The organism is Thiomicrorhabdus sp. 6S3-12 (genome assembly GCF_017571475.1).
In the GTDB taxonomy this organism is placed as follows: Bacteria; Pseudomonadota; Gammaproteobacteria; order Thiomicrospirales; family Thiomicrospiraceae; genus Thiomicrorhabdus.
The window spans coordinates 57,672-115,342 of the sequence record NZ_JAGETW010000006.1 but is presented as its reverse complement, the minus strand read 5'-3'; the positions used below and the strand labels follow the sequence as shown (position 1 = coordinate 115,342).

The following is a 57,671-nucleotide window of genomic DNA, read 5'->3' as shown; positions in this document are numbered from 1 at the left end:
ATATAGCGCGCCAACACTTCCTTACCGGTACCGCTGGCCCCGCTGATATAAACACTGGCATCACTCTGAGCCACTTTTTTTGCCATCATTTTCAGCTGAATCGTCGCCGGATCTGCAGCCACAAAATCGTCTGCGCTTGAAGCATCGCGGTTGAAATACGCCTGAGCCTTTTCAACCAGCACCTTGGCCTCAAACGGTTTTTCAATGTAATCGACTGCGCCGTATTTCATCGCTTCAACCGCCTGCTCTACAGTACCGTAGGCGGTCATCAGCACAATCGGCAAATAAGGTTTGAAAGCACGGATCCGCTTCATCAGGGTATAGCCATCCATGCCATCCATTCGGATATCGCTGAAAACCATGCCGATTTCATCATCCAAAGCCTTCAACGCTTCTTCGGCACTGCTGACCGCCAGGACGTCGAAGTGATTGATGGTCAGAATATCAACCAATGCCTCCTGCAATTCGGCATCGTCTTCAACCACCAGAATTTTCGCAATACTCATAGTCACTCCTATTCCGCCTCCAAAGGCAAACGGATTCCGAATTGAGAACCGTATCCGACAATGGATTTCACCCAGGCTTCGCCATGATGCGCTTCCGCGACGGCTCTGACGACCGCCAGACCCAATCCGGTTCCCTTGGCACGACTGGTATAAAAAGGTTCAAAGACCTTGTGCAGATTTTCCGCCTCAATTCCGGGACCGTTATCGCTGACGATGATATCAATATACTCTTCGCTGCGCTTTACACTGATTCGAATCAGCGCCTGGTCCGGAATATGATCAAGCGCATTATTGACCAGGTTCTGCAAGGCCGTCGAAAGGCCGTCCATATCCCCGTTGATCTGGAGTTCACCGGCACTGTGATCATAACTCAGATGAGCATGGCTATTATTGACCCGCTCTTCCAGATTTCGTATGGTTAAAGCGATCAGTTCTTCAACAGAAAGGGGTTTCCGCGAACTTTTACCGCCCTTGGCGTACTGCAGCATATCCTGAACCAGAGATTCAAGATGATGCAGACTGTTTTGGACTTTCAAGGCGAATTTCTCACGCTGTTCTTGCGTCAGTTCGGCTGCATTCAATTGAGAAACATAAAGAAGGGCTGAAGATAAAGGCGTACGAATCTGATGGGCCAGAGACGCCGCCATTTCGCCCATGGAAGTAAGTCTCTGATGACGGCTGACATGCTCCTGAAGCCGTCGTGCATCGGTCACATCCTGCAACAGAAGGATTCTGCCGACTTCCTGATCCAAGGCGGTATTGGCCAATTGAAACACTTGACCCTGATGGGTCACCAATTCACCGGCACTGTTTTTTTCCAGAAACACATTGCGCTGAACAACCGGCCAGGTACGCCCTGTCGCATCTTCTCCGAGGAGTTTTTCGGCACTGGGGTTCATTTCGGTAATCCGATTATCTCGGTCAAGCACAACAACGGAAGCGGGAAGGAGCTGTAACAACCGACTCAAACGATCCGCCATACGCTTTTTTTCGAGATCGCTCTGCGCCAGCTGATCCTGGAGATCCGCCGTCCGTTTCTGGAGCGCGTTATAGCTTTCCGTCAATCGCTCGGAGGTCTGATTAAAGAGCGCAAACGCCTCTTCCAGCTCTTTGATTCGTTCTTGTTGCTCGGCTGACTGCAAAGCTTATCCTCTAGTTGAGTTCATATTTACGAATCTTCTCGACCAGAGTCGTACGGTTGGTTTTCAAGAGTTTGGCGGCCTGAGAAACATTGCCTTCTGTTTGCGACAGCGCTTTCTGAATAAGTTTGACTTCCATCTCGACCAGATAGGATTTCAGATCCAGCCCGTTCTCCAGATCCATCACGCTCTCTGGCACCGCTGAATTATCAAGCGCCTCTTCCTGTTTAGGCTCTTGAGGCACCTCGCCTGCCGATTGCGCATCCGTTATCTCGTCCGTTTGCGTTGCGACGACAGCACTCTGTTCGACACTTGCCTCGACAACCGGCTCTTCGACAAAGATCGCGTCGCTCACTTCGACCTGATAACGCTCCGGCAAATCCTCATAAGCGACCGTCTGACCCTCAAAAAGAATAGTCAAACGCTCGGCCAGATTCCCCAGTTCACGAACATTCCCCGGCCACTGATAAGCTTGTAAAGCACGCAACGCCTGTTCAGAAAGTTGCGGCGTCTGGCGTTCCGCCTGCTGAATCTGCGAAAACATGAAATCCAATAACTCCGGAATATCCTCAGGCCGTTCACGCAGGGACGGCATCTCGATCGGAAAGACATTCAAGCGATAGAATAGATCTTCACGGAAGTTTCCTTCGGTAATATGTTCCTCAAGATTTCTATGGGTCGCAGCCACCACGCGAACATCGCACTCAAAGGTCTTGTTTCCGCCGACTCTTTCGTAGTTTCTTTCCTGCAGCACTCGCAACAGCTTAACCTGCATGGGCAGTGGCATATCGCCGATTTCGTCCAGAAAAATCGTGCCTTTCTCCGCCATTTCAAAACGGCCCTTGCGAGCGGTAATCGCACCGGTAAAAGCCCCTTTTTCATGTCCGAACAACTCGCTTTCCAGCAACTCCCCCGGAATCGCTCCGCAGTTGATCGGAACAAAAGCGCGTTCCGCTCTTTTGGAAGCGTTGTGAAGTGTTTGCGCCACGACCTCTTTACCGGTTCCGGATTCACCCAGAATCAGAACCGTCGCATCGGTTTTTGCGACCTGTTGAATCAATTTTTTGACTTTTTGCATGGCCGGGCCGGAGCCGACAAGAGAGGAAAACGGATCAAAAGACATTAACTGGACTCACCCTTCAAAGATTAGCTTCTATTTAAAAGGCAACAAGAGGAATTGTCAAAAAATTGACGTGCTTTTTACTAATTAGTACGTAAAGATAATTTACTTTCAGATTTAATTTTCTCTGGAAAGAAAGAATAAAGCTAAGCACTTGAATTAAAAAGATTATTTAACAATCTAATTCATAAGAAAAAAACCAACACATTGGTTATCGCCAAGACAAGCGAATTGGAATGGATAATTTTCTTCTATTTAGTTAATTCAACGCAACTTTTTTAAAGATTGACATACTTGCGAACGGATTTATTGGCGTTCAAATCTTTGGAAAATGCCTGGACTAGATGAGCCTGTTTCTTTTCCAAAAGGGTTTGCAGCTGATCGGCGTCTTTTTGCAGAATAGGACGAATTGCTTCAAGCTCTGCACCGTGTTTGGCCACCATCTCCTCCAATAACATTTGCCACTGAATTTGTTGAACCTGCAATTCCGAAAACCGGTCCTGCTCAGCCAAAAGCAGGAGGTTTTTTGACGAGCTGAGCAGCTTCAGTTTGTCTTTACGAAGCTGCTCGGAAGAAGTAAGTGATTGTGAATTCGCCATGAATAATTACTGCAACTGATCTTTTGAAGCACGCTTGATCTCTTCCGGCATCTGCTGCCAAGCTTCTTGAAGGCCGGAAATATGCTCGATTACCTCGTCAATCTTAGCAATATCGTTTTTGGCGGTCGCTTCAAAAACCGTTCTGTGGCAGTAGTCATACAGAGAAAACAGATTCTCGGCAACATCGCCACCTCTTTCCAAATCCACGCCATCTTTCAGGCTGCTGATGATCGCCAGAGCCTTATTGGAGAATTCCGCTTTTTTGGCAAACTGTTTCTGTTCAATAAAAAGTTTGGCCAGCTTTAGGTTTTTAATCGCGCCAGAATACAGCATATCGACCAGCTTATGCGGGGTCGCTTCCGAAACGGCTGTTTCAACAAAGTTCTTCGCGTATTGTTGCGCCATTTTATTTTGTGCTGCATAACTCATCTTAAACTCCCTCATGTTTTTCTTATCTGTTGAGCATTCTTATTCAATTAATTATCGTTGCCACTGTTAAAAGTCGCCGTCAGATAATTTCTTGTTTGCTCTGCACTGGAAAGTATCGACTGCAAGGCAGAAAACTGAAGCTGGTATTTCATTAAAAGTCGCTCATAACGCGCATCAATCTTTTCTTGTTTCTCGTCGTACTGCGTATTTTTATCGTTCAAGCTGTCAATTCGCTGAGATACCAGTCCGTTTTCATCTTCAAAAAGATTATTGATCACCTCTTCCATGCGACTTGCAAAGCCCTGGGTGAAGTTAATCGAACCGCGAGCGCCGATTGCACCGCCCAGTACTTCAAATTGCAAACCACGCACTTCTGCCGGCTCGGTTCCGATAACCGCATAATCGGAAATATTGATCCGACGACCATCTTCAGAAGAGGCATAGGCCCCGATATTCAGCGTACCGGTCGCGGTGGTAATGGTACCGTCAACATTCTGACCCACATCGGCAATTGCGCTTCCATCGGCAAAACCAGCATTCGCCAGACCGGAGAAGTTGCTTAAATCAATATTGGAAAACGCTCCGAAACGACTGGAACTGATATTGAGAATTCCACCTTCGGTCGAAACGGACACGGATGCGCCAACCGCTTGGACTTCAGCATTATTATTGATTCCCGTTTGAATGCGCCCCGCAAGTTCGGAAAGCGTATAATCCCCGGCAGCAATCGTTAAAGTAGAACTATTGGCGTCATCGATCACAAAATCAAAACTGCCGTCGGTTGCCAGATTAATCAAATTTTCACCGGTGTAATCAGTCTGAGTGAATCCTTGATTGGAGAGACCGGTAACATTCGATAGCGTAACCGATCCCTGACCCGCTACGGCATTGAATTCAAAGCGCGATTGAGTCGAGTCGTACGCCAGATTAACCACACTGGCACCGAACGCAGTATCGACCACGCCTTGCATTGCCGCCACCAAATCGTCTTTGGTTGCATAATCACCGGCAATACTGCTGAAATCAATGATCTGACTACCCGAAGCGCCTGTGGTCATGGTAAATCCGGCATTCGCATCCAAGGTTAAAACCGCCTGCTGATCATACACTTGACCGGATGCAACCTGCTGATCCGTCCCGGTGGTAACCGCTCCGGAAGTCACCATTGCACGCTCGGCCAGCTGGGTAATGTCCAAGGTATAAGAACCGGCTTGTGTACGGTCATTCCCGCTTAGAACATTAACCAGAGGGTCGTCCGAAGACCCGCCTTTGGAAAACAGCGATTTCAGTGCATCCAGATTCGAAGCGGCAACTTCCTCAAAGCGAGCCTGGTCAAAACTCATCTGACCTTCAATGTCGATGCTGAGACCGATTACCGACAGACTGTTATAAGGCGAAGTGATTTGATCCAGAGTACCACGCAAAGAACTTTGCAGTTCACTGCGCACTTGGCGCAGCAAGGATGATCCGGCCAAATCCCCCCAGTATGCATACTCTTCGGAATCCTGCTGATCCGAAGTCAATGATTCGTAGGAACCCAGCTCGTCAAGAATGGTATCCAGCTGATTGTAGACATCTACAAACGACTGTATCGACTCGACCACCGAATTCGTATCCTGATTAACGGACAAGGTATTGACCGTTCCGGGTTGTGCCGATTTAATGTCAATCTGCATTCCGGGAATCACTTCATCGAACTGGTTGGTTGAACTGGTTACCGCTAGGCCGTTCACCACCATAATCGCATCCTGAGCAACAGAGGTCGTCGTTAAACCATTGGTATCGAAATCGGTCAGACCGGAAATCTGCATCTCATTGGCGGCACCGGTATTCTGCGAAGTAAACATCAACTGATAACCGTTACCGGTATTGATAATCGAAGCATTGACGCCGTAATCACCGCTGTTAATGGTTTTCTGCAAACCTTCCAGAGTGTTATTCGTCGCATCAACGGTAATATTATGCGTGCTGCCGGCAATCGAAATGCTCAGAGTTCCGGATGAAATGGTATCCGAAGCGGAGCTGTACACTTTATTAGCCACCTGAGTATTTGCTTGGGCAAGCTGTCTCGCTTCAATCTGATAACTCCCGCTGACAACAGATCCGGTAACGGTACCGGAGACAACCGCATCGTTCGAAGATGAAACAGCCGACTGCATAAAGGTTTCCGGATTCGAAAGATCCTGCAAATAGGTTTTAAACGCGGAAATATTCGACTGTAAATAGGTCAAAGCGTTTAATTCGGTATTGGTTTTCTCCCGATTACTCTCCAGAATCGCTTTCGGGCCAGCCACTTCCGCTTCGGCCAGAACTTTTGACATATTGCCAATGTCAAAGGTGCTGTTAGTCAGGGAGTTTAAGAGCGTAGTACCAATTTCATTTGCCATTTCAGGACTCCTTAGGCTTTCTTTCGATCAGTCAGCCCAATCAAAACAATATTCTTACTTATATTTGTATTATCGGCAGGAAAAGTCAAAACTTTAAATAAAAAAAGCGGCCATAAAGACCGCTAAACACACAAGGGAACTGGTTAATCAAGCCTGCTCATTTGTCAGCAAACCTGTTGGAAATTGAGATGTTTCAGAATTCTGCTTTTGTAACGCCAGATAATCTGAAATATTCTTGGAGATGCTTAAGAACGCTTCGGACGGAATCTGTCTGATCACTTCGTCGGTTTCGTTGTTCTTAATTATAATCACCATTTTCTGTGATGATTCATCTTTTTCAAAACGCAGATAATTCTGCAGTTTTTCCAGCTGCTGATTGATTCTTTGCAGATTCGCATCGACGTTCTGGGAACCACCATCAACAACTTGTAAATTCTTGGCTGCAACGTCCGATTGTGTTGGCACATCGTCAGTCACTTGAGCCGGTTGTCCCCCGACAAGCTGTTCCGGGGATTGTGAAACAGACGAACTCCGTGAATTGTTATTCGCCTGCTCACTCAAGGTTTTAGAGACATAGACAGACTCAGAACGCAGTGGTGAAATACCGTAACCTTCTGCCATCGGATGCCTCCTGTAAAAAAACCTTATTGTTTATATGATTTCATTGATTAAGCTACCTGTCAAACCTTCAGACGGAGCTCCCGCTTGGTTAACCCCTTCTAAGTATGCTTGAAGCTTGTGAAGCATTCTTAAAGCATCTTCGGAAGGAATTTGTCTAATCAACTCATCCGTTGCCTTATCCACTACTTGAACCACTGTTGAATCAGAACCCTGATCGACACTGAAAGTAACGGATTGTTGAAGCTTGCTCATCAACCGGTTTAGGCTTTCCGCTTGAGCAACTAACTCTTCCTGAGAGACTTCTTTTACCTCAGAGACTGAGGCGGCTGAATTAACAACTGGGTCAGGTGTATTAGACTTCTCCTGCCCTGTCAGTTTATTCACTGACTGAGCGGGAGATGAGGTCATTGATGCAATATCCATGATCACCTCCTACTCAATCATGCCCTGATATTATCGGAGCAGTGACAGAACGTTTTGCGAGTTAGAGTTAGCCTGGCTCAACATGCTCATACCGGCCTGCTGTAGAACCTGAGTACGAGCTAGGTTTGCAGATTCCTTAGCGAAGTCAGCGTCTTGAATACGTGAGCGCGCTGCGTTCATGTTTTCGTTAACGTTAGCCAAGTTAGAAACCGTACTTTCCAGACGGTTCTGTACCGCACCCCATTTTGCACGGAACTCATTGATCGAACCTAGACGACCGTCAATTGAAGCAACAACCTGCGATGCACCACCAGCGGTAGAAATAGTCAAGGCTGCTAGATCGGCACCCAGAGTACTGGCATTGAAAGTAGACAGTTTAACCTGGTTGTCAGCACCTACTTGCCAACCAACGTGAACACTGAAAGTTGCTGCCGAACCATTCAACAGATTCTTGTCATTAAATGACGTAGTCAGTGCAACACGCGTAATTTCAGCCGATAGCTGAGCATACTCGGTATTCATCTGTGAACGGTTTTCATCAGAGTATGTTCCGTTCATTGCCTGAACGCCCAGCTCACGCATACGCTGCATCATATTGACGACTTCATCCATGGCTCCGTCCATGGTTTGTGCCAGACTGATACCGTCGTTAGCATTTGCGATTGCCTGATCGGTACCCATGATCTGTGAAGTCATTTTGGTAGCGATCGCCAGACCTGCCGCGTTATCTTTTGCGCCGTTAATTTCCAAACCGGAAGTCAAACGTTCCATCGAAGTAGACTGTTCAACCGAAGTTTTGTCCAAAATACGAGTCGCATTGATGGCGGCCATATTTGTATTGATTACCATTGCCATGATATATCTCCTTTTTCAACTTTGTTAGTCGTGCCCTAGTCGGCTTGCTAACTTTTTTGTTATCCGCCAACTAGGTGGCAGATTCTTTTTGGGTTACCCCAAACTCAGTTCTGTAAAGTGGATCCACCTGGCCGCTTTACCGATTATTGCAGTAACTGCAGTACATTTTGTGACTGCTGATTTGCCTGGCTTAGCATGCTCATACCGGCTTGCTGTAGCACCTGTGTTCTTGCAAGGTTTGCAGATTCCGCTGCGAAGTCCGCATCCAGCGTTCTTGAACGCGCCGCGTTCATGTTTTCGTTGACGTTTGCCAAGTTGGAAACCGTACTTTCAAGTCGGTTCTGAACCGCACCCCATTTCGCTCGGAACTCGTTAATTGAGCCCAGTTTTCCGTCAATTGACCCGATCGCCTGAGAAGCATTCGCTGCCGTACTCAGGTTAAGAAGCGCCAAATCCGCACCCAAAGCACTCAGGTTATAGGTTGAGATCTTAATCTGATTATCCGTACCAACTTGCCAACCGACATGAACACTGAAGGTCGCATTTGAACCGTTCATCAATTTTTTGTCGTTAAATGCGGTTGTTAAACCAACTCGAGTAATCTCTGCTGAAAGCTGTTGATACTCGGTATCCATCTGAAAGCGGTTTTCATCGGAATAGGTTCCGTTCAGAGCCTGAACACCTAACTCACGCATACGCTGCATCATATTGACTACTTCTTCCATGGCACCATCCATGGTCTGTGACAAACTGATACCGTCATTCGCATTACGGATCGCCTGATCTGTACCACGAATCTGCGTAGTCATTTTGGTGGTTACCGCCAAGTTCGCCGCATCATCTGCCGCTTTGTTGATGCGCAACCCTGAAGTCAAACGTTCCATAGAAGTTGACTGATCTTTTGCAGTTGTATCCAAAATACGAACCGCGTTCAGGGATGCCATATTTGTGTTGATTACCATTGCCATGATATTTCTCCTTGTGTGAGATTCTGTGTGTGTTTGTAACTATTATTTTTATTTGTTTGCTTTTTTAAGCTGAGGCATTTCTTGCCTTCAATAGGGTTAACGACTCAAACAGAAAAACTTTAGATTTTTTTAAAAAAAAATAAAAAAAGCGGCCTAAAGCCGCTTTTGAACACAAAGGAATCAACTGGTTTAAGGCAACTGCGCCGCCAGACCCGCCAGGGTTTTTTGATATGCAGTTGATGTCTCTTCTTGACTGAAAGACTCAAGGCGTTGCCGTGCCTGATCGAAACGTTGCAAATCAATCAGATGCTGGATCTGCTTCAACTGTGTCTGTGCATCTTCGGGATGCTTTTGCAGATACATCTCAAGCACACCGCTTGCGGCTTCCTTGCTGCCCATTAAATCCAACATATCCGCATAAGGCACCATATACTCTAAAGAAAAATGGCACAGTTGCTCCAATATATCCAGAGTCGCATTATGATCCCCGGCTTTCGTAGTGACGCCCAATGCATATTTTAAAGCGTCGTGTCTCAGCACAGGAGATCGAACCTGTAGATATGCGGTGAGCGCCTCTGCCGGCTGCTCTTGCAACTCGAAGATCATCGCTTCAGCCAAAGATTCCAGTTCGGATTTAAGTACCGTTTCCACGTCAGTCCAACTGTTACTCCGCAAAAACTGCAAAGAATCGGATAAATCATCAAAATCTCTTTCGCTGAATGCTTTCTTCAATCGTTTGTACAATGACTGCAGGTTACTGCTGCGTTTTTTCAATTCGGCAACCTGCTTGGTTTCGGTGACCTGAAGAGCATCATTAAAAAGACCAACCGACTCTTCAATCAAGACGCGGTCATCTTCACTCTCTGGAATACCGTGCCATTTCTGCCAGCACAACGCTCGTCCATATTGTTCAAGTCGAGTCCATTCTTCAAATAACTGTTTCAGACTTCCATCAGTTAACTCTTTTTCCCTGAGTTTCAGAATCAACTCGGAACGTCTTAGCTGATCAAGAAAACTTTCTGCTGCATTCTGCACGCCACTAAAGAAAGAGTGCAACTGCTCGGATACCTGTTCCTGAGACATATTCTCTTCATCTGATACATGCTTGAAGCTACCGGTAAAAGAGCTGTAGTCGTAATGGAACAACATATCCCCATCGTCATCTATCAACTTATTGACTTTGTTTTTAGTTTTAAGCACTTTCTTGACAACTTTACTGTCTTCATGACCGTCCTTGTACAGTTTAGGAAGTAGTTTGACAGCCCCCTTTGCTTCATTTACCAACTCAAGAAAACGTCGTTTCTGCTTTTCCAGGAGTTTTTTTGTTTCGAGAAGATTTCTTGTGATTTCCTGTGGAGATAGATCTAGTTTCTGGCGCAACTGATCTATCAAAAACAGTGTTTCCTGATTATCGGTAAAAGAGATGCTCTCCTGGGGAATGTAATTAATCCCTTCAACGCGAGCTGCGTCCAGACTTAAATGAATAAAGTTGAGCTCGGGGTTTTCTTTTGAATAACGCGCAACCTGTTTTTCCATCATATCCCGGCTCAAGGCAAACCTTGGCTGGGTATTCACCCAATCACCGGCGTTATTCACAACTTTTTGAACTTGGGCAAACATAAAGCTACCGCCAATCTGAGCCTCATCGCTTCCTGATTCATAAGCCTGCCCTTTTGGAAAACATAAATCGACACCGGAAAAGATAAAATTCTCACAACCCAGTTCATACGCAAGATGCAGGGCGGTATTAATTACATTCGGACCGGGCCCATTAATATTTTCGTCCTTTTTTTCTATCCAGGGGAACTTAGGACCGGTGTATGCCTTTAGCCCGGACCACTGAGAGAGGATATTAGAGTTGATGTGGTAGGCATTGAGAAGAATGGACTCTTCTGAAAAACGAAATATCCCTTTGGAATTATCGAAACTGACGTCATGAGGGTCAACCGAGACAAAAAAGTCAGGACAAATTCCTTCCTTAACCAAACGACGAGCAATCCTGGCTGCAGAGAAAATTATGACACCCTCGCGGTTCTGCTTGATCCACTCGATGGATTGATCCAGTGTCGGTCCCCCACCTAAAATTAAAGCCGTCGTTCCTTGCAAACTGCCTTTCATTGAAATAAAGGGGGTTGTATTATCTGCTAAATTGTTTAATTGCGCATCGACAAAGGGCTTTGAATTAAGCGCAATCATTTCCTGCGAAATGAATTTGTTAAAGTCGGCTTCGATTTTCGTCCATAAACCGCGCATATAACTTTCTGGTGCTGCATCTAACACACCGATTGAACGAACCAAACGAACTCTTTGCTGAATCACATACTTCATCTGTGATACTGCGAGCAGCGCTAAATCAAAGTCTACAGGCACAACAAAAATGGATTTATCTTCGATGTCCTTTAACTGTCTTTGTTCAATGACTTCCGGCAATTCCACAAAGACATACGCAGAACTTTCAGGCAGATCGCCTTTATGCTTGAGGTATTCATACAGCAGACCCGAATCTGTACCGACAAAAATATTCAATACCTCTTCCTGCTGCGCCAAGGAGGCAAACTCTTTTTCGAACACCATTTCCGAAGATTTTTTGGAAAACGAAAGGCCATTCAATGACTCGTAATAAAAGTCACCGTATTTATTTTGGCTCAATGGCCCCAGACTAAAATCCATAATATCCTCTGCAGTTTTTGTGTTTTTTGTTCTTTTAATTTAATGATTCAGCGGCGTAAAGTGCACTTCGTAATCTACTTGCGCCTGTTCAAAATCCGGGAGATGGCCAATATCTTTCCAATATTCGGTAATGGGAAATGCGCCAACCTTCGCATCAGGATCAAGCGTCAGCTCATCCAATAAAGTCGGCATATCATAAAACTCGTTATAAGGGATAGCGGAAATCTGTTTCGGTGATAACACATAAATACCGGCATTGACAAAATAGCGGTAGATAGGCTTTTCGACGATCTGCTGAACCGTTTCATTCTCAATTTCAACAACACCGTAAGGAACCTGTTGAGCATATTCACGCACACAGACGGTGATGTCGCTTTCGTTGCTGCGATGGGAATCAAGTAGAGCGGTAAAATCGACTTTGGTCAGAAGATCGCCATTCATGACAATCAGATCGTCAGTCACTTCTTTATCGATCAGACTTAAAGCTCCCGCCGTTCCAAGACGCTGCTCTTCCTCTATATAATCAATCTCAACACCCCATTTCTCACCATACCCGAAGTAATCCTGAATCTGGTGTCCGAGGTAATTGATGCAGAAATAGAAATGACTAAATCCCTGCTCGATAAAACGTTCCAGAATCGTCTCCAGAATCGGCTTGCCGCCGATTTTCAATAAAGGCTTAGGAGTATCTTCCGTCAAGGGTCGTAAGCGCATCCCCTGCCCCCCAAGCATCAGAACCACAGAATTCGGCTGGTTACTGTACGGCATCGCCTTATCGTAAACCAGCTGTACCAGCTTACCTTTCGTATCGACAATCGGCAGGTGTCGGCAACGGGCCCGCTTCATAATCTGAATCCAGCCCATCATATTCAACTGATCCGACCCGGTTGCAGGATGACGATTAATCGCTTCTTCTACCGGTGAGTCCAGGGTACTGCCCGACAATAAAGCTCTGCGGATGTCGCCATCGGTCATCACCCCTTGCAGAACACAATTTTGATCCGTCACGAGGACAATCTGCATAGCGTACCGATCCAGCAAAGCCATTGCTTCGCGAATACTCGCTCCCACACATAGGGTGATCTGCTTAAAATCAGAATAAAGCTTCATGATCTACAATCCTATCTCATCAACCTATTTAGGCTATCGACATCCGTTTCGACTTGTTGAATTAAATGTTCAAACTTTTGCCATTCACTTTGCAGCCAGTGCCCTGAAGCCACATAGCGCTCGATTAAAACACACTGAGAACGAACACAACAGGCGATCATCGCCTCAGCTAGACTCATCGTGCTGTCAGGTTTTCCGTATGCCTGAAAAAAAGCGGCTACAGACGAGTCCCAGCCTTTTGTTCCCTTTTCTCTCAACGGCAGAAAAACGCGGTGAATCAGCATACCCACATCCATTATTCTAGGCAGGTAACTGTAATGACTGTTTTCAAAGTCAATCAGCAACGGGGATCTGTTTTCACCTGCCAAAAGTACATTTCCGGGATTTAAATCGCCGTGTACAACCTGCGCCTGAGCCAGATCAAAATGCAGAAGTTGCAACCTTTGCTCAAATTCGGCTACAAACTTAGACGGCTCGGCCCCATAATCCGCCCGACAATTAATCAAACCCCACATTTCAGAGAGACTTTGATCGCTGAATTCACGCCAGCACTCTTCAAAAGAAATTAAACGCTCTTGCCACTGCTGGCGCACAGTTTCACGTTCACTTCTGCTCAGCTGCTCTTCCAGGCAGTTATGCACCCTCGCAAGATGTTGACCTAACGCCTTGGCTGTCTGGACATTCAATTCCAACGGTAGCAGATCAAGGTAAGGCAAGTGACAGATGCAGTAATCCTGTTGCCGATAGACCGACATTTGTCGAGAGCACAGTCCTGCTTGCGATAATACCTCTTCAAAATTGGCTGAATGTTTTTCCAACTCAAACGCTGCCGCCGGTAATACTTTATAAAAATCACGCCAGTTCTTTTGTTCTACCGGTTTTGCTCTGAAAAAACCCATTGGAAACGCATAACTACTCGGCAGAACCTCTAACTCAACCTCTCCTAAATTCAACAAACGCTGTAAAAAACGTATGTGATCGGCAGATAACGGCTGAAAACCTTCCGCACTATGTCGATGGTCTAAAAAAGCCGGAAGCTTATGCATATCCCCTAAATCCCGCACGATGAATCTTTTTTAAACGCACAGCAAAACCTAATCCAGCATATGCCATTCGATTGGTTGACCCATCTTAACTTCCTGACGCAATTTTCTGCCGACAACCAACTCCCAATGCTCGACCGGAATGCCCAAAGCCGGCCAGGCGAATTGGGCTTTATCCAGCGTCAATTCCTCACCCGGCTGCAAATCATATTTTGCGGCGACCCCCATACGGGCAGCATGCGTTGCTTTTGGAGCCGGACGCATTCCGTATTTTGTTGCTTCAGAGATCGCTTCAATCTGTTTGAGGACTTGCGGAACCTCTTCAATCGTCATCGCGTGTGCCGAATCCTGTTCTCCCTGCATTGAGTCGAACATAACCCCTTTTTCCAAAATAGAGGCGCCCAGAGGCACTGCCGCTAACAACATTTCATTTCCCTCATAATGGTCTGACAACCCCACCGGACAATTAAATGTCTTCTGCAAGATTGGAAGCATAGATAAATACTGTTCACTCGGCGGCGCTGGTGGCGCTAGCGGGCTATGCTCCAATAGCAGGTCCCTCCCTCCTGCGCTACGAAACCAGTCTACCGCCCGGGCAATTTCAAAAAATTGAGCTTTTCCGGTGTCAATAATTGTTGGAACGCCAGACTGCGCAAGATACTGTATCAAGGGTTGATGAACGAGATTAGACGAAGCCACTTTGAGCGCTTTCGCCCCAATAGAACGGGCAAAATCAGCCCCTTCAATGTCATACACGGAAAAAACCAGCTTCAACCCCTGCTCTCTCGGAAATGCAAAAATAGTTTCATATTCTTCGAAAGTCAGAACCTTGCGCTCTATTAACTGACGGTAATTTTCCGTTTTAAATTTTTTAGTCTGTTTATCGTAATAGGCCGTCTCAAATTCGACGTCCAAGGCCATTTCAGCAGAATGCAGGATCTCTCCTTTTAAAGCCTGAATGCCCATATTGACCAGACTGGATACCAACTTCTGAGCCAGAAACTTATCCTGATTAAAAAAAGTTCCAACCTCCGGAAGAAATATGGGGCTTGCTCGTCGCAAATCCTGATAATCTCGAAATTCAAACATCTCTATTCACCGATTTTCTCAACTTTTGTTACATTTCTACCCATCTTCTTAGACCTGATAACCTTTCGCGATCAGTCCTCCTCGGGCTTCAAAAAACGTTCATAAATCGCGTGTGCATAGATAAGGTCTTCTTCGATATCTATATCTACAGAGCGGAACTCGGGCATTGGCAGAATTTTGAAGTGCTGGCTGTAAAAACTGTATTCATGCAAAAACGATCTCGTCCACGCCAAATAAATGGCACCATTCGGATAAAACATGTCAGGATAATCCTGACTTCGCGTCTGCCCATGGAGAACTCTGGAGTTTTTCACCAAGGGTTCCGCTTTCAGGTTCTGATCTACTTTAAAGATAAAATCCGGAACCGTTGGACTGGTTTTCATCGAGATTACAGCATTGTCGTCAGGTTCAAGCAGCTTCTGGGCATCGCGGATATCCTGAGCCGAGCGGAAAGGACAGGTCGGAAGCAGCAGACAGCATTGATCGAAAACCTCTCCTTGCTCTTCAAGCTCCTCCAGCAGCGCTCCAAGAACCTTGGCAGCGGTTACCTTATCTCCAGAAAGTTTTCTAGACCGTTGATGCAATACGATTTTTCCTTGCCCGAACTTCTCGGCAAGCTGAAGAGTTTCTTCATCATCACTGGAAACTACGATTTTGGAGAATATCTCCGAATCAATTGCAGATTCAATCGTCCAAGCCAATAACGGCTTACCGTTTAATGGCGCGATATTTTTTTTGGGAAATCTTTTTGAACCGCCTCTGGCAGGAATAAAAGCAATCGATTTCATTATTTTCTCTAACTGTGACCATAATATTTATTGTTACCAAACCGGCTAAGCAATACATAAGCCATCTCAAGTTTACCTGCTAAATTCAGAATACAGACAATCAATACCCGATTAACTCAGGTCCATTTTTAGAAAACAATCGGCAGGGAAGTCCAGGAAGCTTTTTTTCAACAACACCTGTTTATCTTCGAAACTTACTTCACTCAACCGAGCTACAATTTTTTTCGCGGTCTCACCCTCTCCATAAGGGTTTACCAAAGAACTTATTGACGCCTTAAAGTCTTTAGACAGCGCTTTTGCCACAGCCTCTTTTATCTGTTCAAACTGGCATTCAACCTGAATCACGTTCCCCGGCTGAATTCTGCCAGCCTGCCGGTCTCCGATATTGACGACCGGCAAACGAAAACTGGCTGCTTCCAATATGCCACTGGATGAATTCCCAACCATTGCAGAAGAATAACGCATCGCAGAGATATAGCCCTCCATTCCCAGACTGGAAACCACCGTGAAGCGCTGAGGATGCAACTTATGAGCCACCTGCAATCGCTGTATAATCTGCTGGCTGCCGGCATCCGCATTCGGCAGCGTCGCCAACACCTGGTAAGGCAGATTCTCCAGCGCCGAAACCAACTCGTCCGCCTGAGCCTCTGCGTCCTGATACGAGTCTAAGGTCACAGGATGAAAAGTCACCAGTAAAACCGGCTGACTGAAATCAAGCCCTGTCTTTTGCTCCAGTTCGTTCTGAGTCCATCCGTTCACTTGCCGAAAATTATCCAATCCAATAGCTCCGACATTCCATACCCTATCCGGAGATTCTCCCATCTGAATGACTCTTCGCCGATAAACCTCATGAGAGACGAAATGCAAAGTGGCCATTTTGGTTACGCTATGACGGATGGCTTCATCCAAAGCGCCAAAAGTCGCTTCCCCGCCGTGCAAATGAGCAATGGGGATTTTATGTATCAAGGCCGCATTGCATGCTGCAATCAGTTCATAGCGATCCCCTAAAACTATAAGCAGATCAAACTTCAACGAACTGTACAGTTCGGAAAATTTTTCAATACCGACTGCAACTGCCCGACATACATCCATTTCGGAGTCGCCTGCCAGCATCAAATCAACGCTTTCCAATGGAGTGACATCATCCGCCTTAATCGTGGACAATGTTTTTCCATGCGCTTCCATCAGATGAGAGCCTGTTGCGATCATTGTCGTCTTAAACTCCGTCTCCTGAAGTTCAGACCAAAGCGGTTTAAGTAAACCGTAGTCCGCGCGGCTCGTTGTAACAATTCCAAAGTGGGCGCGTTTAAGATTCAAGGCTTTCACAAAACAATCCCTTCACCTTTTCGATAATCCCGAGAAGCGGACTGGCCAATCACGCTATCCCACTCCGATGCATAAAGGCCTGTGGAAGCTCGTTTAACGTCGCAATTATCTGTGGAAAACGGCTCCCCTACAGAGATCGGTCGCTTGGCGACGATACGCTTACGGACAATGGCGATATTTGCCTGTTCGGATGCAGAAGGTTCCTTCTGTCCGGAACCTAAAGCCTGTTCAATATTTCGAATGGCGGTAACCATGGCCTTCAATTCATCCGGCTCCAAGCTGGCCTTATGATCCGGTCCAGGCAAGTTTTTATCCAGCGTAAAGTGCTTTTCGATCACGCAAGCGCCCAGCGCGACTGCAGCAATCGGCACTTCAATGCCCAAAGAGTGGTCAGACAGACCGACCGGCAGATGCAATGCCTGCTGCAAAGTCTGCATGGCCCGCAAATTAACGTCTGGGAAAGGCGTTGGATAGGCGGTATTGGCGTGCAAAACCGTCAATTTATCTGCGGTCAGCCCCGCTTCAAGCAAGGTTTTAACAGCAAAAGCAACTTCATCCAAGTCACTCATGCCGGTCGAAAGAATCGTCGGCTGGTTGAATTTGGCGATTTGCCGTAAATAAGGCACGGAAAGCACTTCGCCTGATGGGATTTTCCAGCGTTGCATCCCCAGATGATTTAATAATTCAACGCTTTCGGCATCGAAAGGCGTCGACATAAACTCGATATTTTTTTCAGCACAGTAAGCGAATAATGCGCGGTGAGCACTTTCGTCAAGTTCCAAACGTTGCAGCATTGAGAACTGGCTCTCTTTAACGCCGGTATTTTCAGTTTGATAAGCGGCCTGTTCGGCCGATTCGGTTACCAGATTCTGAGCTTTAAAGGTCTGGAACTTGACTGCATCCGCACCGGCCTCTACGGCGGCGTCGACAAGCGCTTTGGCCGTCCCGAGAGAGCCGTTATGATTGACACCGGCCTCGGCAATAATAAACACGCTCATTTAATCATTCCTGTATAAATACCGGGCTCGGTAACATCTCTCAAAACCGTACTGTTGGCACCGATGACCACTTTATCGGCCAGAACAATTCCCTGCTTTAATACCGCTCCGCTGCCGATAAAACAGCCGTTTCCGAGTACCACCCCGCCATTTACTTTGGCTCCCGTGGCGATATGACAATGGTCACCGATAATGACATCATGCTCGATCAATGCCTGAGAATTGATAATGCCGTTCACCCCGACCTTTGCACAGGCATTGACCAGCGCCTGATGCATCACTATGGTTCCAATGCCTAGTTCGGCGGAACTGGAAACGTAGGCCGTTGAAGAGATAATTTCAGGCAGTGTCGCGCCCAGTCTTTGCAGCTTTTCGAAAAGGTTCTGTCTTATTTTGGCGGATTTGATCTGACCTACGGTAATCAGACAATGCGGAAATTTTTCGATCAATGCCGGCAGTTCCGAATCGAAACCGATAAGCGGATAAGGCGTTTTACGGTCTGCTGTTGCACCATCCGCTTCAACGATTCCCTGAACCTTATAAGTTCCGCCGGTTTCAATCACATCAATGCAACTGCGGCAGTGCCCCCCGCCGCCGATCAATACAAGAGGCGTTCTATCACTCACGGCAAAGAACCCCACTCGGTAAATTCACCACTCTGGAAGCCAAACTATCGGTATTTATCATCTCCGTTTTTAAGCAGTGCCGGTAAATATCCAACTGATGCATCGGCGTCCACAATGGTCGCGTCTGAATATCCTGCGCATTGGAATCCGTCAAAAACGCCTGCGCTGACTCTGCTTGATCGAATTTGACTGCATTCAGCCAGTAATTGGCTTGCGTATTGTCCGATTCGACAAGAAAACTGAATCCCTGACTATTAGAAAATGCTTCTTGATAAAAGTCGGCCAGCTTGCGCTTTTCCCTCAGGAAATCCGGCAACTGTTGCAACTGAGCGACTCCCAAAGCGGCATTCAAGTTCGGCATACGCAGGTTATAGGCGATTTCATCGTGTTCAAACAACCAGGCATGCGGTTTTTTGGCCGTAGTACTGAGGTGCCTGGCCTCTCTAGCCAGACGCTCGTTGTCCGTTACCAGAATTCCCCCGCCGCCAGTGGTCAGAATTTTATTGCCGTTAAAACTGAAAACGCCGATTTCCCCAAAAGTCCCGGTATGCTTGCCTTTGTAAAATGACCCGAGACTCTCTGCCGCATCTTCAATCAGGGCAATGCCATATTTCTGACAGAGCGCGGCGATGGAATCAATCTCGCACGGAAACCCCAAGGTATGCATAGGCACACAACCTCGGATAGGTTTTCCGGAAGCTTTATGAATTAAATGGCCGTTTTTATGTTCGGTTTGCGTCGCCAGAAAGTCTTCCAAATCGTCTGCGCTCATCCCCAAAGAAGCACTGTCGACGTCAAGAAACAGCGGTTCGGCGCCGAGCATTGAAATGGCGTTGGCGGTAGCGACAAAACTCAGAGACTGGGTCAAAACCAGATCCCCGGACTGAATACCGGCAACCCGCATCGCCAGCATCAACCCGAGCGTGCCGTTGACCACAGCCACCGCATATTTAGCACCGGTAAATTGCGCAATCTGCTGCTCAAACTCATCGACATAGCGCCCGACCGAAGAAACAAAGGTCGAGTCAACGCAGTCAATCAGCTTGGCTTTTTCCTCGCCCCGAAAACATGGCGCATGCAGAGGCACAAAACCATCGCCATAGTGGCTGCGCACGGTCTCGAGGATCGAGGAAAACTCAGACATTATAAATATCCGCTTTATACTGTTTTAGGTTGTCAGGTTGTGTAAACCAATCGATGGTTTTTTGCAGACCGGAACGGATATCCTGTTGCGGGGTAAAACCGGTCAACTCTTTGATTAAAGCGTTATCGCACCAGAGGCGGAAAACTTCGGAATCCTTCGGCCTCAAGCGCTGTGCATCGGTAACAAACTCGACGTCACTGCCCATCAACTCCTTGATTAACAGCAGAGTATCCTGCACGGAAATTTCAAAATTGGAACCGATATTGACCGTCTGCCCAACCGTTTTGTCGGAAGCGGCAATCGCCATCATGCCCTGGCAGGTATCCGTCACATAATTAAAATCGCGTGTCGGAGAGGTATCGCCAAGCTGAATCTGTTTTTTGCCATTGGCAATCTGGGTAATAATCGTCGGGATAACCGCTCGTGCGGATTGTCTCGGGCCATAGGTATTGAACGGACGCGCAATACAGACCGGCAGCTCGAAGGCGTTGTAGTAGGACATTGCCATCGAATCGGCACCGATCTTACTGGCGCTGTAGGGAGACTGCGGCTGCAGAGGATGTTTCTCATCAATCGGCACATATTGCGCAGTCCCATAGACTTCCGATGTCGAGGTATGCATTAAGCGCTCGACACCATTTTCGAGACACGCCTGCGCAATATTCAAAGTCCCGTTGATATTGGTTTCGACATAGGAATTCGGTGCGACATAGGAATATGGAATCGCGATCAAAGCCGCCAGATGAAACACAGTATGACAATCTTTGGTAACCTGCTTACAGAAAAACGGATCGCGCACATCACCGCTTACAACCTCAATCTGATCCTTGTAAGGCGAATGGTCCAGCCAGCCCCAGCTGTTAAAAGAGTTATAGATGGCCAGAGCTCTCACCTTGGCCCCCGCTTCCACCAGCTGCTCGGTCAAGTGGGAGCCGATAAACCCGTCCGCACCTGTAATTAAAACCTGCTTCCCTTGCCAGTCGCTCACACCTCTGTCCTTCTATACTTGATTGTTTTTCTGTCGTGCCGATAACACCTTGTCCAGATACTGCCGTGCTTCTTCCGAAGTATGCTGATAGCGCAAAGTTTGATACAGCTGTTGTGGCGAAAGATGATTGATCTCCTCCATCGCCCGCTGCGGGTTATTGGCAAACAGTTTAAGCACCGTATTTAATCCAGCATTATAAGCAGATATCACTAGGAGTTCACGATTCTTGGGGTCTTTCACTTCTTTAAAATACAAATCATGCAAAAGCCCCAGATAAGCGGTACCGATACGAATATTATTCTGCTCGTCAAACAACTCGGACTCGGTTGGCAACTGCATTTTGCCGTCAATTAACTCGTACACATCCCTGCCGGCCGAGCCGGCTTTGATCTGCATTAATCCGATGGCATTGGAGCGGCTTCTCGCCTTGGGGTTGAAAGCGCTCTCGACCCGCATAATAGCCATAACCAGATCATAAGGCACCTTATATCGCAAAGCATAATACTGCGCCCAGTTCCGGTAACGGTCAAGTCTGGCCATCTCATCCCGAGAGTTAAATTCTTCGGTAATTTTCGCCATTGGCGTGTCGCTCAATGGAATCTGCACATGCAGATACTTCTGCCCCTGATCGTTGACCCAGTAGGCGTGTTCGGCCAACAGTATCTTAGCGAACTCGTAGGCTTGCGCCGGATAGCGGATCGAGTGCTGCGACTTATCCAGAATACGGTTGTAGTAATAGGGCTTAACGGATAGATCGAATTTTTGAATATTCTGCAGGTCACTTTCCCCTGCCGGATTTCCCGATAAAAGCAAATGGCTGATCGCCTTTTTCATTCTGGTCGTCGTTGCCAGCGCTTCAGGAAATTCAATAATAATTTCGTCGTCATATTCAACCGCTTCAATCCGATCTTCTTTAACGATCTCAGAATGGACCTGACTGGCGGTTTGTGCGGTATCGACGGTTGAAGACGAGCTTTTTGCCGATGCCGAGGCAATAGCGGAATGGGTAGACGCCGGTTTTTCCACTGTCAATCCCGAAGCATTCTGCATCAAAGATAGAGACAGCCAGGGCCACAACGCCTGAGAAAAGCCCGTCTTCTCGGATAAGGCGACAGCACTCTGTGTGGACAGTTCGTCGACTTCATCGCTTTGAGAAAACGTCTCGTCATTCAGCGACGGAGAAGACGAATTAGAGCGATACCGCTCTTGAGGGAGCACATTTGGCGTAACAATATCTGCTTTCTGTGAGGAAACACTATTGGCAACGGAGTCGGCGGAAAAAGCGCCGGCGATCGGAGAGCTTGAAAAACCGGAGGAGACTGTCTGCTGTTGCAGCCAAGAGTGCATGGAAGAAGCGTAGGAAGCCGTCAGCAGCAAAAAACCACCGACAGACAATAACCAGAAATTTGACGCTTTTGCTGAATTCATAACCCCTCCACAGAATGATTATGAATTCAGCAAAAGCTGTACCAATTATCTCAGATAATCGAATAACGACATGCCATTGACTTTAGTAAACACCTGTTGCGCCATTTGCAGCGCATTCTGACTTTTCGTCAGATCCGTTATTCCTTGAACAACATCGGTTTCTTCCAACTCCATTCGACGCTCTTCCAAAGAGAGCTTGAAGCTTTCGCCCGCATTATATTGCGTCTCGATACGGTTCTGACGGCCACCGATCTCCGCTCTGACCGTATTCAGCTGATCCAGTGAAGAATCGATATCGTTCACAACCGCCTCCGGAGGAGGATCTCCGGCAAGCAGACTGTCTCTCAAGACAATCAGACTATTGAGAATATTCGCATCAACTCCGGCAGGCGTGGAATTTCCGTCTACCTGAAAAACTTTGCCGCCGTTATCGGTAATTCGAACTCGCGAAGCATCTCCCTGATCGTCCGCTCCCAGGCGGTTATCATCATCAAAGCCAATTTGAACGAAACGGGCTCCGTAATTAGCCAAATTATATTCGGCAGCCTGTTCCGGAGTCGCTGCCGCGGCAACCCCTTGCGGACTGCCGATATAAGCATAATATCCAGGGTTGTTCGGATCTTCGATAAATGCCGCTTGCTGGTTGACGCTGTTACCGGCAAAAAGCAATTCACCGTCCGAGTTTCGGTAATTCATCATGCTCAACTGCTGTTTGATAATCTGATCAATCTCTTCTGCAGTCTGCTGACGGTTTTCCGCCGAATAGGTTCCGTTCAGCATCTGAATCGAAAGCTCGCGAACGCGCTGCAAAGATTCAATACTGTCGGTGATCGCTGTCTCTTCCTGAGCCAACTGGCTTTTCGCATAGGCGCCATTTTCCGCGTACTGATCAATGGTATTCATCGTACGGTTCAGGGCATGCACCTGACTCAAGCCGACCGGATCGTCACTTGGCGCATTGATTTTTTTCCCTGTGCTCAACTGTAACTGCGCATCCAGAACATTTTGCTGATGATTCTGAATCGAATTAAGCCCTTGACTATGAAACAGGTTCGTTGAGATACGCATGATACTATCCTCTTACTACACTCAGCAGCGTTTGAAAAATCGACTGGGATGTGGAAATAATCTGTGCCGACGCTTCATAAGCCTGCTGGAAACGGATTAGGTTCGCCGCTTCTTCATCCAGACTAACTCCCGAAAGCGACTCGCGTTGATTCATAATCTGGTTATAAACATTCTGCTGTGCGGTCAACTGAATGTCCGTACCGCGGACATACATCCCGACCTTGGACGCCATATTGGAATAGCCGCCAAGAATATTCAGCGTAGCCTCGCCGTTTTCGTCGGAAAGCAGAATTTTCTGCGAAGCGAAGCTGGCCATGTTCGCCATATTGACATTATCGCCGTAAGCGGCAGGAGCCGGCGTCTGATCATCCAGACCCGCAACCCCGGTATCAACAGGAGACTGTCCTCGAGCGGCGATATCATTCGGATTCTGCAAAATCGTAGTGAACTGCTCCAGCATATCCTGATGAGGTTTGACTAAAAACTTGTCACCGTCGTTATTGGTTTGCCCGCTGAAATCGAACTCCAGTCCATCAACTTTGTAAACATCGCCATTTACGGCATCCGGCGTAATCTGCTCACCGGTTTTATAGTCAAAAAACTCATAACCGGCTCCGTTGGCGCGAATTTCATACTCGCGCGCCTGCATCTGGCCGATTTCGCTTAAAGCCTGCTGTAGATAAGCTTCTTTTTCGCCATAAGTATCGGGCTGAGTGGCCGCCGTATATGGAGGCGTACCGTTCAGCCCCGTCAGAGCAGTGGTTTCCGGATTAAACGTCACCGTTATACCACTACCGTCTTCAATATTTCCCTTGGCAGACATGGCTGTCGCCGACAAGGTCTGGAAGAAATCCCCACCGGCATCGCCTTCCAGGTCATACCCCTGATAATGCTGCCAGTTCATGGCGGCAACGAAACCGTTGAGCGTCAAGCCCAGTTCATTCTGCGCCTGGTCCAATAGGTTATCGCGTACATCCAGAACCGCGCCCAACTGACCACCGGAAATCCGGTCGCTGATCATTTGCTTCTGACCACCGATCGACATATAGATTTCCATACGTCTGTCATCTTGGTAAGGGCTAAGATCGGCCATAATATAGGTTTTATGGTTATCGGCCAAAAGCGGAAGATTGCCGGGAGCCGTGAATATATCCAGGCCGCCGTCTTCCTGTGGAAAAGTCTTAATATCGATATAACCGCTGAGTTCAAGGATTGCCTGATCACGCTGGTCAAGCAGATCATTCGGCGGCTGAGTGCCGGTATTCAACGCACGTTCAACTTCCTCGTTGATCTGCTGAATGGTATCCAGGCGGTCGTTAATTTCCGTCATTAAACCACTGATTTGGCTGTTGATCTGCTCCTCGGTATCATCCAGCACCGAGGCCAGATTTCCGATATGCGTTTCCAGGTTTCCCGCTTGATCCAGCAGCATCTGACGACTGGTTTGCGACGTCGGATTATTGGCGACATTCTGCAGGCTGTCAAAAAACCGCTGCATGAACTCCTGAACACCCTCATCGTTACTGGCGATGACACCTTCAACCTGAGTAGCCAGAGAAAGCTGTTGCGTGTAACGCTCGACAGAGGAATTACTGGAATTGAGTTGTGTCTGGATATAATCGGATTGAATGCGCAAAATCGAATCCACGGTCGAACCGCCGCCATTAAAGGAAGCGCCGATCAGCGATGGCGTATTACTGCTGATTTCCGCTCTCTGGCGCGAATAACCTTCGGTCGACACATTGGCAACGTTATGACTGGTGACGTCCAGAGCTTGTTTATAGGTATTGGCCGCCTGGGAACCTATCGTTAACATATCTGCCATAATTCTTCTCCAATACCTGCTTCAGTGGAAAAACTCATTCAAAATCAATGTCGATTAAATCAATAAAATCAGCGACTTACAAATTTCTCAATGCCAAAGCATTTTGCGTTGTAGGGGCTGCTGCCTGAACTTTTTGCTCGCTTTTCTGCTCTTGCATCTGGTAATACGCTTCCGGCGTATAAACATTATCCATCTTCGGTGCCAGTTGCTCGACAATAGTATCGGCCAGTCCGAGAGAACCTTTAGCCGATAGCGACTGTGCCAACTGACTGTCATGCCAGTCTTTGAAAAAACCGCCCTGACCGCCATCAAGCCAACCGTCGTCAAAAGAAACCTTTCTCGCTTCTTTCATAATCTGTTGCAAAAACAACGCTTCAAACTGCTCGGCAACCGGACGCAAAGCCTCTTTTGGATCTTCCTGCGCCTGAGCTTTCAACGCATTTAACGATTTGGCATCCGCGACATTCTGAGCCTGCTTTGCTGCCGCCTGCGAAGCGGATAGTGAATTTAAGTCCAATCCTTCCATCATCTTCCCCTAGGCAATCAGATAATCATCAGTTCCGCTTTCAAAGCACCCGACTGTTTCAGCGCTTCGAGAATCGCGACCAGATCACCTGGCGCCGCGCCGACTTTATTTACCGCCTGCACAATGTCATTCAGTGAAACCCCTTTCGGAAACTGGAACATGCGTCCTTCGCCCTGCTGAACATCCACTCCGGAATTCGGCGTCAACGCAGTGGCTCCGCCGGCAAAGGCATTCGGCTGGGAAACATCAATATCTTCACTGATTTTAACCGTCAGGCCACCATGAGTAACCGCTGCCGGACTCACTGTCACGTGCTGGCCGATAACCACTGTACCGGTACGCGAGTTAACAATAATCCGCGCCGGCGCTTCACCGAGAACCACTTCCATATTCTCCAGCATGGAGAGGAAAGCCACACGCTGATTAGGATTACGAGGAGCCATCACTTCAACCGTCTCGGCATCCAACGCCTTGGCGGTTCCGCCACCCAACTGTTCATTAATGGTATTGACCAGATTAGTCGCTGTCGTAAAGTCGGCGTTTTTCAGATTCAGCTTAATCGTATTTCCGAGGTCGAACCCGGTATTGACGGTTCTTTCAACCGTCGCGCCATTCGGAATACGTCCGACGCTAGGCACATTAATGGTAATCCGAGAGCCGTCGGCACCGCTGGCATCCAGACCGCCCACAACAAGATTCCCCTGCCCCAGAGCATAGACATTACCATCCACCCCTTTCAACGGAGTCAATAAAAGCGTTCCGCCGCGCAGACTTTTCGCATTCCCTAAAGATGACACGGTAATGTCGATTTTTTGACCCGACTTAGAAAACGCCGGCAATTCGGCATGTACCGCTACTGCGGCAATGTTTTTGGCATTGGTTTTAACACCATTCGGAACCTTGATACCGAACTTATTCAGCATACTCAGCAGACTCTGCTCGGCGAACGGCGTTTTATCGCCGGAACCGTTCAGACCGACAACCAGACCATAACCTACCAGCTGGTTGGAGCGTACTCCGGCAACATTAGCGATATCCTTCACCCTTTCCGCATAGCTTAAGGTGCTCCACAACATCAACATTGTCAGCAAAATGACTGTAATACGTGCCATATGCCCCTCCTTTCATACCTTTCCGGGCGTTTTAACGTAACGCAGAGAAAGGGTTATTATTAAAAATCACAAGCTAATCTGAATATAGCACTGTTTATGCCAAAATTATTGCCATGCAACGAAGGAAGCGAAGAAAGAGATAAGCTGCTGTACGGGAGAGAGAGACAAAAAGAAAAATGCTGATCCGCAAAAAGGAGATGGAAAAACGGATCAGCGCAAAAGGAAAGCTTTTGCCAAAATTAGATTATAAAACCCTTTCGGCGCAAAGCCCAGAGGATTTAACAATTAAATCCCTTAAATTTCATAAATTTAAACCTACTCTTTGAAAGAACTTTCTCCTTACCAAGAGTGCTCAGACGATTCAATTAAAACGGCCAGTATTTGCTTAACCACTCTGTTGCAGCGCCGGCTCTAGCCGTACTGCCTGCCATGCCGACGTCTTTGTATACCAAGCGTACATCGGCTACCTTAGTCGAAGAAATCGTATTATCCGGCTGAATGTCTTCAGGACGGATAATTCCGGCAAACTGAACCACTTCGTCTCCATCATGAATCGTTAACCATTTTTCGCCACGGATCACCAGATTCCCGTTCGGAATGACTTCAACAACCGTCACGGCGATCGATCCGCTTAAACTGGAGTTCTGTTTGACATCACTTTTACCCGAAAAAGCCCCTTTGGAACCATAACCGATCCCCAGACCAACGACAGGTGACGTCACCGCATCCACCACATCACCGGCAAACCCTTTAGGGCGCGTCACACTGATCGGAGAGTTAATGCCAAAATCCTGACTATTGGATTTATTGTATTTGGCCTCATCTTTCTTATTCGCGGAAATACTCTCATCCAGAGAGATCGTAATGATATCGCCGACGCGGTGTGCTCGCGAATCGTCAAACAGCGTCATAGCGCCAGTCTGATACAGAGAACCGTTATTCGGCTGTTTCTGCTGCGGAATATTCAACGGATAAGCCGGCTCGTAATTCAGCGTTTGATGACGCTCCGGCGTGGTACTGCCACAACCGGTCAGCTGCACTGCCGCCAACAGGCTGACCACCATTAATGAAATTCGTTTGTTCAAGTTCATAATCCCTCCTCGCAAACCTGCTCAGTTATTATCGAGATTAGGTGTTATTGTTCAGATACTGCATCATGCCATTGGCCGCAGAAATCGCTTTCGAGTTCATCTCGTAGGTACGCTGCGCTTCAATCATCCCGATCAGCTCTTCGACTGTATTAACATTCGACGCTTCCAGAGCGCCCTGCAACACCGAGCCCGCTTCTGCAGTTCCAGGGTTATTAATGTTCGGCGCGCCGCTGGCTGTGGTTTCGCCGTAGAAGTTTTTACCTAAAGATTCCAAACCGGCCGGATTGATAAAGGTTGCCAGTTCAATCTGACCAACCTGCACCTGCTGAGTATTTCCCGGCTGGCTAACGTAAACCGCACCATCACTGGTAATGGAAATATCGGTCGCGTCCTGTGGAATATTGATATTCGGTTCCAGAAGGTAGCCGGATGAAGTAACAATATCGCCGTTCTGATTCACTTCAAACGAACCGTCACGCGTATACATCAAGTTTCCATCCTGATCCAAAGCCTGAAAAAAGCCTTTTCCTTCAACGGCAATATCCAGTTGATTATCCGTCACCATCAGGTTCCCCTGGGTATGGATTTTCTGAACACCAATCGCCTTAACCCCTGTACCCAACTGAAGACCGGACGGCAAGGTATTCGCCTCATCCTGCGTTGCCTGAGCGCCAGGCTGACGGACATTCTGATAAATCAGATCATTAAACTCGGCACGCCCCGTTTTATAACCGTAAGTATTGGCATTGGCCAGGTTATTGGAGATCGCCGCCAGGCGGAATTGCTGAGCTTCCAAACCGGTTTTAGCTACATAAAGTGCATTATTCATAACAAAATCCCCTTAAATTCCTTAACGTACCGACAATAATGAGTCGGATTTTTGAGAGTGGGTTTTACTGGTTGCCATCATCTTGACTTGCAGTTCGTATTTACGGGACAGAGAAATCATTTCCACCAGCGCTTCCGCAGTATTGACATTACTGGTTTCCAAGGCACCGCTGACAACCGAAATATTCGCCTGATCCAGTTCACCTGCATCCTCGCGAAGACGGCTAAACCCATCCAATCCCTTATAAAGCTGTTTCTGATCCGGCGCAACCAGACGCAGACGATCAAGCACAATCAACTGATTACCCTGACCGTCGGCCGGAACGAACGAAATCGTTCCATCGTCACCGACAGCAATGCTTTTATACGGCGGCACATTAATCGGCACCCCCGCTTCATTCAAAATCGGGTTTCCCTGCACATCGACCAGGTCACCGTTTTCTTTGACCTGCATACTGGCCGTGCGGACAAAAGCCTCATCGCCTTTGGGCGTCTGGATGGCCATAAAACCATCGGATTTTGTCACCACATCCAGATCCCGTCCGGTCACCTTTATCGCCCCGGCAGAGTAATCGGTTGCCGGTCTTTCATCCAGTGCATAGGTGCGCGTATGTTGACCCGGCCCTTCCATATGCTGGGCACGGAAAATATTGAAGTCTTTTTTGAATCCATCTGTTGATGCATTCGCAAGATTATTGGAATTATTGGCTTGTGCGAGCATTACCTCTTTGGCACCGCTCATAGCGACATATAACATCCGATCCATCTTTCGACTCCAATATGAAATTTTAAAAATTGAGGCGCGGTTTCCCGACGCCTCGAAACGATTTGCCTACTTCAAACCACTGTAATGTGATTTACATAGGTCATTTATAAATTCCCTTGTGTGTTAGCGTTTTGACTAACTTTTTGTTTCATGGAGTATTTAGCAGACACCGTGCCAAAAAAATAGAAAATAACTCAAAAAAAGCTAAAGTTTGTTAAGTTTCCGCCGATTTACTCAATACGGGAAAATAAAAAACCGGCAATAAATGCCGGTTTTTTTAGCTCGCGAAAAAGCTCGATTACAGATTCAGAATAGTCTGTGTCAGCTGCTGCGAAGTTGAAATCACCTGTGCCGAAGCCTGATAAGTACGCTGCGTCTGAATCATATTCACCAGCTCACCGGCAACATCCACATTCGAATACTCCAAAGAACCGGCGTTCACTGTTCCCATCCCGTTACCCTGAGGGGTTGCCAGCTGAACCGCACCGGAAGCAAAACTCTCGGCATAGGTCTGACCGCCTAGCTTTTCCATGGCGTTTTTATCGGCAAAGTTCGCGAGAGCCAACTGGGCAACCGGAACCGAACGACCGTTTGAGTAACGCGCTTCAATAACGCCGTCCAAACCGGTATTCAAACCAACAAGATCCCCTACCGCATAACCGTTCTGAGTGGTTCCTCGCTGGTTATAAGAACCGGCAAACTGAGTCATGGATTCGAAATCAACTGCAATCCCAAGAGGAATATCAATCGGCCCACCTAAAGGATCGCTGGCACCTGTCAAAGGATTGTCAATTTCAAACTCCAGCAAAGGATCGGTTGAATCCGCGGCGGTAAGCGTAGCGTCGCCAATATCCGCTTCTTCAAAGGCACCGATAAATCCTCCATTGGTATCGAATCGTAACTCATAGATCTGCCCCTGGTCACCTGTAGTCGGTCTGTGCCCGGTATAGGTCACATTTCCCTGAGCATCGGTATCGGTAATGGTGTACTGCACAATCCATGAAGTGTATTTAGGGTCGGTACCAGTGTCGACAACTTCGTTTTTATAAAAGTTTGCATTCAGCGTATGCTCGCCACCCAAGCTATCGAAAATCGTCATCGGGTAGAAATAATCCGGGGCACCGTCATACGCATTGGCATTATCATCACCCGGAGCGGTCAACTGCGTTAAATCCGCCGTGACTGAAACACCGCTTTGATCAACATTGTTCGCCGCTTCACCGTCCAGGTTAATGTCGTAATTCATTTCCGAGGTGGCTTTCGGAATTTTGTTTAACTCATCCAGATCAATCGAGCTCAAAGCCGTACTGAAAACAGGGTTCGCTTCAGTAGATCGGGTCTCATCCAGCAGGAACCCCTGCACCTTATTCCCTTCCTGAGTTGTCAGAAAACCGTCTTTATCCAGCTTGAATGAACCGTTTCGGGTATAGACATTGTCATACTGCTGCGTCTGATCTTCCAAGACAAAGAACCCTTCGCCGTCAATCGCCATATCCAGTTCGCGGCCGGTGTTATTAATGGTTCCCTGACCGAAATCCTGGGTGATCGAAGCTACTCGCGTCCCGTTACCGGCTGAATTTTGCGCGCCGGAAAACATATCCGCGAACTCGGTTCTGGAGCTTTTAAAACCGACCGACTGCGAGTTGGCCAGGTTATTGGAGATAACGCCCAAACCAGTTGAAGCGGCATTAATCCCACTTAGTGCATTTAAATCGTATGCTGAACTCATAATATCCCTCCAATCTCCGATTTTCTAACCGGAAAAGTTGTGTGTTGTTAATCTGTATTAAACGTATTGCATAAAATGAAGTAAAAATCTGTATATCGCCAAGTCTAGTGCCACTTAGCCCCCTATCTCGCGAACGGAATCCATAGAAACGCGCTCACCGGTGGCAAGCGTCAGAGTCATGCTTCCATCGTCATTGATACTGACGGAGCTCACCTGCGAAGCGACCACACTGTTGATCGACTCCAAGTCACCCTCCGCACTCGTCCCATAAGCGGTTAAAGAGTAGACACCGCTTGGCATTTCATTCCCCTGATCGTCCAGACCATCCCAGCTGACAACCTCTTCACCGACGCCAAGAGAACCAAGCGAAATTTCCCGAACCATGCCGTTATTGCTCGAGATCACCAAGGTCACATCTTCCAAAGGCTCTTCCGGCGTCAGGCGGAACTGTGACGTACTACCCGATGTATGCGAAAAATCCTCGCCATCCACCTGAACATTTTTACCGATCATAGTTGCGGCCTGCATGGTCTGCATTCCCTGGAAACTTTTAGTCATCGCCATAATTGACTCGTTCATGCGGGTCGTCGCTTCCAGCTGATTCATTTGCGTCAGATCGGTTACGAAACTGGTCGGGTCCATCGGCTTTGAAGGATCCTGGTTTTGCAGCTGCGTCGTTAACAGACGAAGAAAATCTTCCTGCCCCATGACATTACTGGGGGCCGAAGTGGATGGATTCGAACTCTGCTGCATCGCTTTAACATAGTCGGTGCCTTCGGTCGTAATCATTGAACTGTAATCAGACATGATTCTGTCTCCTTAAAACGTGTTATTGACCCAGCTGAATCGTACGTAGCAACAGCTGTTTCGAGGTATTCATAACCTCAATATTGGTCTCATAGGAGCGAGATGCGGACATCATATTCGCCATTTCTTCGACAATATTGACATTCGGACGATAGATATAACCCTGATCGTTCGCCATCGGATGATTCGGGTTGTATTCCATTTTCAACGGCGCCTGATTCTCGACAATTTCCTTGACCCGAACTCCGGACGCTGGCTGATTGATGCTGTCTTCAAGAATCGTCTGAAACACCGGCTGTTTGGAGCGATAAGTATCCTCGGCATTCGAACTGACACTGTCGACGTTGGCCATATTCGAGGCAACCGTATTCAAACGGACAGTCTGCGCATGCATCCCTGTTGCTGAAATATCTAAAACTTTAAATAAAGACATGGTTCTCTCCTATCGCCCGATTATTCACCCTTGAGGGCGCCGCGAATACCGCTGATTTTGCTGTTAATAAATTCAAGCGTTGCCTGATGCTGCATGGCGTTTTCCATAAACTGCGCCTTTTCGACATGCTCTTCAACGGTGTTACCGTCCAAAGAAGGCTGAGTCGGCATGCGGTATTTCAAAAAATCGCTGGTACTTAAAAGCGACTCCCCACCCAGGTGCTGACCGCTGGTTTTGCTCATCTGCAACGACTGCGATGAAAAACGGTCACTCTCCTGTTGCAAGGCCTGACGAAAATCCACATCGCGTGCCTTGAAATTCGGCGTATCGGCATTCGCCAGATTGCTGGCCAATACTTCTCCGCGCAAAGTCCGGATCTGCAACGCTTTTTCATGGATACCGAAAATCGAATCCGCCATTTTTGAACTCCCTGGTCAGTCACCTTTTCTGCTTGTGCCAATTAATCGGCACCCAAAGGATCACTGACGGTTAAATTACTTTCTACTGGGTATTCAGCAAAGCCGATGCCAAAAAAGTGAAAAGAAATGTTTTTTTTGAAAAAAAGGCCTAAAGGAAGGAGGAAACCGGCCGATAACTTAAGTTAAGGGAAATAAGCGGAAAAATTTGCCGCCGTAAATTTTTTCACCATTACGCAGCGGCAAATAAAAAATTGAAGATAAATCGACACAGCATCGTGCCGGAAACTTACCAGGGACGGATACGATCTCCGATTTGCACAATGTTCTTCTGAGTAATCAATTCGGCTACCGCAAATTCGGAATGAATCGCGGTAATTTTGAGAAAGGCCCCCGGCTGATACTCCGAGCCGAGATCGCGTCCTGAAAAATTAACCGGCATGCCGGTTCGGTGGTAAACCGCCAGATCATCACCGACTTTAACACCGACCTCCGGAGTCAAATACAGATAGTATTTACCGTCGCGAACATCAATGACTTCACTCTCGAAACGCTGACAATGTAAAAAGTCCAATACGTTGTCAACTTCTTGACTTAACAAGGCATCAAAACCTTTTCCGGTATCCGTAGCAAAGAAGGCATTAGTGGCAAACGGCCGCTCGCGACCGACGCGAACCTTACCTTTGATATCAAAACCGGCTCGAGCCTGATGCACAATTTTCTTATTCAAAAGATCAACCAGATACCAATCCGCTTCGATATAACGACCGTCATCGGAAATGTCGAGATCGTAATGACGCTTTAGCTGGTTCTTCCAGCCATTATCCTCAAGCACACTGCCCACGGAACGTAACACCGAAAGCAACAGATATTGCGCTCCGCTTGAACTATATACTTCCTGCAGTAATTGCGGATCCAGATTCGGAGAAATTTGTCTGTTTGGCTGAATATCGATGGCCCGGTCTAATTTCCCCAGATTCTTCTGCCCTTCGTTTAAAAGGCGGCGCTCCAGCTCCAACTGATACCCCGACACCAGATTTCGGATATCTCGGGCACCGGCAACGTCCTTAACCGCCAGCGGAGCAACCAGTAAGCGCGGGAAATACTTCCGTCCATTCAAGTCAGGACAAAGACCTCGCTCGGAACTCAGGCAAACCTCGACTTCAACTTCGTAATTCAGAGGCTCCGGCTTAGCTCGTCCGTATAGATCCTCCGGATCTTCCAGCCCCCCTTTGAGCAGAGTGTAACTTTTGACATGACTGTTACTGACAAAACGGGAAGTTTCCAGCGTCAACTGCTGGTTCTGCATGGTGATATCGCTGCCTACTTTTACATCGCGCTGCATGGATGCATTTTTTAACGCATCCCGGATCGCCATTTTTTTGGCAAATTCCAAATCCACTCCGTCGGTCGACGCTCGCCCTTTGACAACCAAGCATTCAGGTAACGCGCTTGAAGGCATTTTATTGACAAGATTCTGTTTTTCTTCCGTCACTCGTGCAACCGGCACACACGCCCCTTGTTCATTACGCCGATACTCAACACCGGGGAGGCATTCGGATTGCGACGGAGATTGCGATGCGGAAGAAACGCGCAGTTCATCAAGCCAGGAGGCACTATCCGCACTCGCCGAAGAAACGAAAAACGCGGTCAGTAAAAGCGCACTAAAAAAACGCTTAAACAGCTTAAGCACAAAAGCGCTCCACGGATCTGTTTTCCAAATGACTGATAGGTGGTTTACCATCTGTAATACTCCGATTACTCTCTATTACGGCCCGTTATTACCTTCTTAACCCGTTTTCTCACTTCCGGCGGCAGTAACTTCATCGATGCGCGCGACAATAACGCGCGCCAATTGATCGGAATGCCACTTGGAAATAAAGGTATTGGCACCGACTTTTTCGGTCAGCTTATCGTTAAACCCACCGCTTAAAGAGGAATTCAGAACCACATACAAATCTTTTAAGCGGTCGTCCTTGCGAATACTTGAGGTCAGCGTATAACCGTCCATCTCCGGCATTTCGATATCGGAAATCACCATCAGCACACGCTCGCTAACCGGCAAGGCCATTCCCTGATCCGCTTCATCGGCCCATTTTTGCAGGAGCTCGAGCGCTTTCTTACCGTTATTGACAATCTTATTGGCGATGCCCATATGATCGAGAATATTCTTAAGCTGTGAACGTGCCACAGCCGAATCATCGGCACCCAAAACAAAAAAGTTTCGACCCTTGGTTTTTGCCAGATTCCGCTCGATATAGTCGTCGGAAAGATCCGTTCGATTGCCAGACACCTCGACCAGAACCTTTTCGACATCAACGATCTCAACCAACTGATCCTGTGCGCGGGTAATGCCGGTTAAGTAATTTACATTCTGCAGAGTTTCCGGAGGCGGCAAGATATCTTCCCAGCGCAGATGCACGATACGATCGACGTCTTCAACCAGAAACCCCTGAACCGAACTGTTAAATTCGGTCACAATCGTTAAGCTTTCAGAATATTTCTGCGGATCGATCGGCTCCAGATCCAAAGCCTTGGCCAGATCAATCATCGGCATCGTCTGACCGCGAATATCTGCCACCCCGACAATTCGCGAATCCGCTTTAGGAACAGGGGAAATCTGCGGCGTACGAATGACTTCGCGCACCTTAAACACATTTATGCCAAACAGCTGCGCGCCACGAATCGTGAAAAGCAGCAACTCCATGCGATTCATGCCTGCCAAAGAAGTACGTTGATCGACCCCTTTTAGAAAATTAGCCATGAATTTCTCCTTGTTATTCTTGAAAGACGGTACGCTCGGCCGCCTTGATCGGGACTCATTTCCCTACAATAGATATGAGTTTACTGTATTGCACACGCATTTAAAGAGAAAACTCTGCGTCTGCACTCTCCGAACCCTTCGGCCTCTGCTTGCTTATAAGCCTTCAAATCGGCACAATGAAACCAGCTTACAATCAATTCCGTTAAAAGTTTCCGAAACGACCTATGCCTTTTACCGCCAATCAAGTCCGCATTTCTTTTTTCGAACGGCTGTTTCTTGCCGTAACCGGTCTAATAATGCTTTTTACCTTGACCCCGGAAGCGCTCGCCACGGAGCAGTACCAGTCTGTCGATGAAATTCACCAACGGGTTCTGGAACACATTAAGCAAAAAGCTAACCAAAAAATCTTAGAGCCGACATTTAAAATTCGCGAACTGAACAAAAATCTCAAACTGGGCAAGTGTCAAGGCGTCCTGGAAATCTCTGACAGAAATCCGAACGACTATGTCGGACGCATGACCATCGGCGTCGGCTGCGAGACCCCGAAATGGCAGGTTTACATACCGGCTGAAGTAGATGGTAAAGTACGCGTTGTTATGACAACTCAGGCGCTGTTAAAGAAAACCACCATTTCCGCCGATAAAGTGAAAGAGGTTCTGATCCCGTACCGCAAGGCACCGCGTCAGAGTCTGCAAAATATGGATACGGCAATCGGAATGCGGACCAAACGCCCGATCGGCGCAGGACAAATTTTAAAAGCCAGAGATCTGCAACCACCCTATCTGGTTTTTAAAAACCACAAAGTCAATATCGTAACCTACATTGGCAATATCGAAGTGAAAACCACTGGGACTGCCCAAGCCGATGCAGTCAAAAACGAACAGGTCGCCGTCAAAAATTCGGCATCCGGAAAAACCGTAAAAGGCATAGTTATTGCTCCTAACACCGTATACATTCCTTGAATGTATCTAAGCAGATGAAATTTATAAAATTAATCGCTAGAATAACGATTAATTTGACTTCAAATCCCCGACAAGGGATAAAGAGTAAAAAAAATTTAATTTTTTTTCTAAAGTTATTTCAGACGTAGCCGTTATAAGAAATAACGAAATAAGATATTTGTCTAATTTTTAGACTCTTATAAAGATATAGAGGCAGAAAAATGGATATTAAAACAATCAACACCCCCGCTGTAAGCGGTCGCAGCAACAGCGATCCCGGCAAGCCAGTGGCTGGGGATGCGGCTACAGCGAGACCTTCCGTATCGGATGAGTCCGGCAATAACATCGATAAAGTAACCTTGACCGAAATGCAGGGCAAACTGCGGGCGTTAGAGCAAAAAACGCAAAGCATTAACAATGAACGCCAAGAGCGTATCGCACAGATTCGTGAAGCCATTAACAATGGTTCATATCAGGTTAATTCGGAAAAAGTTGCCGAAAAACTAATGCAGACCGAAATACTGCTTTCGCGAGTTTAAGGACGTCCAATCGTGCCCGACGCCAATCAAGCCAATAAGAATGCGCTAAAAATCATCGAACTGCTTTCTCCGGCAGTCGATGATTTTTTTATTTGTCTGGAAAAAGAATCTTCCGCCATCTCGAATGGCACCGTAGAAACGCTCGAAGAAATGACCGAAGGCAAACAGCGTTCAGCCTTGAACCTTGAAAAAACAACACAAGAGGCTCAGCAGTACCTGCAAAACACAGATCACACACTGGAGCAGCTGCTCGCATCCGAAACAGACAAGAATGCGTTACCCCTTGAACAAAACATTTCAGAACAACTTCATACGCTGACCGATAAAATCCGCCAATGCTATGACCTTAACCAGGCCAACGGAATCGCGATTCAAGCACTGAAAAACATCAATCAGCACACCTTGAACCTAATCACCGGCAAGGAAAAAGAAGTTAAGCTCTACGGTTCCAGCGGCACAGCCTCTTCCTCCGGCAAAGGGCCGGGATCACACCTCGGCAAAGCATAACCCCTTCCCTTTTTAAAGTTTCTAATACCCTTGGTCATTCTGGCTTATTTTCTGCTTTCTCTAAACCAGTTCTCTGACGAGATTAACGCCATACACCCGCTACTTGCATTCGCAGGAAAACTGGCCTAAATCAAGTTAGACGTTTTTTTCTGTTCTATCACTTTGGCTTAGAGCGTAAAAACACTACACTTTAACGACCGGAATCTGGAAACAAATTATTATGAGTATTGGACAAAGATCATATTTCCGCATTGATGTGATGATGCGTTGCAGCTATCGAATCGTCAAATCCGCAGATATTGAAAACACGCCTCTGCCTGAAAACAGAGACAACAGCTATATCGAAAGTTATATGATGCAGGATCTTATCGAACTGGATAAGCACATCAATGATGCGATCGTTAAAATCAACGAACGCAGCTCTCTGCTGGCGACGGCTTTAAATGCCCTTAACAGCAAAATTAACTTCCTAATGGATACGGTTGATACCTCGCAGATTATCAAGGCGATCCCGCACCGCCCGGTAAACTTGAGCGGCAACGGCATTGCATTTGATATAGAAGAGGACATCGATATCGATGATAAGATTGATCTGCTGATGCAGCCTTTGGAAAATGAAGCGCCGATCCTGGTTCGAAGCAGTGTGGTCAATATTCAACCGAAAGAGTTTGGGGCCATTAGCCGCGTCGCTCTGACTTATGATGATTTGAGCGAAGAAGATCGCCGCAAACTGATCTTCTTTATCCAAGCCAAAGAGATCGAACTGGCGCAAAAAGAAAGAAGAAACCCAACCGATAAAAACGGCCTGATTTAGATCTAGGGATAAGCGTAACGCTTATCCTCTCCACCTCGATTAACCTTCTCTTTCGACTCTTTCTGGCGTTCAATCTGTTTATCCAGGCTTTTCACCTTGCGCTCGAGAAGATACACTCGGTTCATCCCCTGTTCAAATTGCTGCTGTTGCTCAGCCTGACTGCGAGAAACCTGTTTCATCGTTTTGTCCTGCTTGCTGACTTTGGATTCCAACACGCGCACTCGAGTGCTGATGCTGGCCGCCGCCGCGACACCTTCAAACAAAATCAAGGCACCCAGCACCACAATTTGCAGTTGCCGTTTACTCATAACGTTTCTCTCTAAAATGCGCATTCAAGCGCGATTAACATCGCTGAATTTACTGATAAGACTGAATCCGGTAAGCTGCTTCCGGCTCGCGGGCCGCTACCTCGTCACCGGTATACACAAAGGCTTTTTCGAAGAATGCCTTATCAACATAAACTTCCAGCACGGTTTCATAGTTATTGTCCGCCATTGGCGTCACACTCACTACTCTCGCTCCACGAACCACCGCATTAATACGGGCACGGAAAGAGTCGTTCTTTGCCGTCAGGGTCGAAATCGAAGTGTTACTGTCAATTTTAATCCCGGAAAGCTGTTCTGCCAGAGAACGGTACGCGTCCAGTTTCGATGCGCGAATGGCCATCAATCTTCGTTGACCCGTCGTATAAGCCGCAAACGTACTTTCCGCACCATAACCGATACCGGTAATTTTGATCAGTTCAGATTTATCTTTCTTCACTGCAGCTTTCTCAGATTCTTCGTTCTGGACAATCTGCTGATAGATCTTTTGATGAACCGGAGCCGGCTCACTTTGCTGAGTTGCCTGCTGATCGCAGCAGTCATTTCCTTGTGCGTAATTTGGTGTCGCGCTACATCCGCTCATTGCGGCAATGGAGAGAGCCACCGCGCTTGCCAAAAGATGTGACTTTTTCATTTTAAGTCTCCTTGTTATTATCGCTTTGTCTCAAGCGTCTAATATTATTAACGGCCGAACCGTCGAATTATTTACTACTTTTTTTAAATTATTGCTCTTGCAGATAAATCACTTTTCCGGCGTCTTCTGAATACAATCGGTTGCTATCGCGATAGTATTCAGGCACAACCATATAACTGCCGCGATCCTCTTCAAATCCGAGCTGATCCACCATTTTTTGCGAAGTTTCCTTGACCCACGGAACCGGTTTCTGACTACAGCCCGACACAAGCAAAACCACCCAAAACAAGAACCCTACAAGCATAAAATTTTGTTGCATAAGCCCGCCTTTATACTCTTAAAGCGCTCCGTGATACTATGGATAAGAGTCACCAACACCCTGGTCGTAAAACATACCGTCAGGCGTTTGGTAACGGTACTGACTTTCTTGCTCAGCTTTCTGCTTCGCCTCTTCGGCAGATTTTTCCGCGGCTTCCAGACGACGCTTCTCTTCCAACAACTTCAGTTTTTCGACGCTCTTGACCGAATGTAATACATCCTGCTGTTTTTGCTGCATGAATTTAAGCTGTGTTTTAACTTCATCCAAAGCGCGCTGTGTTTTAATCAGACGGTAATTAATGGAATCGATCTTTTTCACAACCTTAGGATCGATCTCTGCGGCTGCCCCAGTGGCTGCAACCACTGGTGAAGTGGCCTGCGGCAGAGGAACTTTTTCGATTTCAATCGGTTCAGGTAACGGCTCTGCCGTTTTCAGGGGTTCGACATTCGGCACCCCTCCCTGCATTTTCAGAACATCTCCAGCCATCTGCTCAATCTGAAAATTGACAGCATCCAGTTTTTTCTCGACCGCGTCCAAATTTTCCTTAAGCCCGATCGTCGCGCTTATATTCTGTTCACTGCTGACCTTAATCGACTCGATCATGGTCTGCGTTTCTTCGCTTACTCCTGCATTCGAGGCCGCCATAGCACTCCAAACACCGATACCGATTGCAGTCAAAACCAGCACAACTGTCGAAGCGCCAAAAATAATGATTAATTTTTTTAGGGAATCCATCTCTGCCACCGTTAATTGTGATTTGGCCTGATTATTTTTTGAGGCGCGTTTCTTAAGTACCGCTTCGAAGTCTTCATCTTCCAAAGGGGACTCAACGCTATCCGAGGACTTGCTATCGGCTTGAACCGCTTCTTTTAAAGCAGCTGCGCCAGCGACTGCAGCTCCGACGGCCGCGACATCTTCTGCATCTAATGCGGCTTCTTCTGGAGCGGAAGCCTCCGGCTCCTCAGGCTGCTGTTCGCTTGATTCGGTTTCACTGTTTTCCACGACATCCGCAGCAGGAACCTCTTCTTCAGAACGATCTGCTGCCTCTTCAGGAGGCGGCTCGGGGGTCTGTGGCTGAGGGGTTGGAACCTCGGCCGACTCGAGATCATTATCAATATCTTCTAAATCGGAATTTGCATCCAATTCTGCTTCATCCAATAAAGCATCGATACTGTCTAGATCATTTGGATCAATTACATCATCCGGGGTTGCCACAGATACATCCTTAGGTTGTTAAGTCCGAAAAAAAACGCTGGCTTGCCACACAATACGGCTTGCCAACACTTTATTAATCGGTCACAACAGGCGTAACTTTAGCTGCGTCGAGTAAATAAACGGAGGGCAAGAGGTAAAATTGTCCGGAAAGCCGAGTCTCGACCTGACCGACAGAGGTGTTGATTAACCAGTTTTGCTGGTCAAACTGCTCTGAAAGGGTCAAAATCTCGATTGCCGCAGTACCTAAAGCATAAAAAATGCCAGTTTCTGCTTCCGGACGAAAGTTGACGGACTGCTGATAAGCGTCATAAAGGTAGGCGGGTAAAAATGCATAGGTTTTTTGCCATGAGGTCTGGTAGAGACTCAAGTCGGTAAGTTTAGGAGCTTGCGGCGAGAACCACAGATGACGAGTGTCCGAGAGCTGATAAAGATCCAGAAACGGAGAGACCTGAACGGCGTCTTTAGAAGGAAGCAGACTGACCACGACATCGAAATCCTTTCGCGATCGAGGCACATACTCGATCGAACGGCGGATCTGCTTGCGCAATACTGTCGCACGAGTTTTCGATTCGCGGATGCCTAAACCCTCTTCAATGCTATCATCCAGGCTTTTTTCGACGATCTGGGTATCAAACGGAACGGGGTTGGCAGATTGCGCATTTAGAGCGGCAAACTCATCAACCAATCCCATAGCCTTATCGCCATCCTTCACCAACACCAGAGCGCCTCTGTGGAAATTCTCGTGAATGTGATTCACCAGCTTCGACAGTCCGCCGGATCGACCCGGAGACAGCGATTTCTCGTTGGAAAAATAGTGCAGCGGCGCATCATTCAAATAAAGTGTCGGGATTCCGGTCTGTAGATCGTGCCACGCCTCGATATTAAGCTTTTTCAGAGGCCCGATAATCAGATCGGGCTGATAATGCTTCAAACGCTCCCACAGGGAAAACAAACTGCCGTACTCTTCCGTATCAAAACGTACCAGCTGCCCTTTGTAGCCCAGACGCTGCAACGCCTGCTCCATCCCTTGAAGAATTCGCGTCCCGGCGCGTCGATAGTCTCCGCTCATCGGCAAGACCAGCGCAATCGTTGCATCCGGGTTTTGCAGATCAAATTCAAAAGAACTCCCCTGCAGTCCCAGGAATTCAAATAAACTCGGCATTCCTTTTTCGCGTTTTAGATAGCGCTTTAGCTGCTCGACACGTGCTTCGTATATCGGCAGAACACCAGCGCTTTCCAGTTGCTCCACATACCGCCGTAACGATTTGATATCGCCGTTTTTGATCGCCAGCTCGGCTCGCAGAATAAGAATTTCCTGATCGATCTGTTCCAGCTGACTCTGCATCGCTTCAGAGCTTTGCTCAGCCTTCGCCTCACTCTGCTGTGATTTTTTCTCAGAGGATGCGTCGGAACCGAAACCGAACAGTTCCCCAAAACTAAAGGCAAAAGTTGCCGATGAGTAACTTAAACTCAGAGACAAAGCCAACAGCCAACTTTTACGCTTCAAATTCATCATCTTCCCGGCTCCGATACCTTATTCCAATGCGCTTAAGCTAAAGACTTGCTCGCAATTTCATATACATCTTTGGAAACATTATCTCGATCGAGGATACGCTGTAAAGCCGCACGCATCAACTTTTGGCGCTCAGTATCGTAGCGTTTCCAGTGCGTGAAAGGCCCAAGCAACCGGGCTGCAATCTGCGGGTTCAGCTCATCGACTTTGATAATCTGCTCGGCCACCATCCGATAACCGGCTCCGTCAGCACGATGGAATCCGACTAGATTGAGACGCGCGAAAACGCCCAGAAGACTGCGAACCCGGTTTGGATTAGTTAATGAGAAGTCCGGGTGCGACAACAGGCTCTGTGCTTTTTCCAACGCTGTCTCGTTTTGTGTTTCGGCCTGCATGGCAAACCATTTATCAATTACCAGATTATCCCCTTGCCATCGCTGGTAGAAATCCTGCAACGCCAGATCCGTTTGCGAATGTCCCTGGTGAAGCATGATTTTCATGGCTGCAAGCACATCGGTCATATTATGCTGAGCACGATACTGCTCATACACGCGCTCCTGATGTTGCGCCAGACAACCAAGGTAAGACAGGGCAACATTTTTAAGCATACGCTCGGCTATTTGCCGTTTATCATAACGGTATTCGGAATCATTCTGCATGCGCAGATAGGTGTTGCGCCATTCGTCATGTAACGCATGCGCCAAACCGTTTTTAAGCCAATTATGCGCCTGGTGAATCGCATCCACATCAACTTCACGATACTGCTCACCGATATAACCCAACTCAGGCAGCGTCAAATTCATTGCCACCAGCGCCGGATCCAGAGAATGATCGCGCAACAGTTTCTCTGCGGTATCGATAAGCAGCTGCGGAACAGCATACTCTTCACCCGATTTCAAAGCAGCAACCTTGGCCTGTACCGTTCTTAACAGCAAAGTTTGCATCGCCTCCCAGCGCACAAAACTGTCTTCATCGGCAGAAGCCAGCAGCGCCAGTTCCGCATCTCTGTAATCGTAATTCAGTTTCACCGGTGCCGAGAAACCGCGCAAAAGCGACAATACCGGCTGAGTCCGCACTCCGTTAAAAACGAACTGCTGCTGCACTTGCGTCATTTTCAAGACCGCATTGGTCTCACTGCGCAGCTCAACCGTCTGCAGATGGCTTTCAATCGGCTGCAACTGCAAAGAATTGCCTTCGGAATTCAAAATTCCGAAGCCGATAGGAATTAATAACGGCTTGAAATCTTCCGCCCCGGGTAAGCGCTGTTCGCAGTTCAGCGTTAAAGTCTGCGTCTGAGCATCATACTGGCTCTCGATCTTCAGAACAGGCGTCCCCGACTGAACATACCAGTTATGCATCTGCTGCAGATCAACACCATTGGCATCCGCCATGGCGTTACGGAAATCCTGAACGGTGACGGCCTGGCCATCGTGCCGATCGAAATACAGATCCATACCTTTACGGAAACCGCCTTCACCGAGCAGCGTATGATACAGACGAACCACTTCCGCCCCTTTTTCATACACCGTCATCGTATAGAAGTTATTCATTTCAATATAAGACTGCGGCTGGATCGGATGCGACATAGGTCCCGCATCTTCGGGGAACTGATTGGAGCGCAGACGCTTAACATCTTCAATTCGCTTGACTGCTGGGGAGAGCATATCCGCGGTAAACTCCTGATCACGGAAAACCGTCAATCCCTCTTTCAAAGTCAATTGAAACCAATCGCGACAGGTGACACGGTTCCCGGTCCAGTTGTGAAAATACTCGTGGCCGATAACCGCCTCAATTCCCTCGTAATCGACGTCGGTTGCACTCTCCGGCTTAGCAAGGACGAATTTGGAGTTAAAAACATTCAACCCCTTGTTCTCCATCGCACCCATATTGAAATCGTCCACCGCGACGATCATATAGATATCCAAATCGTAAATCAGTCCAAAACGGCTTTCATCCCACGCCATAGAACGTTTAAGCGACTCCATCGCATGCTCGCACTTATCGATATTACGCGGTTCGACATAGATTTCCAAAGCGACATCCCGCCCGTCTTGTGTACGGAAAGTGTCGGAAATTTTTTCCAGGTTACCGGCAACCAACGCAAACAGATAGCACGGTTTCTTGAAAGGATCCTGCCACACTGCGTAATGCTTTCCGTCCGGTAAATCACCGGACTCGATTAAATTACCGTTGGCCAAGAGGTAACGGTTTTGCAATTTATCGGCAACCACCTTGGTCGTAAAAACACTTAACACATCAGGGCGGTCGAAGAAGTAGGTGATTTTCCTAAAGCCTTCCGCTTCGCATTGGGTGCAATAATTACCGCTCGTCCGATACAGCCCTTCCAATGCGGTATTTTTCTCCGGGTTAATCCGGGTCACGATTTCCAGTTCAAACTGTTCTTTATCGGTTGAAAGACTCAATCCGGCCTCTTCGAGCCGACACTGCGAAGTAACATCTTCGCCATCCAAATGCACCGAGAGCAAATCCAAATTCTCACCATCAAGCCACAAATCACCATCACGCAGACGACCGATCTGCATGCGATTGGTCACCCGGGTCGCTTCGGGCTGAAGCAGAAACTCAAGAAACACCGAATCAACGGTAAATGCAGGAGTTTGATAGTCTTTGAGATAATTTACTGTTGGAGCATTCTTTGTCATAGATAACCTTAAGAAAATGGAGTTACAAAAAAACCCCTCTTTTACACTCAAAGAGGGGTTTTATTACAAGTTTGGCTGATATTTTAGCGCGAAAACGAATTAATAATTAAATTCCGCACGACGGTTTTTCGACCATGATGCTTCGGAATGACCTTCATCAACCGGCATATCTTCACCAAAGCTTATAACATTAACTCGGTCAGAACTAATTCCTTCCGCCATAATCGCGTTCTTAACCGACAAAGCACGACGTTCGCCAAGCGCAAGGTTATATTCACGAGAACCGCGTTCGTCACAGTGCCCTGCGATTGTCAGCTTGGCTTGCGGGTTCTGACTTAGGTATTCGGCATTCATTTTAATAATGTCATAGTATTCGGTACGAATATCCGAACGGTCATATTCAAAATAAATCACTTTACCGCTCAACATTGCCTTCATCTGTTCCGGCGTCAGCGCTTTTTTACCCGCGTCAAGATCGGTTGCGCTACTCTGAGCTCCCTGATCTGCAGCACTTTGAGCTGTTGAAGCGGCACCATCAGCTTTAGGCTCGCTGTATTGGTAATTATCATTCACTTCCGGTGTTGCACTACAGCCGACCAACGCAGAGCCCATCAAGGCCGTGGCAAAAAGTTTAGCGTATTTCTTCATTATTCAGAACCCCTTTAAAAATATAACGTTAACAGTTAACTATCCAGTGATTATCAGTTATTCGACACTATACCGCATTAAACTTTAAAAAATAAGCGTCTTGGCGCAAACAGCGCAACAGAAAAAAAGACAGTTTTAACTACTTGATATAAATCAAGTTAATGCCAGGGAGTCTGGTTATAAACAAAACTACAGGTAAAAGTTAATTACTCGTTTTGCTAAGATGGTTGAAAATTTAGAATTTATGTTAGAGAAGCTTAGGTACGAGCTGGAGATTAAAAAATCATCCACAAGCATACTGACAAAATAGACAAAAGTATTAGGCAAAAAAATCCCGGCAGATTTGCCGGGTAAGCGGGCTACATTATGAAAAACCGTTGAGAAAACCTTTCAAACACTCAACGCCTTCACAATTCTTATTAGAACATAAAACAGCCATGCTTTCTTGTTCTGAATCAACTTCAATTACCAAATCAAAACCGGAATTACGCCGTCGCCTTGCATGAATCACAGCTTGAGTGCACGCCGGCGATATGCATCAGACGCTGCATATCGTGAATCATGACCTCTTTCTTCTTCCAGGTAACAATGTTTTCTGCATGAAATTTAGCAAGAATTCGAGACACCGTCTCCGGGGTCAGTCCCAAGTAAACCGCAACATCACGATGCAGAATGCTTAATCTGAATTCATCACTGGCATAGCCGCGGTTGCGATAACGTTCGGACATATTCCATACAAACTGCGCAACTCTTTGATCGGCATTGCGGCGAATCAAAAGTTCCGAATGCATTCGACCATCCAGAACTTCCTTACTGATTGCATTAAGCATCTGTTGGTTCAGGTTTGGAATCGATTCAGTCAGTTCGGTGAATTTTTCAAAAGGCAGGGTACAAACACTGGTGGTATCGAGCGCGACAGCGCTATATTGATGCTGTTTACTGCCCAAGGCATCAATTCCAAGAACATCGCCCGGCAGGTAGAAGCCGTGTACGATCTCTTCACCGCCATCAGTAAACGAATAAAGCTTTATAACTCCGGCTCGTATCGCAAACAGTGCGCTGAACTTATCACTGGCTTCAAAAAGATGCTGTCCTTTCTTTAAAGGAGAGCGTCGATCCACGATATCATCCAAACGATCTACGTCTTCGCGGCGCAAACCAGTAGGGAAACACACTTTTTGCAAACCGCAGTTTTTGCAGCTGACATTAAAGGCTGACTTAACTTCTTTCATAGAACCGTCTACTTAATTGTCCTTAATCAAGTTTTGATTGTATCCCTTTTAAAAATACGAATCACTAAAAAAATTATATGATTATTCTATATACACATAAATACTTACTCAAGAGTTTATTCATAGTTCCTACGGAATTTATATTATAAAAAGGTAATGTGACTATTTTTTAATCAGCAGTTTAACACCCTTGTAATTTCCTGCGTTTAAAGCACTTATTTCATAATTACTCACATAGTTATCCACAGTTTCTGTGGAAAAACACACAAGCCCACCAACACCCGCCATTTTTTCAAACAAAACAAACTTTCCTTTCATTATCAATAACTTAAGAGAACAAAAGAAAACCACTTCCGAGCCAATACTAAATAATTCCCCTCCTTGTCAAGTCAATACAAAATTTTTATTCACTTTTATTTTTGTCAAGAGTTAAAAGATTTTTTTGAGGCAAAAAATCCCTTAAATGACGCTTATGTTAAAATTGTGCGAACAGCAACATCGGATAAACTTTTTTAATAAAGGATTAAGGAAATGGCAAAATTTCTGGCAATCGGGAATGCCGTACTGGATACAATTTTTACCGTTGAGCAACACCCTAAGGAGGATCAAGAGATCCGAGCCATCGGCAGGGAAAACAGAGTTGGCGGCAATGTAAACAACATGCTTTACATCCTAAACCAACTCGGTCACGAAGCGGCAATCTGCTCAACAAGCGCAACCGATGCGGAATCAAAACAGCTCATCGCAGGAATGCAGGAGCGAGGCATCGACTGCACACATATCCAAAAGTTTATTCAAGGCAGTACGCCAAACTCCATCGTGACCCTTAACGCTCATAATGGAAGCCGTACTATCGTCCACTACCGCGATCTACCGGAAGTCAGCTTTGACTTTTTTGCCAAAATCGAAATCGAAGAATATGACTGGCTTCACTTTGAAGGACGTAATGTCGACAACCTGCAAGGGATGCTCAATATCAGTAAAACGTTCCTGGATAATCAACCGATTTCAATGGAAGTGGAAAAACCCCGTGAAAACATTGAATCCCTTTTCCATCAAGCCAATCTGATTATCTTTTCGCATCACTATGCCGGCGCCAAAGGCTTTAACAACGGTGAAGAACTGCTGAACGATATTGCCAAGCTGGCCCCTAACAGCCAGCTGGTCTGTACCTGGGGCGCTAAAGGCGTCTGGTATAAAGCGCTCAACGCGAAAGTCGAACACCTGCCGGCACTACCGGTCAACCCGGTTGTCGATACCCTCGGAGCCGGGGACACATTTAATGCAGGACTGCTTCATAAGCTATCCGAAGGTGCCTCCCTGTCCGAGGCGTGCGAATTTGCCAACCACCTGGCCGCGCAGAAAATTCAGAAGATGGGACTGGATGACGTCCTTAACGCTAAACCGGAAAACCAGCCGATCGCCAATATTAAACAGCTGAGCAAGGCCAAAGCGACAGTAATCGACTTAAATAACCGCGGCGGCGTCATCCTCATTAAGCAGGATGAAGAAGTTCGTGCCTACGAAAATAATTGCCCGCATCAGAATGTGCCTCTAAACGAAGCCTATAAAATCGATGTAAACCCTTTTGATCAAACAATGAAGTGTTCGGTACACGACGCCTTCTTTAAGATTGACGACGGCGAATGCGTCGAAGGTCCTTGCTGGGGCGAACATCTTACACCCGTCAGCATCCGCATGGATGATCAGGGCGATATTTACCTGATCTAAAATCAAAAAAGGCTCACAATTGTGAGCCTTTTTTTAACTTGGATATTTTTATAAATTTCTCTGCCGGAAGGCTTCGTAAAGCGTCACTCCTGTCGCAACAGAGACATTCAGACTCTCGACACTGCCCACCATTGGAATCGCTGCCAGATGGTCACACGCCTCACGCGTCAGACGTCGTAATCCGGTTCCTTCCGCGCCCATCACAATTCCGATCGCCCCAGAGAAATCCTGCTGATAAATGGTTTTGTCAGTCTCACCCGCCAAACCGATCATCCACATACCATTCTGCTGCAACTCTTTCATGCTGCGTACCAGATTCGTGACCACAACCAGCTTAACGGTATCAGCCGCACCACAAGCCACTTTTCGTACCGTAGCATTAACCCCGACAGACTGGTTTTTAGGAATGATGACAGCATCCACACCAACAGCGTCGGCGGTGCGCAGAATCGCGCCTAAATTATGTGGGTCCTGTACCTCGTCCAGAAAAACAAACAGAGGATTATCCGTTTCTTCGGCGATTTTCAACAGATCCGCTTCGCTCAAATCCTTCTGCTTTTCGACCATGGCCATAACACCCTGGTGATTGCCATCAATCTTGGCAAAAGCGGATTTATTAACCAACTCTACCTGCAGGCCTAAAGAACGAGCCTGATCCAGTAGCGCCTGTTGACGAGAGTTCAAACGCCCTTTCAGAAAAGAGATGCTGAAAACCGACTGCGGAGCCTGCTTGATAAAGCGCTCAATCGCATGAATGCCGAAAATCAACTGTTGCTTCACGATTTCGCCTTCGGCTTGGAAGATTTACCACCGCTACGCTTCTTGCGATAGTAGCGTTTTTTACGAGGCTTTTTCTTAGCGCCGTTATCGTCTTTTGGTTCGCCTTCGGTCAGAGCAGAATCCTCTCGAACCTCTTCGGATTCGACGACATCCTCGGATTCCGTCAGGCTCTCAATAAAACGCAAATCTACTTTGCGCTCATCCAGGTTGACCTGAGCAACCTGAACCTTAATGCGATCACCTAAACGATAAACTTTACCGGTACGCTCCCCTTTCAGGCAGTGACGGGCATTGTCGTAATGGAAGTAATCGTCACCCAGCTCGGTAATGTGCACCAAGCCTTCAACATACAGAGGATCCATTTCAACAAACAAACCAAAGTTGGTCGCAGCGGTAATCACCGCTTCATACTCTTCGCCCAGTCGGTGAGAAAGGAATTCGCACTTCAAGAAGGTTTCTGCATCACGGGTTGCATCGTCTGCACGACGCTCGGTATCCGAACAGTGCTGCCCCATTTCCACCATTTTGGCATCGTCATAAATGAATTCCGCAATTGGCTGTTTACTCCAAACATGGCGGATTGCTCGATGTACCAACAGATCCGGATAACGTCGAATCGGTGAAGTAAAGTGCGTATAGTTCTCATAATTCAGACCAAAGTGGCCTTTGTTTTCAGGATGATAAACCGCCTGATTCATGGAACGCAGCATAACCGTCTGCACCAGATGCTTGTATGGTTTGTCATCGACCTGAGCCGCAACCTCGGCAAAATCCTGAGCGGTTGGCGTATCACCACCATTTAGAGTCAAACCGAAGTCCGCCAGGAAAGTCCGCAGGTTCTGCAAGCGGTCTTCCATCGGCGATTCATGAACACGATACACGATCGGCATTTTGTGCCATTTCAGGAAACGTGCCGTAGCCACGTTTGCCATCAACATACACTCTTCGATCAGCTTATGCGCGTCATTACGCACGACCGGAACGATTTCTTTGATCTTTCGCTCATCATCAAACACAATGCGTGTTTCAGTAGTATCAAACTCCAGCGCGCCGCGTTCTTCACGAGCCTTCTGCAGAACCTTGAACAATTCATATAGCGTATCGACGTTTTCAATCTGTTCGGAATACTCTGATCTTAGAGGCGAGTTCGCGTCGGTAACCATTTCGTTAACCTGAGTATAGGTTAGACGCGCCTTGGAGTTCATTACAGCCTGATAAAACTGGGTACGTTCAAGCTTACCGTTCTCGTCAATCGCCATATCGGCAACCATACAAAGACGGTCAACATGAGGGTTCAATGAACATAGCCCATCGGAAAGCTTGGACGGCAGCATCGGAACCACGCGTTGCGGGAAATAAACCGAGTTGCCGCGCTTAAGCGCTTCCTTGTCCAGCTCGGTTCCCGGCTTAACGTAATGCGATACGTCAGCAATGGCAACAATAAGCTTCCAGCCGTTCTTACGACGCTTGGCAAACACCGCATCATCGAAATCTTTCGTATCTGCGCCGTCAATCGTGACCAGTTGCAGGTTACGAAGATCCTTACGTCCTTCCAGATCCGCTTCAGTCACTTCGTCACCGATCTGATCCAGTTCGGCAATCAGCGCATCCGACCAGCTATTTGGAATTCCGTGGGCGTGAATCGCCGAATCAATCTCCATCCCCGGAGCCATATAATCCCCGACGACTTCAACCACTTTCCCGATCGGGCCGGAACGTGCCGAAGGCTGATGCAGAATTTCAACCAGAACGATCTGGTCTTCTTTAGCATCCATCAAGCCATCTTGCGGAATGAATACATCCTGCGCAATGCGATTATTGTCCGGACGCACCCAGGCCATACCGTCTTCCAGACTCAAACGTCCCAGAAGCTGAGCAGTACAGTGTTCGGTTACCTCGACGATAATCCCTTCCTGACGGCCGCGACGATCCTCACCGACAACCGATGCGATAACGCGGTCGCCATGCAGGATTTTATGCATCTCTTTTTCGGACAGGAACAGATCCTTACCGCCTTCGTCAGGAACAACAAAACCGAATCCGTCCGGGTGTCCAAGAACGCGGCCTTTAATCAGATCCATCTTCTTAAGCAGACCGAAAGCGCCGCGGCGGTTGCGAATCAGCTGCCCGTCACGCACCATCGCTTTCAGGCGGCGAGACAAGGCTTCATAGCGCTCTTCATCATCCTCATCGACATCAACCGCTTTGGCTACTTCAAACAGACGCAAAGGCTTCTGTAACTCTTCCAGCGTCTGCAAAATAAATTCACGGCTAGGGATTGGATTGTCGTACTTTTCTGCCTCACGCGTTGCATGAGGATCGTTAAGGTCTGTTTGTTTTTCAGTAGTCACTGTTTACCATCTAATCTAATTTGGATTCCACGATCTGCAGAACCCCTATTCAAACAAGGCTCCCGAGGCTTTTAGCAGCGGAATCGTCTGCAAAATTTGGGCCATTATAACAAAAGAAATTGACCGGTTCCGTTAAAGACGTAACTCAGATAAAAAAGTCAAATTGAAAAGCGATTCTCTGCCTCATCCGACCGCTTTCATCGCAATTGAAAAAACGTCACCCAGAAGCTTTACAGAGACGATAAAAAAAGGCCGCTGCGTTTACGCACAGCCGCCCTCTCAAAATATGCATCATTTTTCTTGAACAAGAAACGTTTAACCCTATAACGCTGACAACTCGGCCTCCATCCAATCAGTGTCTTGCGGATAAAGTTTATGCGCCAACTGTCTTAATGCCGACTGAAGAGCCTCTTCCAAAACCGGGTGATAGAAAGGCATTCTCAACAGATCCAAAACAGTCAACTTCTGCTCAATCATCCACGCCAGAAGGTGCGCCATGTGCTCACCTTCAAACAAAAATAACTCTGCACCCAACAACTGCTTGCTTTCCTTATCCGCAAACAGCGAAATCGCCCCCTTATCTTGCCCAATGACAATCGCTCGGCCGTTAGCACAGTTCAATTTAAAGGTTACCGTCTCGATTTTATCCGCATCGAGTTCCGAATAACGCTGACCAACCAGTCCGATTTGTGGATCGGTAAAAGCCACCCCTAAACTGGTTTTACGCGCATAGGCCGAAATCTGCGGATATGAAACGGCATTCAGCACTGCCATACGTCCTTCATCTCCGGCTTCATGCAAAATTTGACGATAACCGTTGACATCTCCGGCAATAAAAATCGGCTTGTCTTCGATCTGCGAAGTATGCAGATCGAAATTCGGCATGCCACGTTCATCCAGCTCGACACCCGCTGCCGCCAGATTCAAATTATCGATATTCGGACGGCGGCCAAGCGACGCGAAAACCGCATCGACATACACTTTTTCCTCGCCGATCTGTACTTCGACTTCCTCCGGATTATCCGGGTTTAAACGCAAGTTCGCGGCAACACCCAAATGAACCGGAAACTCTTTGGAAAACTCGGCAACCGCTTCTTCCACTACCTCAGGCACACTCAATCCGCCCAAAGTATTGAGCATCTCGACACCGACCACCTCGATACCGAGACGAGCCAGCGCCTGCCCCAACTCCAACCCGATAACACCAAGACCAATCACCGCAATCCGTTTTGGAAGCGTTTCGAGCTCAAAAATCTCATCACTGGTCATAAGCTTATCGCCCAGTTCTTTCCACGGCGCCGGCACAACCGGACGAGAACCGTTAGCGATAATAATGCGCTCCGCTTCAATCACTTCGCCATTCACTTTAAGCTGATTCGGCGCCACAAATTCTGCGTAACCCTCAATCAACTGCTCCGGGGCAAGCATATCCGTCGAGCCGGATTTCACACCGCCGGTAAAACGATCACGCAAAGCACGTACTCTTTGCATGACCTTAACCAGATCGACTTCCTGCTGTTCAGCATTCTCAATGCCGATTTCCGCCATATGATGACGCTGGTGATAATGATTCGCCGTATGAATCAGAGCTTTCGAAGGCATACAACCAACGCGGGCGCAGGTTGTTCCGTAAGGACCGCCTTGAATCATGACAAAATCTTCGTTGCGTTTCTTTAAATAAGAGAGTGCCGTCAAACCGGAAGTTCCCGCGCCGATAATCGCGTATTTCACCTTTCGCATAATTTTCTCCAATACACACAAGCAAACAGTACTCTCTTATATTAGTTAAAATTCATATTGAAAAGTTGAAGCAGCACAAGTATTCATCTGAAATCAAAAAAACAGCGCAAAGCGATTTTGAATGACTAAAATAGGGGCTGGACTCACAAGGATTGTATTCAGGTATATGGCAGGAATCCGCTTACCGACCAAAAGGCCTCTGCACAGAGCATTGCTTGTCTTCAGTGTACTCTGTTCCAGTGCCTGCGGCATCGCCCTCAGCCCGTCGGCAGCCTCGCAGGAAGCGATTCTGTCGGATAAAACTCGTACCGGCGATTCAATCAACCAACGCATCAACAGCCAGTTTATCGGCGACCTTGAAGAGATTCGCAAACGCCGGATATTACGTGTCCTGGTCAGTTACAATCGAACCAACTTTTTCCATACCGACAAAGGCCCGCGCGGAATCGAATATGAATTGATGACCGCGTATGAAAAATACCTTAACCGCGGACCGCGAAAAGAACGCTTCAAAACCCACCTGGTTTTCCTGACCCGGCCTTTCAACCAATTGATTAATGCCCTGACACTCGGCGAAGGCGACATTGTCGCATCCGGCCTAACCATTACGCCGGAACGGAAACAGCTGGTCGACTTCACAGCCCCCTATATCAAAAACGTCAACGAAATTCTGGTTTCCTTCAAGGGTGCCAAGCCGATAACCCGCATTGAAGAGCTGGCCGGCGAACAGATTATCGTCGTTGCCAACAGCAGCTACATCGTGCAACTGCAACAGATCAATCTGGCTTTGGGCGGACTCGGGCTGGAAAGTATGGAGATTATTCAAGCCAACGAACTGCTCGAAGCCGAAGACATTCTGGAAATGGTCAACGCCGGTCTATTCCACTACACGATTGTCGACAGCCACATTGCCAACATTTACAGTTCGGCTTATAAAAACATTATCGTGCATGACGATTTCATCCTCCGTAACGGCGGAGAAATCGCTTGGGCAATCAATAAAGGCCTGCCTAAATTCAAAGCCTCGCTGAACGATTTCATTGAGAATTATGCTCGCCAAGGCCGTTATCTGGGCAACGTCCTGTACCGTCGATACTTCGAAAACACGGCCTGGATTCAACACCCGTTGGATTTTACCGCACTGGATAAAACCCCTTGTTTACAGTATTACTTTGAAAAATACGCTCAATTTTACGACTTCGACTGGTACCTGATCGCCGCCCAGGCGTATAAAGAGTCCAAATTCGATCAGAATCTGGTCAGCCGGCGCGGTGCTTACGGTGTTATGCAGATAAAACCCAGTACCGCCAACTCCAAACACGTACGCATAGCCAACATTAAAACCGACATGGAGAACAACATCCATGCGGGGATTCGCTATCTGGCATCCTTACGCGACTATTACTTCGACAAACCGGAATACGCTCCCGAGGACGTCATCAACTTCTCGCTTGCCGCTTATAACGCCGGCCCAGGACGAGTTCGCCAGCTGCAACGGATTGCCAAAAGAAAAGGGCTTGACCCTTACAAATGGTTCTACAATGTTGAAACTATCGCGCGAAATGAAATCGGACTGGAAACCGTCAACTACGTCACTTTTATTCAAAAAACGAAAGAGGCACTCAAACTGGCGACCCAGCTGGAAAAAGAGAAGCGGTTGTTAAAACAGCAACACCTGAATGAATTAAACCCGGAAAACAGTAATTTCCCGGGCCCGGTTGATGATGATTTGCGACTGGATTATTCACCATTCGACGAAACCGGTGATGAGCAGGAGCTGAATGAGGACAATGAAGATATCACGCCCGCGACATCAAAGCAGCCTGCGCCGGCCATAGGACCTAAAAATTAACCGCGCACGCTTGAGGTTTCACCGGATCATTAACGCTACGGGCGGTAGACACGTACATTTTCAAAACCTTCGTCCCGCAGATATTGGGCATGCAGCTGGCTCATCACCCCTTTATCGCAATACAACAGATACTGCTTATCCTGATCCAGACTCTTGAACTCACGCCCCAGCACATTAAACGGCATCGTAATATGCTCAAGCCCAAGCGGTCGTGCCTTACGCTCTTCGTCACGGCGAATATCAATCAGCACTGCATCGCCGACCTCATTCAACACTTCTACTGCCTGCGTCTGATTGACATCTTCAATAATCTGATCGACATTCAAATACTGAGCATCCTCAACCGCTTTATCCAAAACCGCCAAATCGAAATGACTCTCTTCGCGCTTGGCGCGTTCGAATGAACCGCTGGTGACCGGGTTGCGAGAAATCACTCCACAATACTCCGGCATCGACTCGGCAAATTCACGGGTTCCGATCTTATCGGCAATAGCCATAATTTCCGGTTTATCCATCACCGCAAGAGGGCGCAATACCAGCTTATTGCTCGCTTCATCGATAATTGCCAAGTTTCGTAGCGTCTGACTACTGACTTGAGCGACGCTTTCTCCGGTGACCAACGCATCGATCCCCATATTGTGCGCTACCTGTTCAGCAGCCTTGATCATCAGACGCTTGAGCATCACGCCCATATAACTTTCATGCGAAGCACGGAAAATCTCGTCCACGACACCGTCAAAAGGCACTGAAACAAATTTCACACGATGCGATGCGCCAAATTTATTCCACAGATAAAGCGCCACTTGCTTTACACCGATCTCGTGCGCAGCACCGCCAAGATTAAAGAAGATAAAGTGCGTCTTAAGACCTCGCTTCATGGTTAAGTAGCTGGCAACGGTTGAATCAAAACCGCCGGACATCAGTGAAAGAACTTCACCCTGCCCCCCCATTGGGAAACCGCCAAGTCCGTCAAAACGACCGGTTACCACATTTAGAATTTTATCGTGCAGATCGAGCTTCACCGTCACATCGGCATTTTTCAGATCGACACCGGCACTCTCGCCAAGCTGAAACAGACGACTACCTACATAACGCTCGATCTCATTCGAGTTAACCGCATGATTACCGGCACGCTTTACGCGAACCACAAAACGCTTACCGCGAATTTTATCGGCAAAAAACTCAACCGCCTTATCGGCGATTAAATCCAGGTCGTCGCCGGTTTCAAAAGCCTCAACTTCCCAAAACTGCTGAACTCCCGGTGTACGTTGCAACAGACTGCGTACCGCCAGGTGCATTTCACTATCGCAATACACCTCGATCTTATCGTGAAAACGGCGTACCCGACTTTCGCCTTCAATGCGTCCCAGCAAACGCTTTAAATTATCGGTCAACATCATAATCATACGCTTTTTAACCGGCGCGCCCTTGACCATAATTTCCGGGAAAAACTTAACAATAAATTTCATCAAATTAACTCAATACTACTTTTTTGAAAAGGCGACACAATCAGGCGTCACAAGAACATATCGACTCTTATCGAAGGATCTCTCAAACCCGACGACAGATCTTTATAAACAAAGGACTAAGAACCGCCAAATTAAAACAATTTCGCTATTTTACCCTATCCTGTGCGCCGCGTCTGAGAAGGCGTTCACAACCCTGTTACAACAAGGGTTGCAAATACGTAAGCACAGTAACAACAGGTAAAAGGTTTGCGAATTTTTCGGCCGGCATGGTATGATTAGCGGAATTTGTAATTTCAATTTAAACAGCGAGAAACTCGATGAAAAGACTTGATCAAGTATTGGCTGCGGACAAAGTTCCAGCGGAATTAGAACTGGTTATCAATGATGTAATTGTTGCGTGTAAAGATATCGCATACAAGCTACGTCAAGGTGAACTGGCTGGTATTCTGGGCGCAACCGAAGATGAAAACGTTCAAGGTGAAACTCAAAAGAAACTAGACGTTATCTCTAACGACCTGCTTAAAGATATGCTTGTTTCCAACCCTTTCGTTCGCGGAATCGGTTCTGAAGAAGAAGACTACACTGTTGCAGGTTCTGCACAAGGTAAATACCTGGTAACTTTCGATCCGCTAGACGGTTCTTCAAACATCGACGTAAACCTTTCTGTTGGTACCATCTTCTCTATTCTTGAAGCACAAGACGATCGTTCCGGCGACCAGCAAGAAGTTTTCCTACAGAACGGTCGCAAACAAGTTGCTGCCGGTTACGTTCTATACGG

Annotated in this window: 54 protein-coding genes (2 of these 54 cut by a window edge); 7 read left to right on the top strand and 47 right to left on the bottom strand. The window is 47.3% G+C overall.

The genetic code is table 11. The annotated features are described in order from the left end of the window. The 34 genes from J3999_RS08385 to J3999_RS08220 form a co-directional block, all read right to left on the bottom strand. Window positions 1-506, bottom strand: the start of a protein-coding gene (locus J3999_RS08385) for a sigma-54 dependent transcriptional regulator (RefSeq protein WP_208127458.1). Its footprint begins 955 nt before the window's first position; only the first 506 of its 1,461 coding nucleotides appear in the window; its start codon is at window positions 504-506; the stop codon falls past the left edge of the window. An 8-nt stretch (window positions 507-514) separates the two neighbouring features. After that, complete coding sequence (locus tag J3999_RS08380; RefSeq protein WP_208127457.1) at window positions 515-1,648, bottom strand: PAS domain-containing sensor histidine kinase; 1,134 nt, start codon at window positions 1,646-1,648, stop codon at window positions 515-517. A gap of 10 nt (window positions 1,649-1,658) precedes the next feature. Next, complete coding sequence (locus J3999_RS08375) at window positions 1,659-2,768, bottom strand: sigma-54-dependent Fis family transcriptional regulator (RefSeq protein WP_208127456.1); 1,110 nt, start codon at window positions 2,766-2,768, stop codon at window positions 1,659-1,661. A gap of 275 nt (window positions 2,769-3,043) precedes the next feature. Then, complete coding sequence (locus J3999_RS08370; protein WP_208127455.1) at window positions 3,044-3,364, bottom strand: hypothetical protein; 321 nt, start codon at window positions 3,362-3,364, stop codon at window positions 3,044-3,046. Window positions 3,365-3,370: 6 nt separating this feature from the next. Further along, a complete protein-coding gene (gene fliS / locus J3999_RS08365) occupies window positions 3,371-3,793 on the bottom strand; it encodes a flagellar export chaperone FliS (RefSeq protein ID WP_208127454.1) in 423 nt (140 codons plus the stop codon). Window positions 3,794-3,840: 47 nt separating this feature from the next. Beyond that, window positions 3,841-6,180 (bottom strand): flagellar filament capping protein FliD, encoded by a 2,340-nt coding sequence (gene fliD / locus J3999_RS08360; protein ID WP_208127453.1) that lies wholly within the window; start codon window positions 6,178-6,180, stop codon window positions 3,841-3,843. A 147-nt stretch (window positions 6,181-6,327) separates the two neighbouring features. Next, window positions 6,328-6,801, bottom strand: coding sequence for a flagellar protein FlaG (locus tag J3999_RS08355; protein WP_208127452.1), 474 nt, complete (start codon window positions 6,799-6,801; stop codon window positions 6,328-6,330). Between the two features lie 30 nt (window positions 6,802-6,831). Continuing rightward, on the bottom strand, window positions 6,832-7,224 hold the full coding sequence (locus J3999_RS08350) for a flagellar protein FlaG (protein ID WP_208127451.1): 393 nt from the start codon (window positions 7,222-7,224) through the stop codon (window positions 6,832-6,834). A gap of 30 nt (window positions 7,225-7,254) precedes the next feature. Further along, window positions 7,255-8,079, bottom strand: a complete 825-nt coding sequence (locus tag J3999_RS08345; protein WP_208127450.1) for a flagellin — start codon at window positions 8,077-8,079, stop codon at window positions 7,255-7,257. Between the two features lie 143 nt (window positions 8,080-8,222). Next, on the bottom strand, window positions 8,223-9,047 hold the full coding sequence (locus J3999_RS08340; RefSeq protein WP_208127449.1) for a flagellin: 825 nt from the start codon (window positions 9,045-9,047) through the stop codon (window positions 8,223-8,225). A 189-nt stretch (window positions 9,048-9,236) separates the two neighbouring features. Next, the gene (locus tag J3999_RS08335; protein ID WP_208127448.1) at window positions 9,237-11,594 is read right to left on the bottom strand and encodes a 6-hydroxymethylpterin diphosphokinase MptE-like protein; all 2,358 of its coding nucleotides are present in this window, start codon (window positions 11,592-11,594) and stop codon (window positions 9,237-9,239) included. Window positions 11,595-11,756: 162 nt separating this feature from the next. Continuing rightward, window positions 11,757-12,827: a nucleotidyltransferase family protein gene (locus J3999_RS08330; protein ID WP_208127447.1), complete on the bottom strand. Its 1,071-nt coding sequence runs from the start codon at window positions 12,825-12,827 to the stop codon at window positions 11,757-11,759. Between the two features lie 11 nt (window positions 12,828-12,838). After that, on the bottom strand, window positions 12,839-13,873 hold the full coding sequence (locus tag J3999_RS08325; protein WP_208127446.1) for an aminoglycoside phosphotransferase family protein: 1,035 nt from the start codon (window positions 13,871-13,873) through the stop codon (window positions 12,839-12,841). Between the two features lie 48 nt (window positions 13,874-13,921). Continuing rightward, the gene (locus J3999_RS08320; RefSeq protein ID WP_208127445.1) at window positions 13,922-14,959 is read right to left on the bottom strand and encodes an N-acetylneuraminate synthase family protein; all 1,038 of its coding nucleotides are present in this window, start codon (window positions 14,957-14,959) and stop codon (window positions 13,922-13,924) included. Window positions 14,960-15,030: 71 nt separating this feature from the next. After that, window positions 15,031-15,747, bottom strand: a complete 717-nt coding sequence (locus tag J3999_RS08315; protein ID WP_208127444.1) for a cytidylyltransferase domain-containing protein — start codon at window positions 15,745-15,747, stop codon at window positions 15,031-15,033. Between the two features lie 111 nt (window positions 15,748-15,858). After that, window positions 15,859-17,073 (bottom strand): UDP-N-acetylglucosamine 2-epimerase, encoded by a 1,215-nt coding sequence (neuC, locus tag J3999_RS08310; protein WP_208127443.1) that lies wholly within the window; start codon window positions 17,071-17,073, stop codon window positions 15,859-15,861. After that, a complete protein-coding gene (gene neuB / locus J3999_RS08305) occupies window positions 17,070-18,071 on the bottom strand; it encodes an N-acetylneuraminate synthase (protein ID WP_208127442.1) in 1,002 nt (333 codons plus the stop codon). The genes neuC and neuB overlap by 4 nt, the downstream gene beginning before the upstream one ends. Next, on the bottom strand, window positions 18,068-18,697 hold the full coding sequence (locus tag J3999_RS08300; protein WP_208127441.1) for an acetyltransferase: 630 nt from the start codon (window positions 18,695-18,697) through the stop codon (window positions 18,068-18,070). The genes neuB and J3999_RS08300 overlap by 4 nt, the downstream gene beginning before the upstream one ends. Then, window positions 18,690-19,841, bottom strand: coding sequence for a LegC family aminotransferase (locus J3999_RS08295; RefSeq protein ID WP_208127440.1), 1,152 nt, complete (start codon window positions 19,839-19,841; stop codon window positions 18,690-18,692). The genes J3999_RS08300 and J3999_RS08295 overlap by 8 nt, the downstream gene beginning before the upstream one ends. Then, complete coding sequence (locus J3999_RS08290; protein WP_208127439.1) at window positions 19,834-20,829, bottom strand: NAD-dependent 4,6-dehydratase LegB; 996 nt, start codon at window positions 20,827-20,829, stop codon at window positions 19,834-19,836. The genes J3999_RS08295 and J3999_RS08290 overlap by 8 nt, the downstream gene beginning before the upstream one ends. Window positions 20,830-20,841: 12 nt before the next feature. Next, a complete protein-coding gene (locus tag J3999_RS08285; protein WP_208127438.1) occupies window positions 20,842-22,257 on the bottom strand; it encodes a murein transglycosylase domain-containing protein in 1,416 nt (471 codons plus the stop codon). 45 nt (window positions 22,258-22,302) lie between these two features. Then, window positions 22,303-23,325 (bottom strand): flagellar hook-associated protein FlgL, encoded by a 1,023-nt coding sequence (flgL, locus tag J3999_RS08280; protein WP_208127437.1) that lies wholly within the window; start codon window positions 23,323-23,325, stop codon window positions 22,303-22,305. Between the two features lie 4 nt (window positions 23,326-23,329). Continuing rightward, window positions 23,330-25,150, bottom strand: coding sequence for a flagellar hook-associated protein FlgK (gene flgK / locus J3999_RS08275; RefSeq protein WP_208127436.1), 1,821 nt, complete (start codon window positions 25,148-25,150; stop codon window positions 23,330-23,332). Window positions 25,151-25,226: 76 nt separating this feature from the next. Further along, the gene (locus J3999_RS08270) at window positions 25,227-25,676 is read right to left on the bottom strand and encodes a rod-binding protein (RefSeq protein WP_208127435.1); all 450 of its coding nucleotides are present in this window, start codon (window positions 25,674-25,676) and stop codon (window positions 25,227-25,229) included. A gap of 17 nt (window positions 25,677-25,693) precedes the next feature. Next, window positions 25,694-26,788 (bottom strand): flagellar basal body P-ring protein FlgI, encoded by a 1,095-nt coding sequence (locus J3999_RS08265; RefSeq protein WP_208127434.1) that lies wholly within the window; start codon window positions 26,786-26,788, stop codon window positions 25,694-25,696. 365 nt (window positions 26,789-27,153) lie between these two features. Further along, window positions 27,154-27,879: a flagellar basal body L-ring protein FlgH gene (locus tag J3999_RS08260; RefSeq protein WP_208127433.1), complete on the bottom strand. Its 726-nt coding sequence runs from the start codon at window positions 27,877-27,879 to the stop codon at window positions 27,154-27,156. 37 nt (window positions 27,880-27,916) lie between these two features. Next, window positions 27,917-28,708, bottom strand: coding sequence for a flagellar basal-body rod protein FlgG (gene flgG, locus J3999_RS08255; RefSeq protein WP_208127432.1), 792 nt, complete (start codon window positions 28,706-28,708; stop codon window positions 27,917-27,919). Window positions 28,709-28,729: 21 nt separating this feature from the next. After that, window positions 28,730-29,473, bottom strand: a complete 744-nt coding sequence (locus J3999_RS08250; RefSeq protein WP_208127431.1) for a flagellar basal body rod protein FlgF — start codon at window positions 29,471-29,473, stop codon at window positions 28,730-28,732. Between the two features lie 298 nt (window positions 29,474-29,771). After that, the gene (locus tag J3999_RS08245; RefSeq protein ID WP_208127430.1) at window positions 29,772-31,202 is read right to left on the bottom strand and encodes a flagellar hook protein FlgE; all 1,431 of its coding nucleotides are present in this window, start codon (window positions 31,200-31,202) and stop codon (window positions 29,772-29,774) included. Window positions 31,203-31,316: 114 nt separating this feature from the next. Next, window positions 31,317-32,009: a flagellar hook assembly protein FlgD gene (locus J3999_RS08240; RefSeq protein WP_243755393.1), complete on the bottom strand. Its 693-nt coding sequence runs from the start codon at window positions 32,007-32,009 to the stop codon at window positions 31,317-31,319. Window positions 32,010-32,031: 22 nt separating this feature from the next. Further along, window positions 32,032-32,442 (bottom strand): flagellar basal body rod protein FlgC, encoded by a 411-nt coding sequence (gene flgC, locus J3999_RS08235; protein WP_208127429.1) that lies wholly within the window; start codon window positions 32,440-32,442, stop codon window positions 32,032-32,034. A 20-nt stretch (window positions 32,443-32,462) separates the two neighbouring features. Continuing rightward, complete coding sequence (gene flgB / locus J3999_RS08230) at window positions 32,463-32,861, bottom strand: flagellar basal body rod protein FlgB (protein WP_173285546.1); 399 nt, start codon at window positions 32,859-32,861, stop codon at window positions 32,463-32,465. Window positions 32,862-33,147: 286 nt separating this feature from the next. Continuing rightward, window positions 33,148-34,602 carry a hypothetical protein gene (locus J3999_RS08225; RefSeq protein ID WP_208127428.1) on the bottom strand — a complete coding sequence of 485 codons (1,455 nt, stop codon included), beginning with the start codon at window positions 34,600-34,602 and terminating at the stop codon, window positions 33,148-33,150. Between the two features lie 45 nt (window positions 34,603-34,647). Next, window positions 34,648-35,622 carry a chemotaxis protein gene (locus tag J3999_RS08220; RefSeq protein ID WP_208127427.1) on the bottom strand — a complete coding sequence of 325 codons (975 nt, stop codon included), beginning with the start codon at window positions 35,620-35,622 and terminating at the stop codon, window positions 34,648-34,650. A gap of 224 nt (window positions 35,623-35,846) precedes the next feature. On the opposite strand from J3999_RS08220, the gene flgA reads away from it, so the two are divergent. The 4 genes from flgA (at window position 35,847) to J3999_RS08200 (ending at window position 38,423) form a co-directional block, all read left to right on the top strand. After that, window positions 35,847-36,584 carry a flagellar basal body P-ring formation chaperone FlgA gene (flgA, locus tag J3999_RS08215; RefSeq protein ID WP_243755392.1) on the top strand — a complete coding sequence of 246 codons (738 nt, stop codon included), beginning with the start codon at window positions 35,847-35,849 and terminating at the stop codon, window positions 36,582-36,584. A gap of 200 nt (window positions 36,585-36,784) precedes the next feature. Further along, window positions 36,785-37,102, top strand: a complete 318-nt coding sequence (flgM, locus tag J3999_RS08210; protein WP_208127426.1) for a flagellar biosynthesis anti-sigma factor FlgM — start codon at window positions 36,785-36,787, stop codon at window positions 37,100-37,102. A 12-nt stretch (window positions 37,103-37,114) separates the two neighbouring features. Further along, window positions 37,115-37,609 (top strand): flagellar export chaperone FlgN, encoded by a 495-nt coding sequence (flgN, locus tag J3999_RS08205; protein WP_208127425.1) that lies wholly within the window; start codon window positions 37,115-37,117, stop codon window positions 37,607-37,609. A 220-nt stretch (window positions 37,610-37,829) separates the two neighbouring features. Continuing rightward, window positions 37,830-38,423, top strand: coding sequence for a PilZ domain-containing protein (locus tag J3999_RS08200; RefSeq protein WP_208127424.1), 594 nt, complete (start codon window positions 37,830-37,832; stop codon window positions 38,421-38,423). Window positions 38,424-38,425: 2 nt separating this feature from the next. Here J3999_RS08200 and J3999_RS08195 read toward each other — a convergent pair whose 3' ends face one another. The 9 genes from J3999_RS08195 to J3999_RS08155 form a co-directional block, all read right to left on the bottom strand. Further along, on the bottom strand, window positions 38,426-38,731 hold the full coding sequence (locus J3999_RS08195) for a hypothetical protein (protein ID WP_208127423.1): 306 nt from the start codon (window positions 38,729-38,731) through the stop codon (window positions 38,426-38,428). A gap of 49 nt (window positions 38,732-38,780) precedes the next feature. Then, a complete protein-coding gene (locus tag J3999_RS08190) occupies window positions 38,781-39,380 on the bottom strand; it encodes an LPP20 family lipoprotein (RefSeq protein ID WP_208127422.1) in 600 nt (199 codons plus the stop codon). Between the two features lie 88 nt (window positions 39,381-39,468). After that, window positions 39,469-39,699 (bottom strand): hypothetical protein, encoded by a 231-nt coding sequence (locus J3999_RS08185; RefSeq protein WP_208127421.1) that lies wholly within the window; start codon window positions 39,697-39,699, stop codon window positions 39,469-39,471. A gap of 36 nt (window positions 39,700-39,735) precedes the next feature. After that, window positions 39,736-40,914, bottom strand: coding sequence for a hypothetical protein (locus J3999_RS08180; RefSeq protein ID WP_208127420.1), 1,179 nt, complete (start codon window positions 40,912-40,914; stop codon window positions 39,736-39,738). 73 nt (window positions 40,915-40,987) lie between these two features. Then, window positions 40,988-42,430, bottom strand: coding sequence for a penicillin-binding protein activator (locus tag J3999_RS08175; protein WP_208127419.1), 1,443 nt, complete (start codon window positions 42,428-42,430; stop codon window positions 40,988-40,990). A 32-nt stretch (window positions 42,431-42,462) separates the two neighbouring features. Beyond that, complete coding sequence (gene pepN / locus J3999_RS08170) at window positions 42,463-45,090, bottom strand: aminopeptidase N (RefSeq protein WP_208127418.1); 2,628 nt, start codon at window positions 45,088-45,090, stop codon at window positions 42,463-42,465. 99 nt (window positions 45,091-45,189) lie between these two features. Beyond that, window positions 45,190-45,738 carry a peptidoglycan-associated lipoprotein Pal gene (pal, locus tag J3999_RS08165; RefSeq protein WP_208127417.1) on the bottom strand — a complete coding sequence of 183 codons (549 nt, stop codon included), beginning with the start codon at window positions 45,736-45,738 and terminating at the stop codon, window positions 45,190-45,192. Between the two features lie 485 nt (window positions 45,739-46,223). After that, window positions 46,224-46,970, bottom strand: a complete 747-nt coding sequence (fnr, locus tag J3999_RS08160; RefSeq protein ID WP_208127416.1) for a fumarate/nitrate reduction transcriptional regulator Fnr — start codon at window positions 46,968-46,970, stop codon at window positions 46,224-46,226. Window positions 46,971-47,132: 162 nt separating this feature from the next. Continuing rightward, entirely contained in the window at window positions 47,133-47,270 is a 138-nt protein-coding gene (locus J3999_RS08155; protein WP_208127415.1) for a hypothetical protein, read from the bottom strand. A gap of 231 nt (window positions 47,271-47,501) precedes the next feature. Between J3999_RS08155 and J3999_RS08150 the strand changes: the two genes are divergently transcribed. Further along, window positions 47,502-48,701, top strand: a complete 1,200-nt coding sequence (locus J3999_RS08150) for a PfkB family carbohydrate kinase (RefSeq protein WP_208127414.1) — start codon at window positions 47,502-47,504, stop codon at window positions 48,699-48,701. A 48-nt stretch (window positions 48,702-48,749) separates the two neighbouring features. On the opposite strand, the gene rlmB is transcribed toward J3999_RS08150, so the two are convergent. The 3 genes from rlmB to J3999_RS08135 form a co-directional block, all read right to left on the bottom strand. Next, window positions 48,750-49,481: a 23S rRNA (guanosine(2251)-2'-O)-methyltransferase RlmB gene (gene rlmB / locus J3999_RS08145; RefSeq protein WP_208127413.1), complete on the bottom strand. Its 732-nt coding sequence runs from the start codon at window positions 49,479-49,481 to the stop codon at window positions 48,750-48,752. Next, a complete protein-coding gene (gene rnr / locus J3999_RS08140) occupies window positions 49,478-51,832 on the bottom strand; it encodes a ribonuclease R (protein WP_208127412.1) in 2,355 nt (784 codons plus the stop codon). The genes rlmB and rnr overlap by 4 nt, the downstream gene beginning before the upstream one ends. Window positions 51,833-52,153: 321 nt before the next feature. Then, window positions 52,154-53,572, bottom strand: coding sequence for a dihydrolipoyl dehydrogenase (locus tag J3999_RS08135; RefSeq protein WP_208127411.1), 1,419 nt, complete (start codon window positions 53,570-53,572; stop codon window positions 52,154-52,156). 166 nt (window positions 53,573-53,738) lie between these two features. On the opposite strand from J3999_RS08135, the gene J3999_RS08130 reads away from it, so the two are divergent. Further along, window positions 53,739-55,424 carry a transglycosylase SLT domain-containing protein gene (locus J3999_RS08130; RefSeq protein ID WP_243755391.1) on the top strand — a complete coding sequence of 562 codons (1,686 nt, stop codon included), beginning with the start codon at window positions 53,739-53,741 and terminating at the stop codon, window positions 55,422-55,424. A 35-nt stretch (window positions 55,425-55,459) separates the two neighbouring features. Here J3999_RS08130 and thiI read toward each other — a convergent pair whose 3' ends face one another. Beyond that, window positions 55,460-56,893, bottom strand: a complete 1,434-nt coding sequence (gene thiI, locus J3999_RS08125; RefSeq protein WP_208127410.1) for a tRNA uracil 4-sulfurtransferase ThiI — start codon at window positions 56,891-56,893, stop codon at window positions 55,460-55,462. A gap of 317 nt (window positions 56,894-57,210) precedes the next feature. Here thiI and J3999_RS08120 point away from each other — a divergent pair, with 317 nt between their 5' ends. Next, window positions 57,211-57,671, top strand: the beginning of a protein-coding gene (locus J3999_RS08120; protein WP_208127409.1) for a class 1 fructose-bisphosphatase. It continues 511 nt past the right edge of the window; the window shows 461 of its 972 coding nt (coding positions 1-461); it begins with the start codon at window positions 57,211-57,213; its stop codon lies off the right edge, out of view.

Bases quoted from the DNA above. Each gene is read 5' to 3' on its own strand.
- J3999_RS08375 (WP_208127456.1), bottom strand. From the start codon at position 2,768: ATGTCTTTTGATCCGTTTTCCTCTCTTGTCGGCTCCGGCCCGGCCATG.
- J3999_RS08370 (WP_208127455.1), bottom strand. From the start codon at position 3,364: ATGGCGAATTCACAATCACTTACTTCTTCCGAGCAGCTTCGTAAAGAC.
- fliS (WP_208127454.1), bottom strand. From the start codon at position 3,793: ATGAGTTATGCAGCACAAAATAAAATGGCGCAACAATACGCGAAGAAC.
- fliD (WP_208127453.1), bottom strand. From the start codon at position 6,180: ATGGCAAATGAAATTGGTACTACGCTCTTAAACTCCCTGACTAACAGC.
- J3999_RS08355 (WP_208127452.1), bottom strand. From the start codon at position 6,801: ATGGCAGAAGGTTACGGTATTTCACCACTGCGTTCTGAGTCTGTCTAT.
- J3999_RS08350 (WP_208127451.1), bottom strand. From the start codon at position 7,224: ATGGATATTGCATCAATGACCTCATCTCCCGCTCAGTCAGTGAATAAA.
- J3999_RS08345 (WP_208127450.1), bottom strand. From the start codon at position 8,079: ATGGCAATGGTAATCAATACAAATATGGCCGCCATCAATGCGACTCGT.
- J3999_RS08340 (WP_208127449.1), bottom strand. From the start codon at position 9,047: ATGGCAATGGTAATCAACACAAATATGGCATCCCTGAACGCGGTTCGT.
- J3999_RS08330 (WP_208127447.1), bottom strand. From the start codon at position 12,827: ATGAAGCTTTATTCTGATTTTAAGCAGATCACCCTATGTGTGGGAGCG.
- J3999_RS08325 (WP_208127446.1), bottom strand. From the start codon at position 13,873: ATGCATAAGCTTCCGGCTTTTTTAGACCATCGACATAGTGCGGAAGGT.
- J3999_RS08320 (WP_208127445.1), bottom strand. From the start codon at position 14,959: ATGTTTGAATTTCGAGATTATCAGGATTTGCGACGAGCAAGCCCCATA.
- J3999_RS08315 (WP_208127444.1), bottom strand. From the start codon at position 15,747: ATGAAATCGATTGCTTTTATTCCTGCCAGAGGCGGTTCAAAAAGATTT.
- neuB (WP_208127442.1), bottom strand. From the start codon at position 18,071: ATGAGCGTGTTTATTATTGCCGAGGCCGGTGTCAATCATAACGGCTCT.
- J3999_RS08295 (WP_208127440.1), bottom strand. From the start codon at position 19,841: ATGTCTGAGTTTTCCTCGATCCTCGAGACCGTGCGCAGCCACTATGGC.
- J3999_RS08285 (WP_208127438.1), bottom strand. From the start codon at position 22,257: ATGAATTCAGCAAAAGCGTCAAATTTCTGGTTATTGTCTGTCGGTGGT.
- flgL (WP_208127437.1), bottom strand. From the start codon at position 23,325: ATGCGTATCTCAACGAACCTGTTTCATAGTCAAGGGCTTAATTCGATT.
- flgK (WP_208127436.1), bottom strand. From the start codon at position 25,150: ATGGCAGATATGTTAACGATAGGTTCCCAGGCGGCCAATACCTATAAA.
- J3999_RS08270 (WP_208127435.1), bottom strand. From the start codon at position 25,676: ATGGAAGGATTGGACTTAAATTCACTATCCGCTTCGCAGGCGGCAGCA.
- J3999_RS08265 (WP_208127434.1), bottom strand. From the start codon at position 26,788: ATGGCACGTATTACAGTCATTTTGCTGACAATGTTGATGTTGTGGAGC.
- J3999_RS08260 (WP_208127433.1), bottom strand. From the start codon at position 27,879: ATGAACTTGAACAAACGAATTTCATTAATGGTGGTCAGCCTGTTGGCG.
- flgG (WP_208127432.1), bottom strand. From the start codon at position 28,708: ATGAATAATGCACTTTATGTAGCTAAAACCGGTTTGGAAGCTCAGCAA.
- J3999_RS08250 (WP_208127431.1), bottom strand. From the start codon at position 29,473: ATGGATCGGATGTTATATGTCGCTATGAGCGGTGCCAAAGAGGTAATG.
- J3999_RS08245 (WP_208127430.1), bottom strand. From the start codon at position 31,202: ATGAGTTCAGCATACGATTTAAATGCACTAAGTGGGATTAATGCCGCT.
- J3999_RS08240 (WP_243755393.1), bottom strand. From the start codon at position 32,009: ATGTCTGATTACAGTTCAATGATTACGACCGAAGGCACCGACTATGTT.
- flgC (WP_208127429.1), bottom strand. From the start codon at position 32,442: ATGTCTTTATTTAAAGTTTTAGATATTTCAGCAACAGGGATGCATGCG.
- flgB (WP_173285546.1), bottom strand. From the start codon at position 32,861: ATGGCGGATTCGATTTTCGGTATCCATGAAAAAGCGTTGCAGATCCGG.
- J3999_RS08225 (WP_208127428.1), bottom strand. From the start codon at position 34,602: ATGGTAAACCACCTATCAGTCATTTGGAAAACAGATCCGTGGAGCGCT.
- J3999_RS08220 (WP_208127427.1), bottom strand. From the start codon at position 35,622: ATGGCTAATTTTCTAAAAGGGGTCGATCAACGTACTTCTTTGGCAGGC.
- flgA (WP_243755392.1), top strand. From the start codon at position 35,847: ATGCCTTTTACCGCCAATCAAGTCCGCATTTCTTTTTTCGAACGGCTG.
- flgM (WP_208127426.1), top strand. From the start codon at position 36,785: ATGGATATTAAAACAATCAACACCCCCGCTGTAAGCGGTCGCAGCAAC.
- J3999_RS08200 (WP_208127424.1), top strand. From the start codon at position 37,830: ATGAGTATTGGACAAAGATCATATTTCCGCATTGATGTGATGATGCGT.
- J3999_RS08195 (WP_208127423.1), bottom strand. From the start codon at position 38,731: ATGAGTAAACGGCAACTGCAAATTGTGGTGCTGGGTGCCTTGATTTTG.
- J3999_RS08190 (WP_208127422.1), bottom strand. From the start codon at position 39,380: ATGAAAAAGTCACATCTTTTGGCAAGCGCGGTGGCTCTCTCCATTGCC.
- J3999_RS08185 (WP_208127421.1), bottom strand. From the start codon at position 39,699: ATGCAACAAAATTTTATGCTTGTAGGGTTCTTGTTTTGGGTGGTTTTG.
- J3999_RS08175 (WP_208127419.1), bottom strand. From the start codon at position 42,430: ATGATGAATTTGAAGCGTAAAAGTTGGCTGTTGGCTTTGTCTCTGAGT.
- pepN (WP_208127418.1), bottom strand. From the start codon at position 45,090: ATGACAAAGAATGCTCCAACAGTAAATTATCTCAAAGACTATCAAACT.
- pal (WP_208127417.1), bottom strand. From the start codon at position 45,738: ATGAAGAAATACGCTAAACTTTTTGCCACGGCCTTGATGGGCTCTGCG.
- fnr (WP_208127416.1), bottom strand. From the start codon at position 46,970: ATGAAAGAAGTTAAGTCAGCCTTTAATGTCAGCTGCAAAAACTGCGGT.
- J3999_RS08150 (WP_208127414.1), top strand. From the start codon at position 47,502: ATGGCAAAATTTCTGGCAATCGGGAATGCCGTACTGGATACAATTTTT.
- J3999_RS08135 (WP_208127411.1), bottom strand. From the start codon at position 53,572: ATGCGAAAGGTGAAATACGCGATTATCGGCGCGGGAACTTCCGGTTTG.
- J3999_RS08130 (WP_243755391.1), top strand. From the start codon at position 53,739: ATGGCAGGAATCCGCTTACCGACCAAAAGGCCTCTGCACAGAGCATTG.
- thiI (WP_208127410.1), bottom strand. From the start codon at position 56,893: ATGAAATTTATTGTTAAGTTTTTCCCGGAAATTATGGTCAAGGGCGCG.